The sequence below is a fragment of the Streptomyces sp. AP-93 genome, assembly GCF_022808175.1.
Classification (GTDB): domain Bacteria; phylum Actinomycetota; class Actinomycetes; order Streptomycetales; family Streptomycetaceae; genus Streptomyces.
In genome coordinates this window covers 1-57,671 of the sequence record NZ_JALGBX010000035.1, presented here as the reverse complement: position 1 = coordinate 57,671, position 57,671 = coordinate 1, and the positions used below count along the sequence as shown (strand labels likewise).

Genomic DNA, 57,671 nt, shown 5'->3' with positions numbered 1-57,671 from the left:
TCCACCGCGTCGAAGCCGGCGTCCACGGCAAGGCGGGCCGCCGTCGCATGTGCCCGGGTGACGCGGTCCAGGTCGGCGGCGGTGGCCGCCCGGGTGCGCCGCATGCCGAGCGGGTTGAAGAAGCGGCCCGGCCCGAGGGCCGCAACGCCGTTGGAAGAGGCGTCGGCCACCGGGCCGGCATGCCCCAGCTGGGCGCAGGCGGCCGCGCCCGCGTCATGCACGACGCCGGTCAGCTTGCGCAACCCGGGGAGCGCCTGGGGCCGCAGATGCAGCTGGCGTCGCTCCGTGCGGCCTTCGGGGGACACGGCGCAGTAGGCCACGGTGGTCATGCCGACTCCGCCGGCGGCCACTCGCCGGTGGAACTCGATCAGTTCGTCGGTCACCAGGCCGTCCGGGGTGCGCCCTTCGAACGTCGCGGCCTTGATGACCCGGTTGCGCAGGCGCAGCGGTCCCAGCCGGGCCGGGGCAAGGACATCCGGCCCCGGTGGTGTTGCCGCCTCGTCCGGCATCATGCCCTCCCATTTGCGCGTACCCCCGGCCCGGCACCGGGGCGGTGGACCGCGACGGCCCTGGGTACCACGCGTCCAGGCAACTTGGAAGCGACGACGGGGGTGCACGGCACAGGCCTGGCCGCCAAACCGGAAGCAGTCCGCGACGCACTCGCGCAGATGCAACACCTCCCCACGCCGCCCGATGGCTCGGCGGACCCGTCCCGGCTGCTGACGGCCTTGCTCGCCCGCCACCACGTCCCAACCGAGAGCGACGAGGTGCACTACCTCTCCACCGACTACGGCACCTTCACCCAGCCGGCATCCCCACCGTCTCCCTCACCGCGGTCAACTCCACCATCGCCCCCGACAGCGGCGGAATGGCCCGGCACCTGGCACTGCCACCGCCGCTCGCGGTGAGGCCCATCCCCCTGGCGGTCAGGACCGGAGAGGACAGGACGTACCAGGTGCCGGAACCCGGGAACCGCCCCACGGGGGCTCGGAGACCCGGGGCCGGATGTGCATCCCGACCCACCAACGAGCAACAGCAGAATCGGTTCCGTGAGCCCCGGGCGAAGCCTCGACCCCGCTTCCGGGTCCCGTTCGAACGTCCTGGGGGGCGTCTATCCCACCCGAGCAGCCGGTTGTCGGGGTCTGGGTGACCTGCTGCGGCGGGGTCAGGTCGAGTGGGTTGGGACAACATCAGGTCGCGCAGCGTGGCGGCCCGTGGCCCAGTGGAGGGCGCCGGAGAGGTGTGCGCGGAAGGCGGGGGCCGCGTACGACTCCGGTGTGTGGCCGAGCGCTGTGAAGAAGAACCGGCCGCCGGCCTTCTCGTGGCACCAGGACAGCGGGTGGTCCGTGCCGTGCGTGCCGCCGGTGTACGTGGACTCGTCGGCGCGCAGCAGGACGCGGACGCCCGCGTCGCGTGGGTGCGAGGTGAAGTCGTACCATTCGTCGGTCCAGGCCCACTCCGTCGGAAGGTGTGCGGTCGCCGGATGCGCGGGGTCCTCCACGTGGACCAGGCCGGGCTGGAGCGGCGGATGGCCCGCGAAGCGGGTGCCGAGCAGTTCGCCGTAGAAGGGCCAGTCGGGCTCGGCATTGGCCGCGGCGTGCACGGCGAGAAACCCGCCGCCGGCTCGTACGTAGGTCTCCAGGGCTGCGCGGGCCTGGTCGGTGAGGACGGGCCCGGTGGTGGACAGCAGCACCACGGCCGCGCACCGCTCGAGCCGCTCGTGCGTGAACACCTCCGGATCGTCCGTCGCCTCCGCCCCGAAACCGCTCTCCTGAGCCATCCCGACGAACGCGGCGGCACCCGCCGGGATGGAGTGGTGGCGGTAGCCCGCGGTACGGGTGTAGATCAGGACGTCGGAGGTCGGCACGCGGTGAACTCCTCGTAGTAAGCGCTTTCTATCGACCGTATCCACCGAAACTCCCAGGCCGCAAGCCGGTCCCGCCCGCAAGTGGTCCGTCGACGGCGAGCCCGACCGCCACCGCCCCTGGTGTGTCGCCCCGCGATTCGGCTCAGCGCACCTGCCACTGCCCGCGGACACTCCGGCTGATCGCCGATCGCCGGGCAGGACGGTTCGGCGGATGTCCATGCCAGGTCCGGCACGTGCCATGGCTTCGTTGGTACCTTTCACTTGTCGAGTGAAAGCAAATGGCTTCGCTTGCGATGAGAGGGGCACGTGAGTGCTGGCTGAAGAGCGGCGTGAGGCGCTTCTGCGCATTCTGGAGCGTCGGGGATCGATCAAGGTGAAAGAGGTGGCGGAAGAGATCGGGGTCTCCGCCGTCACCGTGCGCCAGGACGTCCGGGACCTGGCAGGCCGGGGGCTGGTCGTCCGTGTGCACGGAGGTGCCATGTCGCTGACCGCGGCTCAGGCGGCCGACTCGGCCGGACCCGCCACTCCCGGGCCCGCGATGCGGCGGGGGGATGCCTTCGGCCTGATCGTTCCGCCCGGGAACTACTACTACCCCGAGATCATCCGAGGAGTGCAGGACGCGGCGCGCACGCACGGAGTGCGCATCGTGCTCGCCGTTTCCGGTGAGACGCTGACGGACAACCGGGAGCAGGTACGACGGCTCGTCGCGGCGGGCGTCGACGGTCTGCTCTTGATGCCGCGCGCCGGGCTTGAGCCCGCAGGGACCGAGCAGTGGCTGGCCGGCCTCGACATACCGGTCGTTCTCGTGGACCGTCGGGCCGGCGCGCAGGCCGGGCGGCTGGAACAGGTCGCGTCCGACCACGCCCATGGCGCGGGCCTGGCGGTCCGGCACCTCGCCGGGCTGGGGCATGAACGGATCGCCCTGGTCGCCAGGGCGGAGAGCCCCAACACGCCTTTGATCCGCGAGGGTTATGCGGCGGCCTGCCAGGCGCTCGGGCTGACGCAAGGCCCGGAATACCGCATCGATCCGACCGGCGGATCGGCGTCGACCGAGTGGTTCGAGGAGCTCGTGCGGGCGGTCGAGGCAGGTGACGTGCGGGCCGCCCTGGTCCACAACGATCTCGATGCCGTCACCCTGGTGGGCCTCCTTCAGGCGCGCGACCTGCGTGTTCCGGAGGATCTGGCCATCGTGACGTACGACGACGAGGTCGCCGAGCTGAGCGATGTGCCGCTCACTGCCGTGGCACCGCCCAAGCGGGCCGTGGGGGCGTGGGCGGTCGATCTGATGCGGCGGCGCATCGCCGATCCGGCCGCGCCCCTGGTTGAGCTGCTGCTCCGCCCGGAGCTGCGGGTACGGGACTCCAGTGGGGCCTTCCCCGCCCAGGGCGAGGCACCGTAGAGCGGGGGTGTGAGACGGCATCGGATCGCATCACTTGCTTTCGTTTTTCATCGAATGAAGCTCGAGGCATTGACGAAGCGCACTTACTGGCGAATGATTCCGGTCAACGCCCCCGTGAACGATCGGTGCACATCATGCTTCGCAGATCCACGGCCGTTCTGGCCGGCTCCGTCACAGCTCTCGCCCTGCTCGCCACCGCCTGCGGTGGGGGGACGGACCAGGGGGCTTCCCCTGCGGCGAAGAAGACCGGAGAGGTCACCTTCTGGTCCTTCCTCAAGGGTTCCGACAAGGTGGCCGCGGCCTTCAATGCCAGCCACCCCGACATCAAGGTGACCTTCGAGACGGTTCCGTCGGGCCAGGAGTACTACTCCAAGCTCACCAACGCCGTGAAGGCCGGCACGGTGCCGGACGTCGCGGTGGTCGAGTACCCGCACCTGCCGGAGTTCGCGGCCCAGGGGAAGGTCGAAGACCTGAGCGGCCTCCTCGGTGCGGAGGTGAAGGCCGGGTTCCCCGAGGCGGCGCGGCAGCTGGTCAACCTCGGCGGCAAAACCTGGGCCGTCCCGCGTGACGCGGCGCCCTTGATGATGATGTACCGCAAGGACTTCTTCGACCAGCACAAGATCGACGTTCCCACGACGTGGGACGCCTACCGGAACATGACCGAGCAGGTGAAGAAGGCCGACCCGGCCGCCCGCGGTGGTGTCATGTACACCGACAATCCCGGGGTCCTGGAGGCGCTCTCCTGGCAGGCCGGCGGTAAGTGGTTCTCGACCGAGCAGGATTCCTGGAAGGTCACCATCGACGACGACCCGTCCAAGAAGGTCGCCGCCTACTGGGGCGACCTCGCCCGCAAGGGCCTTGTCCACTCGCTGAGCCAGCTGGACCCGTTCTGGACGAGCGTCCAGAAGGGCGAGACCGTCGCCTACGTCTGCGCCAGCTGGTGCGCCGGAGCCCTCCAGGCGACCGTCCCCGACCAGAAGGGCAAGTGGGCCGTAGCCCCCGTCCCGACGTGGGACGGAGCGCCGGCCTCGGGCATGTTCGGAGGTTCGTCCTTCGCGATCCCGAAGGGTTCCGACAACAGCGGGGCCGCCGCCGAGTTCATCAAGTGGATCACCACTGACCCCGAGGGCATGAAGGCCTGGGTGTCGTCCGGAACCAGCAGCATGTTCCCCGCGGATCCGAGTCTCGTGCCGGTCACGAAGGCGGCCTTCAAGACGGACTACTTCGGCGGGCAGGACATCTACGGCGTCATGTCGCAGTCCTACGACGCCATCCGGCCCGGCTGGACGTGGGGCCCGGTCATGGGCGCCACCAACACGGCCATCGTGGACCAGCTCCCGAAGGTCGCCGACGGCTCGGTGACCCTGCCCGATGTCCTCTCCACCGCCGAGAAGGCCACGATCACGCAGATGGAACAGCGCGGCCTGAAGGTCACCGCCCCGTAGGACCCCGCAGCCCGGAGGGTCGGCCCCGCCCGCTCGGCGGGCCGCCCCCCGGCTCCCTCCCGCACACGCTCTCCCCCGCCCCACCCAAGGAAGGCCGGTATGGCAAGCCCATCCGCCCGAGGCCAGCGCCGGACCGCCGCGCTGCTCCTCACCCCGTTCCTCGGCCTGTTCGCGGCCGTCACCCTCGCCCCGCTGTTCTACGCGGCGTGGCTGAGCCTGTTCACCACCCGCACCTCCGGCCTTGGGTTCGGCGGCACCGAAAACGTCTTCACCGGGTTGGGGAACTACGCCCGAGCCCTGTCCGACGAGGCCTTCCGCGACGGATTCCTCGTCATCGCCGTGTACTGCGCGGTCTACATCCCCGTGATGATCGGCGGTGCGCTGGTCCTGGCCCTGCTGCTCGACTCGGGTCTGGCCAAGGCGCGGTCCTTCTTCCAGCTGGCGCTGTTCCTTCCGCACGCGGTGCCGGGACTGATCGCCGCTCTGATCTGGGTGTACCTCTACACACCCGGCCTGAGCCCGGTGATCGACTTCCTTGAATCCGGCGGCATCGACATCAACTTCCTGTCGGTCGACAACGCCGTGTTCTCCGCGGCCAACATCGCCGTTTGGGAGTGGATGGGCTACAACATGGTCATCTTCTACGCCGCCCTGCAGGCCGTGCCCCGCGAGACCCTGGAGGCGGCGAAGATCGACGGCGCCGGCGCCGTGCGGACGGCGCTGTCCATCAAGGTCCCGATGATCTACCCCGCGGTGGCCCTCGCCATCTTGTTCACCGTCATCGGTTCGATCCAGCTCTTCACCGAGCCGAAGGTCATCTACAACGCCTCCAGCGCGATCGGCAGCAGCTTCACCCCCAACATGTACGTCCAGACGGCCGCCTTCCAGAACAACGACTTCGGCCTGGCGGCAGCCGCTTCGCTGCTGATCGCACTGTTCGCCGCCGTGCTGTCGTTCGCCGTCACCCGTATCTCACGCCGCGGGAGCAAGCCGTGACCTCCTCCTCCACTCTTCCCCCCGCAGCCCCCGCGCCCGAGAAGACCCCAGAGACGACGCCCGTGACCGGTCCAGCCCCGCGCCCCCGCCGGCAACGGCGCGCCCCGAAGTCGCCGTCGGTCCTGCTCTCCAAGGCAGGCGTCACCGCCCTCCTCGGCCTCGCCACGCTCTATACCCTGCTGCCGCTGACCTGGCTGCTCCTGTCCTCCACCAAGAGCCGCGAGGACCTCTTCGGCACGAACGGGTTCGCGCTCGGAGACGAGATCCACCTCGCCGACAACCTGAGCCACCTGTTCGCGGCCGACGACGGCGTGTACGTGCGCTGGCTCATCAACACGGTGCTGTACGCCGGTGTGGGAGCCCTCCTGGCATCGATCTTCAGCGTCGCCGCCGGCTACGCATTCGACAAGCTCTCGTTCCCCGGCAAGGAGCGCGTGTTCTCGCTCGTACTGCTCGGCGTGATGGTGCCCGGCACGGCGATGGCGATACCGCTGTACCTCCTCGCCGCCAAGGTCGGACTGGTCAACACGTTCTGGGGCGTGTTCATCCCCGGCCTCGTCTTCCCCTTCGGCGTGTACCTGGCACGGGTCTTCAGCGCCTCCTACGTGCCGGACGAGGTTCTGGAAGCGGCGCGGATGGACGGGGCCGGCGAGTTCCGCACCTTCTGCCGCATCGCGTTCCCGATGATCGCGCCCGGTTTCGTGACCATCTTCCTCTTCCAGTTCACCCAGATCTGGAACAGCTTCTTCCTGCCCCTGGTGATGCTCTCCGACCAGGACCTGTACCCGGTCAACCTCGGGCTCTACGTGTGGTACTCGTCCGCCCTGACCCAGGGTCATCCCGAGGACTACCTGCTGGCCGTCGTCGGCTCCCTGGTGGCTGTGGCCCCGCTGATCGCCATCTTCCTGATGCTGCAGCGGTTCTGGAAGTCCGGCATGACCGCCGGCGCCGTCAAGTAGGCCGCCACCGTGAGGAATTCACCCATGCACTCGAACCCGACCGCGACCACTCGCCCCCGCGCCCTGTTCGCCATGGGCCGTCGCCACCGGGACGCGATGTTCCCGCCCTCCGCGATCCAGCGTCTGACGGCGTACGTCGACATCGACCCGGACCACGTCGCCGAGGACCTCACCGGGGAACCGGCCCTGGAGGACGTGGAGATCCTGATCACCTCCTGGGGATGCCCCGTCCTCGACGAGGAGGTCCTGGCACGGGCACCGGCGCTGAAGGCGATCGTCCACGCAGCGGGCAGCGTCAAACACCATGTGACACAGGCGTGTTGGGACCGCGGACTGGTGGTCTCCTCGGCAGCCGCCGCCAACGCCGTGCCTGTCGCCGAGTACACGGTCGCCGCGATCCTCTTCGCCAACAAGCGGGTCCTGGACATCGGAGGCCTCTACCGCGACCACCGTGCCGCCCTCGACTGGTCCCAGCACTTCCCCGGGTTCGGCAACTACCGCCGGACCGTGGGTCTGGTCGGCGCGTCCCTCGTAGGCCGCAAGGTCCTCGAACTGCTGCGGCCCTACGACCTCGACCTGCTCCTCGCCGACCCCCACGTCGACGCCGCGCAGGCCGCGGAGCTGGGTGCCCGGCACGTCGGCCTCGACGAACTCGTCGCCGACTCGGACGTCGTCTCGCTGCACGCGCCGGCCCTGCCGGAGACCCACCATCTGCTGGACGCGCACAGGCTGTCACAGATGCGTGACGGCGCCACGCTGATCAACACGGCACGCGGGTCCCTCGTCGAGACCGACGCCCTCACCGCCGAAGCCGTGACCGGCCGCCTCCGCGCGGTCATCGACGTCACCGAACCGGAGGTGCTCCCCTCCACCTCACCGCTCTACTCCCTGCCCAACGTCCTCCTCACCCCCCATATCGCCGGCTCGCTCGGCGGCGAACTCCACCGGATCACCAGCAGCGCCCTCGACGAGGTCCAGCGCTACTGCTCCGGAGAACCGTTCGCCCACGCCGTGCACCACGCGGCCCTCGCGACGTCGGCCTGAGCGGCCGGCCCCGGAGTTCCCCCGACCCGGGGCCGGCCGGTTCCTGCCGTGAGCTCCCCATCACGGCTCTTGCTCCTCCCCGCTCTGTGTCCCCGCACAACGAACAAAGGAGTCCCCCCCATGCAAGGCTCTTCTTCGATGGGCAGGCGTCAGCTGCTCATGGCAGGCGGTGCCCTTGGGCTCGCCGCGGCCGCGGGCCCGCTGCTCACCGAACCGGCCCAGGCCAAGGCCACGACCGGCGGACCCTGTACGCGCATTACCGATCTCGGCCCCGGGATCGAGCAGTTCGCGCTCATGAGCGCGATCCAGGTCGGCGACACCGTCTACATCGGGTCTCGTAACCTCTCCCCGACGCAGGTGATCGCCTTCGACGTGCCGACCCGCAAGGTGAGCGCGCAGACCGTACTCGGCACGGGACACTCGATTCAGGCGCTCGCCGCGGACTCCACTGGCCGGTACCTGTACGCGGGCGTCCTGGTCAAGGCGGACGAGGGCAAGCCGAACCTGTTCCGCTGGGACCTGTCCACCCCGGACAAGCCTGCCGTGGCTATCGGCCGGACCGAGGACCGCGACATCCGCGATCTCGCCGTCGCCCCCGACGGCACCGTGTACGCCGTGGGCGGCGTGCCGGGGAAGGCGCCCGCGCTGTGGATGTACGATCCGGCCACCGGCGCGGTGAGCAAGCTCGGCATACCCGACCCGAAGGCCACCCTGGCCAGGGCCGTCGCCGCCACGGACACGACCGTATTCTTCGGAGCCGGCAGTGTCCTGGTCGGCGGGGACGGGGCGAGCAAGGCGTCGCTGTACGCGTACGACCGGGCGGCGGGCACGTTCAGCAACGTCACGCCGACGGAGATGGAGAAGGACCCCAGCCTCCGCGACCTCGCCGTCTTCGGCGACCGCCTCGTCGTCAGCACCTCAGGATCGACCGAGCCGGCCAAGCTCGCCGTGATGGACCTGGCCGACCTCTCCTCGTACACCGTGACGCCCACCAGCGGGAAAGTCGTCAAGAACCTGACGGCGAACGGTGACCTGATCTACTTCGCCACCGATTCCGGTCTGCACTCCTACTCGACGGCGACCAAGGCTGTCGCCCCCGTAAAGTTCGACGGCGACCTCGGCGAGATCTGGGGACTGGACCATGCCCAAGGCAAGCTGACCGTCGTCTCGGGCTACGGCTTCGTTGCCGAGATCGACGTGGCCGCCGGTACGTCCGCCCTCACCGATCTCGGCCAGGCGGGCGCACCCGTCAGTCCGCAGACCACTATGGGGATCGCCGCCGACCACCGGTACGTCTACGTCGGCGGCAACAACGGCATCGCACGCCACGACTTGCGCAACAGCAAGGTGCTCAACCTCCGGGCGCCCGGCGAGGCGAAGGACGCCGAGGTACTGAACGGGGTGCTCTACACCGGCCAGTACAGCTCGCAGGGCATGTGGACGTACGACCCCACGCGCGACGAGCAGCCCCACCAGCTCGCGGCGTTCCCGAGCGAACAGAACCGTCCGCTCGACGTCTGCTACGACCCCGTCAACGAGCTCCTGCTGGTCGGCGCGCAGTCCGACACCGAGGGCGGCGGCTCGCTCTGGACCTACTCCACGAAAACCGGCAAGAAGGCCGTCTACACCAACCCGGTCGACGACATCCAGCTGGTGCGTGCGGTCACCACCCGTGAGGGAGTCGCGTACCTCGGCGGCGACAACCCCACCACGCAGGGACCGCGCTGCACGATCGTTGCCTTCGACCCGGTCGCCGGGAAGGAGCTGTGGCGCCTCGACCTCCCCGCGTCCCTGACCACGGGAGTAGCCGCGCTGGCCGTGCACGGCAAGCACCTGTACGGACTCACGCGGAAGGGCGGGTTCTTCGTCGTCGACGTCCCGATCCGCCGGGTGATCCACACCGCCGACCACCGCGCCCTCTGCCCCGGCTTCGCGGCCATGGTCACCAGCCGAGGCATCGTCTACGGCGTCTCCGACACCACGCTCTTCCGCTTCCACCCCAAGACGTTCGCCGCCAGCACCGTCGTCGCCGAGATCAACGGCGCCTGGTACAGCGGCCCGCACGTCAACGCCGACAGCCGCGGCCTGCTCTACACGATGCGCGGCCACAACCTCGTCCGTATCGAAGACAGGCCGGTGAGCTGACCCATGAAGAAGTCAACGAGGCGGTCCGTCATCGCAGTGGCGGCGGCGGGGGCACTCAGCCTCGCAGGCGTGGCCACCGCGCAGGCAGGTCAGGAGAGCATGAGCCGGGCTTCGGAGGGCTCGTGCAGCAGCCCTGGTATCTCCTCGACCCTGCTGGACATCGAATACGCGAACGGCCAGCTGAATTCCGGCATTCCGCACCTGACCACGACGCATGCGACCGCGGCCGACGCGTCGTACCTCGTCGACTCGGGGGCCGACCACGCCGTCGCCCACAAGGTGACCCTGGGTGACCCCGGTTACGTGTCCGATGGGGCCCCGCGCAGCGAGAGCGCCACGAACGATGTCCACGAGGGGAAGTTCGTGGTGGGCGACGAGCAGCGGTACGAGTTCAGCGTCCTGCTGAAGGACTGGGAGACGTGGGAGTCCGGGGAATCGGCAACCGGCGACATCATCTTCCAGGGGAAGCACGCCGGCGGGAACCTTCCGTCCTTCTACCTCATGACCAAGCGAAACAGCATTGCCTTCCGGTCGCCGACCCTCAACCTCCAGTCCACCGTGGTCGATGACTTCCGCCCGCACATCGGTCAGTGGATGCACTTCCGCGTGGACGTGAGCTGGACTGACGACAGCACCGGCTACTACAAGGTCTCCACCAAGATGCCAGGCGAATCGGATTACACGCTTCGGCAGACGTACGAGAACGTGAAGACCTTCCACCCCGTGAACCCGGCGGAGTTCGGCTATCTCAAGTGGGGCCTCTACCGGCCCGACCAGACGCTCGCGAAGGGAGACGTGCCGACGCGCGTCGTCTACCACGACGACATCCGCGTCCTGGATCTCTCCCAGGGATGAGCCCGCGGGGCGGGGCTCCTCCCTGCGAGGAAGTCCTCGCCCCGCACAGCCGTGGTACGACGCGGCAAGAGATACCACCAGTGGCCCGAAGGTACCGAAAGCCAGCAGCGAGAGTGTTTCCGTGAGACATGTCATCGCCCTCGATGTGGGCGGCACCGAAATGAAAGCAGCTCTGGTCGGGCTGGACGGGGCAGTGCTGTACGAGGCACGGCGGGCCACCCGGCGCGAGCGCGGGCCCGCCGCCGTCGTGGAGGCGATCCTCGGCTTCGCGGAGGAGCTGCGTACGCACGGGCAGAGGCAGTTCGGCACGACCGCGGACGCCGCGGGCGTCGCCGTGCCCGGCATCGTCGACTCCGAAGGCGGTATCGCCGTCTACGCCGCGAACCTCGGGTGGCGTGACGTCCCGCTGCGGGAGCTGCTGAGCGGCAGGCTCGGCGGGATTCCCATCGCGCTCGGGCACGACGTCCGCACCGGTGGCCTCGCTGAGGGCCGCTTGGGGGCGGGCCGGGGGACCGGCCGGTTCCTGTTCGTGTCGCTCGGCACCGGTATCGCCGGTGCCATCGGCATCGACGACGGCATCGAGTCCGGTGCCCATGGCTGCGCGGGCGAGATCGGCCACATCGTCGTACGCCCCGGCGGCCCCGTGTGCGGTTGCGGCGGGCGCGGCTGCCTGGAGGCCCTGGCCTCCGCCGCCGCGGTCACGCGGGCCTGGGCCACCGTGAGCGGCGACCCCGCCGCCGACGCGGCCGGCTGCGCCAAGGCCGTCGAGGCGGGCGACGAGGCAGCGACCGGGGTGTGGCAGGCGGCGGTCGACGCGCTCGCAGACGGGCTGGTCACCGCACTCACGGTCCTGGACCCCCGCACGCTGATCATCGGCGGCGGCCTGGCCGAGGCCGGCGACACCTTGTTCACACCCCTGCGCGCGGCAGTGGCGGAACGTGTGACGTTCCAGAGGCTGCCCGCGATCCTCCCGGCGGGCCTCGGGGACGCCGCCGGGTGCCTGGGCGCGGGGCTGCTCGCCCGGGACCTGCTCGCCGCAGCGGTAACCGTCTGACGGCCGGGCCCCGCGTCGCGGAAGCCGGCTGACCCGACACAGGGGCCCGACCGGTTCGAGCCGGCCCTACCTCACTGCGGACCCCCGACCTCACGCACAGAGGCGGGAGCTTCCGCATACCGAATAGCAAGCGCTTTCTGCACTCAGTTGCACATCACACCAGAGGGAGATACGAGAATGACGCGCAAAGTCATAGGCATCGTGATGAACGGCGTCACCGGCCGCATGGGCTACCGCCAGCACCTGGTCCGCTCCGTCCTGGCCATCCGCGAACAGGGCGGTCTGCCCCTGGACGACGGCACCGTCATCTGGCCCGAACCGATCCTCGTCGGCCGCAGCGACCGCAAGCTGAAGGAACTGGCCGACCGGCACGGCCTGGAGCACTGGACCACGAACCTGAACGAGGCCCTGGCCCATCCCCTCGCCGAGATCTACTTCGACGCCCAGGTCACCCCGGCGCGGGAGACGGCGATCCGGACCGCGATCGCGGCAGGCAAGCACATCTACACCGAGAAGCCGACCGCCGAATCCCTCGACGCCGCACTGGAACTGGCCCGGCTGGCACGCGAGGCAGGCGTCTGCAACGGCGCGGTGCAGGACAAGCTGTTCCTGCCCGGCCTGCTGAAGCTCAAGCGGCTCATCGACAGCGGCTTCTTCGGTCGCATCCTCTCCGTGCGGGGCGAATTCGGCTACTGGGTCTTCGAGGGCGACTGGCAGGCCGCCCAGCGGCCGTCCTGGAACTACCGGGCCGAGGACGGCGGCGGCATGATCCTCGACATGTTCCCGCACTGGCGCTACGTGCTCGACGGCCTGTTCGGCGAGGTCCGCACCGTGTACGCGCACACCGCGACCCACATCCCCGCGCGGGTCGACGAGCAGGGCCGGACCTACCCGGCGACCGCGGACGACGCCGCCTACGGCGTCTTCGAGCTGGAGGGCGGCATCACGGCCCAGATCAACTCCTCATGGGCCGTACGCGTCGACCGGGACGAACTGGTCGAGTTCCAGGTGGACGGCACCGAGGGCAGCGCCGTGGCCGGTCTGCGCAACTGCCGTGTCCAGCACCGCTCCCTGACGCCCAAGCCGGTGTGGAACCCGGACCTGCCGGTGACCGAGTCGTTCCGCGACCAGTGGCAGCAGGTCCCGGACAACAGCGAGTTCGACAACGGATTCAAGATCCAGTGGGAGCTCTTCCTCAAGCACGTCGTGACCGGCTCCGAGTACCACTGGGACCTGCTGGAGGGCGCCAAGGGCGTCCAGCTCGCCGAACTCGGCCTGCGCTCCGCCCGCGAAGGCCGCCGCCTCGACGTCCCCGCACTGGAGATCTGATGTCACTCGAACTGCGTCTTCCGGATGGCCCACACCGCCTCCGCACCCCCGCCGCCCTCGACGTGCCCAACGGCCCGATCACCTCCCGGATCGTGTACGCCGCCGCCCACGTGGTCGCCGACCCTCTGAGGGAGAACGGCCCGGGAGCACCGGCGGCCGTCGACTGGGACACCACGCTCGCTTTCCGCCGGCACCTGTGGTCCCTCGGCCTGGGCGTTGCCGACGCCATGGACACCGCCCAGCGCGGCATGGGCCTCGACTGGCCCGCCACCCGTGAACTCATCACCCGGTCCGGAGCCGAGGCCCGCGCCGTCGGCGGCCGTCTGGCCTGCGGCGTCGGCACGGACCAGCTCGCCTTGGCCGACCCCACACTGCACGACATCATCGGCGCTTACCGGGAACAGCTGGCCGTGGTCGAGGACGCCGGGGCACGGCCGATCCTGATGGCGAGCCGCGCAATGGCCGCGGTGGCCAAGGGTCCCGAGGACTACCTCCAGGTGTACGGCGAGGTCATCGACGCCGCCGGGCAGCCGGTGATCCTGCACTGGCTGGGAGAGATGTTCGATCCGGCCCTGGCCGGATACTGGGGCCACACCGACCTCGACGACGCGACGAACACGGTGCTCGACCTGATCCGGGAGAACGCACCGCGAATCGACGGCATCAAGGTGTCCCTCCTGGACGCCGACCGGGAGATCGCGCTACGGCGTGCGCTACCGGAGGGAGTACGCCTGTACACGGGCGACGACTTCAACTATCCGGACCTGATCCGCGGCGACGAGGCCGGTCACAGTAACGCACTGCTGGGCATCTTCGACCCCATTGCGGCGGTCGCGGCCGCCGCGCTGCGCGCCCTGGACGCGGGCGACACCGCGCGGTACGACGCGCTGATGGAGCCCACCCTGCCGCTGGCCCGTCACCTGTTCGCCGCACCCACCTACCACTACAAGACGGGCGTGGTCTTCGTCGCCTGGCTGTCCGGCCACCAGAGTCACTTCACCATGGTGGCCGGTGCCCAGAGCGGACGTTCCGTCCCTCACCTGACCGAGCTGTTCCGGCTCGCCGACGCGGCCGGCGTCCTTCCCGACCCGGAGCTGGCCGCCCACCGAATGCGCCGGTTCCTCCACCTTGCGGGGGTGGACGCATGAGCGGCCTGGAACGCCTGTCGCTGAACCAGATCACCACCAAGCGGTGGAGCCTTCCCGAGGCCGTCCAGGGCTGCGTGGACGCCGGCATCCCGGCGATCGGCCTGTGGCGGGACAAGGTCGCCGAAACGGGACGCGCAGAGGCGGCGAAAATCGTGCGCGACGCCGGCCTCGCCGTCAGCAGCCTGTGCCGCGGCGGCTTCCTCACCGTCGACGGGCCCGACGCGCACCGAGCGGCCCTGGTAGACAACTTCCGCGCCCTGGAGGAGGCCGCCGAACTCGGCACCGACACGCTCGTGATGGTGGTCGGCGGCCTGCCCGAGGGGTCACGCGACCTGGTCGGCGCCCGCGCCCGGGTAGCCGACCTGATCGCTGAACTCGCGCCGCATGCCGGTGACGCGGGGGTCCGTATGGCGATCGAACCCCTGCACCCCATGTTCTGCGCGGACCGGGCGGTCGTGTCCACCCTGGGCCAGGCACTGGACCTCGCCGAGCCCCACCCCGTGGAGCAGGTGGGCGTCGTCGTCGACAGCTACCACGTCTGGTGGGACCCGGACCTGCCGCGCCAGATCGAGCGTGCCGGACCGCGGATCGCCTCCTACCAGGTCTGCGACTGGACCCTGCCGCTGCCCGCGGACGCCTTGCTGGGTCGGGGCCACGTCGGCGACGGCCACATCGACTTCCGCCCCCTGACCGATCAGGTCGCCGCCGCTGGTTACACCGGCTGGATCGAGGTCGAGATCTTCAACGAGCAGATCTGGGACACCCCGGGCGAGCAGACCCTCAAGACCGTGGCCGAACGCCACTTGGCCCATGTGGCCGGCCCCTGAGGGTCGAAGAACAGGAATCATCCATGGGATCCAATGGTCTGGAAGTGAAGACCCGTATGACGCTCGTGGGCGACCACGACGTGAGGCTCGGCGAGCACGCACACCTGGTCGGCGGCCTGCGCCCAGCCGGTGCCGAACCCGAGGTGGGCGTAGTCACGGGCCAGGATGTGCGGGATCCCGTTCTCGGTGTACCGGATGACGGCGGACGGGCCGCCGCCGGACGGGCCGGAGCCCTGGTCCCGGGCGGCGGCCTCGGGTATCGCCGACGCGGCGGCCAGCAGTGCGGCGGCGGTGACGGCGACACGACGGAGGAGCGGGCGGGCGCGACGGCGTCCGTGGAGCAGGCGCACATACCTCCCAAGTAGCCTGCGGACGGGCGCGATCGCCGGTGCGGATGGGTGGTGCTGGTGTGCCCCCACACTCATGCAGGCCACCTGACGTCATGTCAACATGCCGTTTGGTATCCCCCGATGTTTCCGGTCGGGCATCCGCGGCGCCGGGTCATTGACCCCGGCCGTACGCGCAGACGAGGATCCCACCATGATCCCGGTGCGGAAGAACACGGTCGACGGACTGCTCCACGACAGCGCGCGACGCGTCCCGGACCGGATCGCGGTCCGCTACCGCGAGCGGACCTGGACCTACGCGGAACTCGACGCGGCCGTCTCCACGGGCGCGGCCGTGCTGCGCGGGCGCTACGGGCTGGCCGAGGGGGACCGGGTCGCGACCTTCGGGCACAACTCCGACGCCTACCTCCTCGCCTTCCTCGCCTGCGCCCGCGCCGGGCTCACGCACGTCCCCGTCAACCAGAACCTCACCGGGGAGGACCTCGCGTACATCCTGGAGAACTCCGGGAGCGCGCTCGTCCTCGCCGACCCGGAACTGGCCGGGCGGGTCCCCGGGGGACTCGCCGTACGCCCGCTGCGCGACGCACCCGGCTCCTTCCTGGCCGGCGCGCAGGCCTCTGCGGAGCCCGCCGGGCCCGAGGCCTTCGCCCGCTCCGGCGACCCGTCCCGGCTGGCGCAGCTGTTGTACACCTCCGGGACCACCGCCCTGCCGAAGGGGGCGATGATGACGCACGAGGCGCTCTGCCACGAGTACGAGAGCGCGATCGCGGCCCTGGACCTGGCGGAGGGCGATCTGCCGGTGCACTCCCTGCCGCTGTACCACTCGGCGCAGATGCACGTCTTCCTGCTGCCGTACCTGGCGGTGGGCGCGCGGAACACGATCGTGGACGCGCCGGTCGCGGAGGAGATCTTCGACCTGGTGGAGGCGGGGGAGGCGGACAGCCTGTTCGCGCCGCCGACGGTGTGGATCGGGCTGGCCAACCATCCGGACTTCGCCGACTTCGCCGTCCGTGACCTGTCCGCCCTGCGCAAGGCGTACTACGGGGCCTCGATCATGCCGGTGCCGGTCCTGGAACGGCTGCGCGCCCGGCTGCCCGGACTCGGCTTCTACAACTGCTTCGGCCAGAGCGAGATCGGCCCGCTGGCCACGGTGCTGCGGCCCGAGGAGCACGAGGGGCGGATGGACTCGTGCGGGCGGCCGGTCCACCACGTGGAGGCGCGGGTCGTCGACGAGGACGGGGCCGAGGTGCCGGACGGCACGGCGGGCGAGGTGGTCTACCGCTCCCCGCAGCTCTGCCTGGGCTACTGGAACGACGCGGAAGCGACGAAGAAGGCCTTCCGGGACGGCTGGTTCCGCTCCGGCGACCTGGCGGTCCGTGACCCGGAGGGGTACTTCACGGTCGTGGACCGGGTGAAGGACGTCATCAACTCGGGCGGGGTACTGGTCGCCTCACGGCAGGTCGAGGACGTGCTGTACACCCACCCGGGCGTGGCCGAGGCGGCGGTGGTCGGCCTGCCGGACGAACGGTGGATCGAGGCCGTCACGGCGGTGGTGGTCCCGCGCGACGGGGTCACGGAGGCGGAGCTCCTGGCCTATGCCCGCGAGAAGCTGGCCCACTTCAAGGCCCCGAAGCGGATCCTCTTCGTGGACGCCCTGCCCCGCAACGCGAGCGGCAAGATCCTCAAGCGCACCCTGCGCGACCGCTTCTCGCCCCCGGCCTGAGCGCGGGCGGGGTCGGGGCGGTCGGCGTCGGCGTCGGGGCGGTCGGCGTCAGCGGAGTTCGTCCGCGAGCAGCCCCATGGTGAACTGGTCGTACCAGCGGCCGTCGCGGCGGAAGACCTGGCGCAGGCGGCCTTCCTCGACGAAGCCGACCTTCTCGTAGGCCTTGCGCGCGGCATGGTTCTCGGTGACCACGGTCAGCGTCACCTTGTGCAGGCGCATGTCCTCGAACCCGTAGCGGCATATCGTGCGCACCGCGTCGGTGGCGTAGCCGCGGCCCCAGTACGCCTTCTCGCCCAGGTAGATGTCGAGCTGCGCGATGCCTTTCTCCGGTTCCGCGTCGTGCAGGGTGACCAGCCCGATGAGCGTGCCGTCGGCGAGCGCCTCGATGCCGAGGAGCAGGTCACCGTAGGAGTTGCGGGGGCGGTCGGTCAGCCACGTGCGGACGCGCTCCACCGGCTGGGCGTACTGGTCGTCCATCCACCGCATGACCTCGGGGTCGTGGTTCCAGCGCCACAGGGCCTCGGCGTCCTCGGGGCCCATCGCCCGCAGTTTCACCAGTTCTCCGAGCGCCATGCCCACCACACCTCTGGTCCATCTCGTGATCGTTTTGCGAACACGAAGTGATACCACGGCCGGGATCGCACGCTCAAGCGATTTCCGAGAGCTCCGTGTCCTGGAGGCGGCGCAGGACGAGGTGTTCGTGGAAGAGCCGGCCGACCAGGGCGCCGCCGTAGACCACGAAGCCGACGCCGACCAGCCAGGACTGGACGACCAGGAGGGTACCGAAGGGGCCGTACGTCACGGCGTTGGAGGCGATCAGCGGGGAGAACACCAACTGCGAGAAGACCCGCAGGCCGAGGAGGCCCAGGCTGGTGGCCACGGCGCTCGGGAGCAGGGCGCGCCAGCGGACACGGCCACCGAGGAGGAGCCGCTGGGAGGTCCAGAAGAACAGGCAGGTGCCGATGAGATCGCCCGTGGCGCCCATGACCGTGCCGACCGCGCCGTCAGTGGGGGCGGGGATCTCGACCAGAAGGGCGAGGTAGCAGACCAGCAGGGCCAGCCAGACGACGTGCCGCCACATGGTGTGCCAGCGCGCCGTCGGAAGGTCCCAGGCCTTCTCGTACCCGGTCTGCACGGCGGAGCCGAAGGTCAGGCCGAAGACGGCGAGGGCGGCGAGGCCGAACCCCGTCGTCCGCTCCAGCGCGAGGTCCGCGGCCCCGAACAGCATCTCCACCCGTTCCCGGGAGAACTCCGTCACTCCGAGGGCCTGGCCGAGCCAGCGGCCGAAGCCGGAGCCGCTGCCCGGCGCGGCGGCCGCGACGACGACGAGCAGCGGCACCAGGGTGAGGAAGCCGAGGGCGGCGAAGCCCATGGCCCGGTGCATCAGCTCCATCTCCCGCCCACGGCTCCATGCCAGCCCGGCATGGGAAGCCTGGAGCCGGTCGTGGAGCCGCCGGAAGGTCGAGGTCACGCCTCTCTCCCTACCCGGATGGACCCGCCGCTTCCCGGGAGGCCCCCCGAGTGGGCCCGAAGGGGTGGATCCGGCGGCGGCCGGCCCTCCGGCGCGGGCGCTCGTCCGTCCCGTGTGCGGCTCAGGGCCAGGGTCAGGGCCAGGCTCAGGCCTCCCTGAGGTCCACCAGCCGCTTGATCTTGCCGACCGACCGCTCCAGGGTCTCCGGATCCACCACCTCCACCGCGACCGAGACGCCGATGCCCTCCTTGACGGCCCGCACCACCGAAGCCGCCGCGGCCTCCCGCTGGCCGGCGTCGCTCTCGCGGCGTGCCTCCACCCGCACCGTCAGGGCGTCCAGCCGCCCCTGCCGGGTCAGCCGGAGCTGGAAGTGCGGAGCCAGAGCCGGGGTCCGCAGGAGCACCTCCTCGATCTGTGTGGGGTAGAGGTTCACCCCGCGCAGGATGATCATGTCGTCGCTGCGGCCGGTGATCTTCTCCATCCGGCGGAAGGCCGGCCGGACGGTGCCGGGCAGCAACCGGGTCAGGTCCCGGGTGCGGTAGCGGACGACGGGCATGGCCTCCTTGGTCAGCGAGGTGAAGACCAGCTCCCCGGCTTCCCCCTCCGGCAGCACGGCGCCCGTCAGCGGGTCGACCACCTCCGGATAGAAGTGGTCCTCCCATATGTGGAGGCCGTCCTTGGTCTCGGCGAACTCCTGTGCGACACCCGGGCCCATCACCTCCGAGAGCCCGTATATGTCCACCGCGTCGATGTTCAGCCGTTCCTCGATCTCGCGGCGCATCTCCTCCGTCCACGGCTCGGCGCCGAAGATCCCCGTACGGAGGGAGGTGGCGCGGGGATCGATGCCCTGGCGCTCCATCTCGTCGAGCAGGGTCAGCATGTAGGAGGGGGTCACCATGATGACCTCCGGCCGGAAGTCCTCGATCAGCCGGACCTGGCGGTCCGTCATCCCGCCCGAGGCGGGGACGACCGTACAACCCAGGCGCTCCGCGCCGTAGTGGGCGCCCAGACCGCCGGTGAACAGGCCGTACCCGTAGGCGATGTGGATGATCTGGCCGGGCCTGCCGCCCGCCGCGCGGATCGAGCGGGCGACGACGTCCGCCCAGGTGGACAGGTCGCCGTCCGTGTACCCGACGACGGTCGGGCGGCCCGTGGTGCCGCTGGACGCATGGATGCGGCGGACCTCGGAGCGCGGCACGGCGAACATGCCGAAGGGGTACTGGTCGCGCAGATCGGACTTCGTGGTGAAGGGGAACAGGGCGAGATCGGAGAGGGAGCGGCAGTCGTCGGGATGCAGACCGGCCTTGTCGAAGGCCTGCCGGTAGAAGGGCACCCGGTCGTACGCCCGGCGCAAGGTCGCCCGCAGCCGGGTCAACTGGAGCGCCGCGAGCTCGTCCCGGCCCATCCGCTCGCCCTCGTCCGCACCATCGTCGTGGCCCTGCGTGTACGTACCCATGCCGCCCACCCCTTGTCCGAGTCAACCGACCGATCATTCGGTAGCCTGCCGGACCCCGGCGGCCAAATCAATTACTCGAACGGGTGATCGTCTGCTGGGATGATGCCCATGTCGACCTCCACGCCCTCCACCTGCACCTTTACTTTCACCGCCCCTGACGGAACCGAACTCGCGTACCACGTCCAGGGTGAAGGGGAGCCGCTCGTCTGCCTCCCCGGCGGCGCCATGCGGGCCTCCGCCTACCTGGGCGACCTCGGCGGACTGTCCGCCGGGCGCCGGCTGATCCTGCTCGACCTGCGCGGCACCGGGGACTCCGCGGTCCCGGCCGACACCTCGACGTACCGGGTCGACCACCAGGTGGCCGACGTCGAGGCGTTGCGCATCCACCTCGGCCTGGACGGCGTCGACCTGCTCGCCCACTCCGCCTCCGGCAACCTGGCCCTGCTCTACGCGGCGGCGCACCCGCGGCGGGTGCGCCGCCTCGCCCTGATCACGCCGACCTGCTGGGCCGTGGACCTCACCGAGTCCCCGGAAGTCCGCCTCGCGGACGTCCGCCGGAGAGCCGGCAGCGAGCCCTACGACACGGCCATCGCGGCCTACGAGCGGGCGCTGGCCGCCCTGGCCGCCGGAGGCGTCCCCGACGAGGCCGACTGGGCGTCGGCGATGCCGCTCGCCTACGGGCGCTGGGGCGAGGCGGCGCGCGCCCACGCGGTACTGAGCCCGGTCCAGAAGAACGCCGAGGCCTCCGCCGCCTTCGCCGGCCCGGGTGCCTGCGACCCGCCCGCCACCCGGGCCGCGCTGGGCCGGTTCGCCGGAGAGGTGCTGGTCCTGGCCGGGGAGCTGGACTCCAACCCGTCCTCGGCCCTCGCCGCCCGGCTCGCGCAGCTCTTCGCGCGGGGCGTCGTCGACGTGCAGCCGGGCGGCGGGCACTTCCCGTGGCTGGACGAAGCGCCGTGGTTCACGGCCCGCGTCGAGCGGTTCCTGGCCACCGGGGCCTGAGCGGCGCCCGCCCGACGCTACGCAGCCGCCCGCCTGTAGCACGTACGGGCCGGAACCCACAGGGTTCCGGGCCCGCAAACGTGCGCGTACGAAAGGTCAGCTCGCGGCGTCCGCGTCCGTGTCCGCCTCCGTGGCCACCGACTTCGCCCACCGGTAGTCCGCCTTGCCGCTCGGCGAGCGCTGGATGGCGGGGGCGATGACGAGCTGGCGCGGGATCTTGTAGCCCGCCAGCTTGGTGCGGCAGTGGGCCTGGATGTCGTCCAGCGTCGGCTCGGCCGCGCCCGCCCGGATCTCGACCACCGCGGCGACGTGGCTGCCCCACTTCGGGTCCGGGACCCCGGCGACCAGGGCGTCGTAGACGTCCGGGTGGGACTTCAGCGCCTGCTCGACCTCCTCCGGGTACACCTTCTCGCCGCCCGTGTTGATGCACTGGGAGCCGCGGCCGAGGACGGTGACGATGCCCTGCTCGTCCACGGTCGCCATGTCACCGAGCAGCACCCACCGCTCGGATCCCTTCTGGAAGAAGGTTTCGGCGGTCTTGACGGGGTCGTTGTAGTACCCGAGCGGTACGTACCCGCGCTGCGCGAGCCGTCCCGGTTCGCCGACCGGCACCGGCTCGTGGGTGACCGGGTCGACGACCTGCGTACGCTCGTTGACCTCCAGCCGGAACCCCTTCTCCGGGCTGGAGTCGTTCGTGGCGCGGCCGTTCGAGCCGGACTCGGAGGAGCCGAAGTTGTTCAGGAGCATCACGTTCGGCACGAGCGCCTGGAACTCGGCGCGCACCGTCTCCGACATGATCGCGCCGGAGGAGGAGACGCTGAAGAGGGAGGACAGGTCGGTGCCCTTCAGCGGCCCGTTGAGGGCGTCGATGAGCGGCCGCAGCATGGCGTCGCCCACCAGCGAGACGCTGGAGACCTTCTCCTTCTCGATCGTGCGCAGCACCTCCTCGGGCGCGTACTTGCGGTGGATGACCACCCGCTGCCCGTAGTTGAAGGCGATGAAGGACGTCAGCGTGGACGTGCCGTGCATCAGCGGCGGCGCAGGGAAGAAGGTGAGCCCGGCGCCCTTCGACGCGACCCGCTCGGCCAGTTCCTCGGGCCGCTTCACCGGTTCGCCGGTCGGTTCTCCGCCGAAGAGGCCCGCGAAGAAGAGGTCCTCCGCGCGCCACATGACGCCCTTGGGCATACCGGTCGTGCCGCCCGTGTAGATGATGAACAGGTCGTCCGGGGAGCGGGGCGGGAATCCGCGGTCCGGCGAGCCGGCCGCCTCCGCGTCGGGGTACGCGACCGGCGCGATGGAGGGCTCCGGGGCGCCCTCGGGGGTCGGCCCGACGCGGATCAGGTGACGGAGCTTCGTCGTCTGCGGGAGGGCCGCCGCGACCCGTTCGGTGAACTCGCCCTCGAAGACGAGCGCGGCGAGATCGGCGTCGTTGTAGAGGTAGACGAGCTCCTCCTCCACGTACCGGTAGTTCACGTTCACCGGTACCAGGCGGGCCTTCAGGCAGGCGAGGACGGTCTGGAGGTACTCGATGCCGTTGTAGAGGTGCAGGCCCAGGTGCTCACCGGCCTTCAGGCCGCTGTCCAGCAGATGGTGCGCGATGCGGTTCGCCGCCGCGTCCAGCTCCGCGTACGTGAGGCGGCGCTCGGCGCCGGTCCCGGGGTGGTCCACGTACACGAGGGCCTCGCGGTCCGGGACCACGTCCACGACCGACTCGAACAGGTCGGCAATGTTGTACTCCACCGGTCCTCCTGACCCAGAAAATCCCATGGCTGGTCTGCTCGGCGGTCATTAGAGCGTCGCCAACCCCAACAGGGAAGGGGACCGTCCAAGAAATCTGACTGGGTGTCAGAAAACTATTGAACTGCACCCGCCCCTCCTGCAACCTGTTCTAGGTCTTGAGACGGGAGGACGGCAATGGGTGGGACAGAACACCTGACCGTGGAACGCCACGGAGCCACGCTGGTGCTCACCATGAACAGGCCCGAGGCGAAGAACGCGCTCTCGCTGCCGCTGCTGGTGGGGCTGTACGACGGCTGGCTGGAGGCCGACGCGGACGACACGATCCGCTCGGTGGTGCTGACGGGGGCCGGCGGGGACTTCTGCGCCGGCATGGACCTGAAGGCGCTGGCCGGCAAGGGCATGGCGGGCGACCAGTACCGGGACCGGCTCAAGGCCGACCCCGACCTGCACTGGAAGGCGATGCTGCGCCACCACCGGCCGCGCAAGCCCATCATCGCGGCGGTCGAGGGCTACTGCGTGGCCGGCGGGACGGAGATCCTCCAGGGGACCGACATCCGGGTCGCGGGGGAGGGAGCGACGTTTGGTCTTTTCGAGGTCAAGCGGGGGCTCTTCCCGATCGGCGGGTCGACGGTACGGCTCCCGCGGCAGATCCCGCGGACGCACGCGCTGGAGATGCTGCTGACCGGGCGGCCGTACGCGGCCGAAGAAGCGGCGCGGATCGGGCTCGTCGGGCGGGTGGTACCGGACGGGACGGCGCTGGCCGCGGCGCTGGAGATCGCGGAGCGGATCAACGCGTGCGGGCCGCTGGCGGTGGAGGCGGTGAAGGCCTCCGTCTACGAGACGGCCGAGATGACGGAGACGGAGGGGCTCGCCTCCGAACTGCTGCGGGGCTGGCCGATCTTCGACACGGCCGATGCCAAGGAGGGGGCGCGGGCCTTCGCGGAGAAGCGGCCCGCGGTGTATCGGCGGGAGTAGCCGTCTGGGCTGCGCCCGTGCGGGTGCGGGTGCTGGCGCTGATGCCGGTGCCCGTGTCCGTGCCGGCGCTGATGCCCGTGCCGGTGCTCCGGTGGCGCCGGGCCGGGGCACGGGTGCGGCACCGTTGCCGGGGGCCAGCCCCCGGACCCCTGCGCCTCAAACGCCGGCGGGGCTGGATTTCGGGGCTCCGCCCCGGACCCCGCTCCTCAAACGCCGGAGGGGCTGGATGTTCGCCCGGCGGGACCGGATTTGCCCAACGGTACGGACGCAGTCCCCGGCGGCACCGGACATACGCCAGGGGGGCACCGGACCGACACCCGGCGGGACCGGACGTAGGCCTGGCGGCACCGGACCTACGCCCGGGGACACCAGGCATGCGCCCGGCGGCACCGGACCCACGCCTGACGGCACAGGGCTGACGCCCGGCGGCCGCCCACCCGTTCTCGTAACCCCACACATCGGAGACCCACCCATGACAGCCGCGTCGCCACCCGAGATCCTCCGCGCACCCCTCGTCGTCGAGTTCCCCTTCACCCGCTCCCTCGGCCCCGTGCAGAGCGCCTTCCTCACCGGGCTGCGCGAAGGGGTCGTCCTCGGGGTCACGACCGCCGACGGCAAGGTGATGGTGCCGCCCGTCGAGTACGACCCCGTCACCGCCGAGGAGATCCGCGACCTGGTCGAGGTCGGCGCCACCGGGACGGTCACCACCTGGGCCTGGAACGGGTCGCCGCGACCCAACCAGCCCCTCGCCACGCCCTTCGCCTGGGTGCTCGTCCGCCTCGACGGCGCCGACACCGCCCTCCTGCACGCCCTCGACGCCCCCGGGCCCGATGCCGTCGCCACCGGGATGCGGGTCCGCGTGCGCTGGGCAGCGGAGCGGACGGGGTCCATTACCGACATCGCCTGTTTCGAGCCCGCGGGGGAAGGGGAGGCGGCGGATGCGCACGCGACCCCGCACAGCGGGGAGTTCGCCGACGCCGTCACCGGGATCGTCGCCGAGGCGCGCCTCGACTACTCGTACAGCCCCGGACGCGCGCAGACCGCGTACATCGCCGGGCTCTCCGAGCAGAAGACCATCGGCGAGCGCTGCCCCTCCTGCCACAAGGTGTACGTGCCCCCGCGCGGCGCCTGCCCCACCTGTGGGGTGGCGACGACCGACCGGGTCGAGGTCGGGCCGGCCGGCACCGTCACCACCTACTGCATCGTCAACATCAAGGCCAAGAACCTCGATATCGAAGTGCCCTACGTCTACGCCCACATCGCCCTCGACGGCGCCGGCCTCGCCCTCCACGGCCGGATCGGCGGCATCCCGTACGACCAGGTGCGGATGGGGCTGCGGGTCGAACCCGTCTGGACCGAGGGCGGGCGCTACCCCGACCACTACCGCCCCACCGGAGAGCCGGACGCGGACTACGACGTGTACAAGGAGCTCATCTGATGGCCCGATACGCCCGTGAGGTCGCGGTGGTCGCCTTCGCACAGAGCGATCACCTGCGCCGTACCGACGAGGTCAGCGAAGTCGAGATGGTCATGCCGGTCCTGCACCAAGTGCTGGCCGCCACCGGACTGAAGGCCGGCGAGATCGGCTTCACCTGCTCCGGTTCCAGCGACTACCTCGCCGGCCGGGCCTTCTCCTTCACCATGACCCTCGACGGAGTCGGCGCCTGGCCGCCCATCTCCGAATCGCACGTCGAAATGGACGGCGCCTGGGCCCTCTACGAGGCCTGGGTCAAGATCCAGACCGGCGAGGCCGACACCGCGCTCGTCTACTCGTACGGGAAGTCCTCCCCGGGGTCGGTACGTGACGTGCTGACCCGCCAGCTCGACCCGTACTACGTGGCTCCGCTCTGGCCCGACTCGGTGGCCCTGGCCGCCCTCCAGGCCCAGGCGCTCATCGACGCGGGGGAGACCGACGAAGCCGGGCTCGCCGCGATCGGTGCCCGCAGCCGGGCCTCCGCGGTGGCCAACCCGCACGCCCAGCTCAGCGGAACCGTCGCGCAGGGCGAGTACCAGGTCGCCCCGCTGCGCACCGGCGACTGCCCGCCCATCGGCGACGGCGTGGCCGCCGTCATCCTGGCCGCCGGGGACGTGGCCCGCCGGCTGTGCGAGCGGCCCGCCTGGATCACCGGCATCGACCACCGCATCGAGGCCCACAGCCTCGGGCTGCGCGACCTCACCGACTCCCCGTCGACGCGGATCGCCGCCGAACACGCGGGCGTGTTCGAGGCCCCGGTGGACACCGCCGAACTGCACGCACCCTTCTCCTCCCAGGAGGTCGTGCTGCGCAAGGCCCTCGGGCTCGGCGGGGACGTCGCCGTCAACCCCTCCGGCGGAGCGCTCGCCGCCAACCCGATCATGGCCGCCGGCCTGATCCGGATCGGCGAGGCGGCCGCCCGCATCCACCGCGGCGAGTCCGACCGGGCCGTCGCGCACGCCACCTCCGGCCCCTGCCTCCAGCAGAACCTGGTCGCCGTCCTGGAAGGGGACCGAGCATGAGCACATCGGGCGCATCGGGCAAGGAGCCCGTGGCCGTCGTCGGCATCGGGCAGACCAAGCACGTGGCCGCCCGGCACGACGTCTCCATCGCGGGACTGGTACGCGAAGCCGCCGCGCGGGCCCTCGCGGACGCCGAGCTGACCTGGGCGGACATCGACGCGGTCGTCATCGGCAAGGCCCCCGACTTCTTCGAGGGCGTCATGATGCCGGAGCTGTACCTCGCGGACGCCCTCGGCGCCGTCGGCAAGCCCATGCTCCGCGTGCACACGGCCGGTTCGGTGGGCGGCTCCACGGCGCTGGTCGCCTCCAACCTGGTCGCCGCCCGGGTCCACCGCACGGTGCTGACCCTCGCCTTCGAGAAGCAGTCCGAGTCCAACGCCATGTGGGGGCTCTCGCTGCCCGTCCCCTTCCAGCAGCCGCTGCTCGCGGGGGCCGGCGGGTTCTTCGCCCCGCACGTGCGCGCGTACATGCGGCGCACCGGCGCCCCCGACACGGTGGGCTCGCTCGTCGCGTACAAGGACCGCCGCAACGCGCTGAAGAACCCGTACGCGCACCTGCACGAGCACGACATCACCCTGGAGAAGGTCCAGGCGTCCCCGATGCTGTGGGACCCGATCCGGTACTCCGAGACCTGCCCGTCCTCCGACGGCGCGTGCGCGATGATCCTCACCGACCGGGCGGGCGCCGCCCGTTCGCCGAAGCCGCCGGCCTGGGTGCACGGCGGGGCGATGCGCAGCGAGCCGACCCTCTTCGCGGGGAAGGACTTCGTGTCCCCGCAGGCGGGCAAGGACTGCGCGGCCGACGTCTACCGGCAGGCGGGGATCACCGATCCGCGCCGGGAGATCGACGCCGTGGAGATGTACGTGCCGTTCTCCTGGTACGAGCCGATGTGGCTGGAGAACCTCGGCTTCGCCGAGGAGGGCGAGGGCTGGAAGCTCACCGAGGCCGGGGTCACCGAGCTGGACGGGGACCTGCCGGTCAACCCGTCCGGCGGCGTCCTGTCCACCAACCCCATCGGCGCCTCCGGCATGATCCGCTTCGCGGAAGCGGCCCTCCAAGTGCGCGGTCAGGCGGGGGAGCACCAAGTCGCGGACGCCCGGCGGGCGATGGGACACGCGTACGGCGGCGGGGCGCAGTTCTTCGCGATGTGGGTGGTGGGAGCACAGCCGCCGGCCTCCTGAACGGAAACGGGATTCCGGACGGAAGTGCCGCACAGGCCACGAGTGACGCACCGTGGCCTGTGCGGCACGGCGTGCGATGGCTAACCTGGCCCCGGGACGACGAACCGGGAGTACCGGGAGGAGCACGCACGTGGCAGAGAGCATGACTTCGAAGGCGCCGGCCGGCTGGGGAAAGCCGGACCTCGATCTGACCGGGGCGGACTGGCAGTCGAGCAGCCGGGGGGCGGGTGACGTCCAGATCGCCTTCGTGGAGGGGTTCATCGCGATGCGCAACGGCGACCGCCCCGAAAGCCCCTCGCTGATCTTCGCGCCGGACGAATGGCGCAAGTTCGTCCTGAACGCGCGGGGCGGGGAGTTCGACCTCACGTAGCCGACGGCGGATACGGGTACCGGCGACGGTACGGGTACGCGGCGCACCACCGGGCGCGGAGCCGCCGCCCCGGTGGGGAGCTCGAATCAGCTGCTCCCCGCGAACCACTTAATCCCTTGCCGGACCCGCAGGGCCCTCGGCATCATGGCCGCCATGACGATCACCCGCCGAAAGGCCGATGCCGCGTAGACGGCCCGGCGCCCTGCGCGCCGAACGAGGAACGTACGAGGACCGCCGACCGCCCGCCTGGGCGTGGGAACTCCCGCCCGTGGACCGGCTGTCGCCCGACGCGGCCGCTGCCGCGCACTGGGCCAGGCCCGGACGGGCCTACGAGATCGTGGACCTGCTGAACCGGTACCGGACCTTCCTGAGCGGTCCCGGCAGCCCCCTGCTCCTGGTCCCCTCCGAGTGCCCGGCCTGCCCCGGCTGCGCGCGCGACGACGTCGCCGTCGTCCGGGACGACCTGGGAGACCTGTACCGCACCCTGCCGCCGGCCGCCCGCACGGCCCTGGGCCGCGTGCTCCGGGGCCTGGACGAGGAGTTCCGCCGTCGTACGCTCCCGCACCCGGTCCCGTCCGCCGGGGGGTGGGCGGACTGGAGCGGCAGTCCGCGAGCCTGGTGGCACCGGAGGCTCTACGAGGGCGACTGACCCGGCGGTGACCCAGCGTTGACCCAGCGTTGACCCAGCAGTGGTGCCGTACCGGCCATAACGGGATGACCGGTACGGTAGGGGCATGAGTGGAGAAAACGACCTGCGGAAGCTGCTGAGCGGAATGCGGCCCGAACTGAACGACGGGCTGTACGTGTTCTGCACCATCCCCGGCGACACCGACCCGGAGGCCCTGGCCGGCCTCACCCCCGTCGCCTCCGTCCTGGAACCAGAGGGCCTCACCCTCGTGCTGAGCCAGGAGGACGCGGACGAGGCCGGACTCCCGTACACGTACACCGCGGGCTGGATCACCCTGCGCGTCCACTCCTCCCTCGACGCCGTCGGCCTCACCGCCGCCTTCGCCACCGAACTCGCGGCACACGGCCTGAGCTGCAACGTCATCGCCGGCTACCACCACGACCACCTCTTCGTGGACGCCGCCCGGGCCGCCGAGGCCGTGGCCGTCCTGGAAGCGCTCGCTGACCGCTCCGCACAGGACTGAGCCGCCCGGGGAAGCACGGTCCGGCGCCCCCCGGAAGAAGATCAGCTCTATTTGCCGCACCAGCCTTCCCGGGCGCGTGCGCGGGCGTACGCTGAACCCCCGAACAGGCCTGGGGGGTACCAGCCATGACGGAACGCCGGACCCGCAAACGGCGCACGATGTTCGAACGCGACACGGAGCTCACCGCCGTCGACGAAGCCCTGGACCAGCTCACGGACCTGGGCCCCGACGCCGGCGGAGCCCTGCTGGCCTTCTCCGGACCCGCAGGCCTCGGCAAGACCACGCTCCTCGGCGAAGTCCGCCGCCGCGCCCACACCAAGGCCTGCACCGTCCTCGCGGCCCGCGGCGGCGAACAGGAGCAGAGCCAGCCCTTCCACGTCGCCCGCCAGCTCATCCAGCCTCAACTGGCCGGCACCTCCGACGCGGAACTGCGGGGCGCCCTCGGCAGCTGGTACTCCATCGTCGGCCCCGCCCTCGGCCTCTGCGCCGCCGAACAGGGCGCCCCGCCCGACCCCCAGGGCCTGCGCGACGGACTGGACTGGGTCCTCACCCACCTCGTCGTGCAGCGCGCCCCCGTCGCCCTCGTCCTGGACGACGCCCACTGGGCCGACCCCGAATCCCTCACCTGGCTCGCCGCCTTCGCCCCGCGCGCCGAACACCTCCCGCTCCTCCTCGTCGTCGCCTACCGTCCCGACGAACTGCCCGCACACGCCGAGGCCTTCCGTACGCTGCCCGGCCGCGCGGGACACCGCCCGCTGAGCCTCGCACCGCTCACCGCCGAGGCCGTCTCCGGCCTGGTGCGGGAAGCCGTCGGGGAACACGCGGACGAGGCGTTCTGCCAGGAGGCCTGGGCCGTCACCACCGGCAACCCCTTCGAAGCCGTCGAGCTCGCCGCCAAGGTCCGGGACAAGGGCCTCGCCCCCGTCCAAGCCAGCGCCCCGCTGCTGCGCGACCTCGCCGCCGCCCAGCGCGGCAGCGGCCTCGTCGCCCGCCTGCACAGCCTCGGCCCGTCCACCGTCCGCTTCGCCTGGGCCTGCGCCGTCCTCGGCACCGACATCCCCCGGGACCTCGCCGCCCGCGTCGCCGGACTCGGCACCGAGGAAGCCGTCGACGCCACCCGTCGGCTGCGCGACGCCCGCATCCTGTCGGCCGCCACGGAGGAAGCCGCCCCCGGGGAAGAGGAGGAGGCGGGGCTGGAGTTCGTCCACCCCCTCATCGCCACCGCCATATACCGCGCGATCCCCGACGCCCTGCGCGTCGCCCTGCACGGAAAGGCCGCCGCGGCGGTGGTCGACGCGGGACTCGGACCCTCCGCCGCGGCCCGGCACCTGCTGGAGACCCACCCCGAGAACGACCCCTGGGTGGTGCGCACCCTGCGCGAGGCCGCCGGCGAGAACCTCCGGGCCGGTGCCCCCGAAGCCGCCCGCCGCCAGCTCGCACGGGCCCTGCGCGAACCCCCGGACTTCGACGAGCGGGCGGCCGTCCTGTACGAACTGGGCTGCGCCTCCCTGCTCACCGAGCCCGCCAACACCGTCAACCACCTGCGCGCCGCCCTCGCGGAGCCCTTCGAGGACCCGGCGCTGCGCCAGGGCATCGTGATCCGGCTGGCCCAGGTCCTCTCGCACAGCGACCGGCTCGCCGAGGCCTCGGAATGCCTCGCGCGCGAGATCCCGTATACCCAGGACGTACGCGGCCGGCTGCGCCTGCAGTCCGAGCAGTTCATGTGGGACGCCTTCAACGCCGCCGAGACCGACTCCCCGGCGCGCTCCCGGCGGCTCGCGAAGCTCGCGGACCGGCTGAGCGGGCGGGACCTCACCGAGCGGTACGTCATCGGGCTGCGCGCCTGGGACGCCTGCCTGCGCGGGGAGCCGGTCGACGTGGTCCTCCACCACGCCGGGCGGGTCCTGGAAACCGAGTTCAGCTGGGCGTACGCGGACCGGGGCTTCGAGGTCCCGGTGCTCGTCGCGATGGTGCAGATGTACGCCGACCGGCCGGAGAGGGCGGAGGAACTGTTCGAGGCGGGCACCGCCGAGTTCGAGCGGCAGGGCTGGCGCGGGGCGCACCTGTCCTTCGCCTACAGCCTGCGCGCCTACATCTGCTACCGCCGGGGGCGGCTGGCCGAGGCGGAGGAGCTGGCGCGGGCCGGACTGCGGCTCGCCGAGCGCGTCGGGCGGCGCACGCCCGTGCACTGGTACGCCATCGCGATCCTCATCACCACGCTGCTGGCGCGGGGCCGGGCGGACGAGGCCTGGGAACTGGTCCGCGAGCACGAGTACGGGGAGCCCTTCCCCGCGGCGGTCGTCTTCCCGGACTCCCAGACGGTCTACGCGGAGCTGCTGCTGGCCCGCGGCCAGGCGAAGGCCGCGGCGGCGGAGCTGGAGGCGGTGGACCGGCGGCTGACCCCCCGGGGCATCCAGAACCCGTCCTGGTGCCCGTGGAGGCTCCACCTGGCCCGCGCGGTGTCCGCGGAGGATCCGGCGCGTGCGCGGGAGCTGGCCGCGGAGGCGGTACGCCGGGCCCGCGCCTTCGGGGCCGCGTCCGGCATCGGCCAGGCCCTGCGGGTGGCCGCGGAGGTGGCTTCGCCGCAGGACCGCCCGGCGCTCCTGGAGGAGGCGGTGGAGGTCCTGTCGGCTTCGCCGGCGGCCTACGAGCTGGCGCTCGCGCTGGCCGCGCTGGGGGAGGAGCGGGGGGATGGCGACATCCTGCAGCGTGCGGTGGTCGCGGCCCGGGCCTGCGGTGCGGACGGCCTGGTGGCCACCGCTGCGGAGGCACTGCGCGCCCGCGGCGGCGCCCAGCCGGGCGAGCCCGCGTCCGCGACCGGAGCCTCCCCCGCCACCGCCCGGTGACCGGCCTGCCGTGGCTGGGGCCCTGCGGGGCCGTCCCCTACCCGCCCTTCCACCGTTCCCCGGGCTCTGCCCGGACCCGGTCCTCAAACGCCGGACGGGCTGGATGTGCCGCTGCGCGGCAAAATTCAGCCTCGCCGGCGTTTGAGGCGCGGGGTCTGGGGCGGAGCCCCAGGGAACGGGCGAAGGGCGGGTAGGGGACTCTGCCCCGCGTAGCGGCAAGGGTTGCTGTGGGGACTTTGCCCCGGGCGGCGGGAAGGGTTGCTGCGGGGGCTTCGCTGCGCGCAGCGGGGCATCTGCAGCCGGGGCCCCGGTCGGGGGGTGGAGGGCCGGGAAACGTGGCGGGGCACGTACCATGGCGGCATGTCCTTCCTCCGCCGCCACCGCGCCGCCACACCCGCCGGCCCGGACTTCGACGTCCTGGCCATGGACCCGGGGGACTGGCCGGGCAATCTCGGGGCCGGGCTGCTGCCCGCGCCCGACGGCAGCTGCCAGGGTGTCTTCCTCCGCTACGACCTGTTCGGCGGTCGCGGCCCCGCGATGATCATCGGAAACCTCCCCGAGGGTTCCCCCGCGCGCGACCTCTCCGACGGCCAGGTCCCCTTCGAGGTGGCCCAGCTCCTCGACGCCCTCGAGAACGACGAGGACGTCGAGGTCACCGGTGCCGAGGACTGCCCCGTCATGCAGGGCGACAACCTCCTCATCGTCCGGAAGGTCAAGCTCTCCGAGAGCCGGATCAGCTGCGTGCAGTTCGACCGCAGTGACAACGTGCTGGTCACCATCGCGAGCTGGGACCGGCCGATCACGGACGATCTCTACGCGCTGCTGAAGCCGCTCCCGGCCGAGCTCTTCCAGCAGGGCTAGTCCGGGCGGGCCCGTCCCGCCGGGGTCACGCGCCGTCCGCGATGTCGTTGGCGGCCACGTAGCCGAAGGTCATCGCGGGACCGATCGTCGACCCGGCCCCCGCATAGCTGTGCCCCATCACGGCCGCACTCGCGTTGCCCGCCGCCCACAGGCCCCGGATCACGGATCCGTCCGCGCGCAGCGCGCGGGCCCGGGCGTCCGTGACGATGCCGCCCTTCGTGCCCAGGTCACCCGGCACGATCTTGAAGGCGTAGAACGGCGGCGCCCAGATCGGGGCCAGGCAGGAGTTCGGCGTCACGCCCGGGTCCGTGTAGTAGTGGTCGTACGCGCTGTCCCCCCGGTGGAAGTCGGGGTCGGTGCCGTTCCACGCCTGCGCGTTGAACCGGTTGAGCGTGGAACGCAGGGCGGCCGCCGGCACCCCGATCTGGTGGGCGAGAGCGTCCCAGGTCCACGCCTTCTTCGCCGCGCCCGCCTGGTACCAGGAGTCGGGGAAGACGATCGTCGGCAGGATGTCCTTGAACAGGTACTTGTTGCGGTAGTTCTGATCCACGATCAGCCAGGCCGGAATGTGCGAGCCGGTGGTGCCCCGGTCCTTCTCGTACATCACGTGCACCACATCGCTGTACGGGGCCGCCTCGTTGACGAATCGGGCGCCCTTCGCGTTGACCATCAGGCCCCCGGGCAGGGTGCGTTCGGCCAGGCAGAAGTAGGGCTCGGCGGGGAGCGGGATCGACGGGCCCCACCAGGCGTCGTCCATCAACGCCAGCGCCGCACCGGCCCGTTGGCCCGCCCGGATCCCGTCGCCCGTGTTCTCCTTCGCGCCGACCGACCACTGGGTGCCGACCGGCTGCTGCTGGTACTGGGCCCGCATCTCGGCATTGTGCTCGAAGCCGCCCGAGCCGATGACCACGCCCTTGCGGGCCCGCACCACGCCCCGTACGCCCGCCTTCTCCACGACGACGCCGGTGACCGCGCCGCCCTCCTGGACCAGGTCGACGAGCGGGCTGTTCAGCCACACCGGGACCCCGGCCTGCAGCAGCCCGGCCCGCAGGCCGGTCGCCAGGGCCTGGCCCATGCTCAGCGGCTTCTGCCCGCACAGCGCGGCCGCCGTACCGCGCGCCAGGCATTCCGTGGACACCGCGAGCCCCTTGGCGCTCACGGCGGCGAGGTTGAGCCACTTGTAGTCCTGGCTGAACACCACCATTCCGGCCGGCACGGGCATGTACGCCGGGTTCAGGTGGGCCAGTTCGGGGCCGAGGATGTTCCCGTCTATCTGGTCCGGCTCGATGGAGCGGCCGTTCGGGAGCCCCCCGGGGAGGTTCGGGTAGTAGTCGCTGTAGCCGTCCATGAAACGGAAGCGCAGCGGGCTGTTGGCCATCACGAAGTCCAGCATCCGGGGCCCGTTGGCCAGGAAGGCCGCCTGCCGGTCCGCGGAGGAGCCGTCGCCGACCACGGCCGACAGGTACTGCGCCGCCTTCGCCGGGGTGTCCGGGACGCCCGCGCCCAGGATCACCGAGTTGTTGGGCAGCCAGATCCCGGCGCCGGACCGGGCGGCCGAACCGCCGAAGGTCGGGGCCTTCTCGACCACGAGCACGCTCAGGCCCCGCTTGGCCGCGGTGAGCGCGGCGGTCATCCCGGAGGCTCCGGAGCCGACCACGACGACGTCGTACTCGCCGAGCGCGGGCCCGTCCACGGCATGCGCGACGGCGGCCGGCAGCACGGTGGCGGCGAGTGCCCCGGCACCGGCGCCGGCGAGGACCGCCCGGCGGGAGGGGAGGGCGGAACTCGGTTCGGATCTCGGTACGGAACTCGCTGCGGAGGCGGTTCTCGCGGTCATGGGCAGGCTCCAGCGGAGAGGGGGGTGAGGGGACGGATCCAGCATTCTGATGCTGAGTCAGAAAAGGTCTTCGGGGGATCATGTGAAGTCAAGGCATACGCGCCGGTTGCGCTCCCGGCCCGGACGTGCGAAATCCCGTGCCGCACACACCGGGTGTGTGCGGCACGGGATTTCGTGGGCGACCGCGCGGTGCGCGGCGCGGGTCAGCGCGTGCCCACCGCCGCTCGGACCGCCCTGCGGGCCATGCCCGCGTCGTCGTGCAGGCGGCGCAGCAGCAGCCGCTGCTCCTCGCCCGAGGACAGGGCGCCCGCCGGCAGCGCCTGCGTCGGGGTGACCGCCAGCATCGAGCGCTGCACGGCCGTCTCCGACATCCGGATCTCCCGGGTCAGCACCAGCATCAGGTTGACCAGGAACGCGTCCCGCGCGGCCGGTCCGGCCGCCTGCGCCAGTCGGCTGATCTGGGCGCGTGCGGCCGGGGCGTCGCCCAGTACCGTCCACAGGGTGGCGAGGTCGTAGCCCGGGCGGTACCAGCCCGCGTGCTCCCAGTCGAGGAGCACGGGACCCGTCGGGGACAGCAGCAGGTTCGACAGCAGCGCGTCGCCGTGGTTGAACTGCCAGGGGTTGCCCGACAGCTTCACGCCGTGCAGCAGCTTCTGCAGATCGCCGAAGTCACGGTCGGTCAGCAGGCCCAGCTGGTAGTCCCGGGCGATCCGCCGGTCGTAGTCCAGAGGCCGCCCGAACAGCTCGTCGGCGGGCCGCCAGCCGTTGACCTGGCGCACGGCTCCCAGCGCCGCCCGCAGGTCGGCCCGCGGCGGGGCTTCCACCGGATGCCGCTGGAGCGCGGCGACCCGGCCGGCCATCCGCTCGACGATCAGTACGCAGTTCTCCGGATCGGCGGCGATCAGCCGCGGCACCCGGACCTGCGGGCGGTGCCGGACGAACGTCCGGTACGTCGCTATTTCGTGCCGGTACCGCTCGCGCCACTCGGGCGAGTGATCCAGTAATACCTTCGCGACGGCCGTCATCCGTCCGGTGGTTCCCACCAGCAGGACCGACCGGCCGCTGCGGCGCAGTACCTGGACCGGCGCGAACTCCGGACAGATGCGCTGCACGGAGGCGAGTGCGGTACGCAGCTGCGCCCCTTGGGGACCCGACAGGTCGATTCTCCCGCTGAGCGGCTGCGATCCGGTTCCCGGCATCCGCCGCGCCCGTACGGCGCCCTGCGCCGGGGCCGCGGGGCGGCCGGGTTCGAGGTAGGGGCCGCCGCCCGCGGGGAGCGTGCGGTGCGGCCGGACCGGGGCGGACACGGAGGACGTGGCTGCGTACATGGCGTTACGGATCCCTTCGTGCGCCGACGAGTTGCGTACGCCGCCCCGCCGGATCCCGTGCATCACCCTGGGGAGTTCCGCCGGTGACCGGGTCGGGGAGGCGCATTCCTACCTGACACCCGGGCGTGGGTGGCGGACCACATTGCGTGCCCTGGCGAACCCTGGCGAATAGTCGCTCGGCATCTGACGGGGGGTTACTGTCAACTCAGCCGAGAACCTGGGGGCTTGACGTGAGCAAAGGTCCAAACACCCGTCTGAACGACCTGTTCGGCCTGGCCGGCTGGTCGAAGGGCGAACTGGCGAGGATGGTCAACCGGCAGGCGGCCTCGATGGGTCACCACCAGCTGGCCACCGACACCTCGCGGGTGCGGCGCTGGATCGACATGGGGGAAACCCCGCGCGAACCGGTGCCCACGGTACTGGCAGCACTGTTCACCGAGCGGCTCGGTCGTGTCGTGACCATCGAGGACCTCGGGTTCGTACGACAACGGCGCACCGCCAAAAGGCAGCCGGACGGGGAGCAGGAGAACCCCGACGGAATGCCCTGGGCGCCCGAACGCACAGCCGCGGTCCTCACCGAATTCACGGGAATGGACCTCATGCTCAACCGTCGCGGTCTGATGAGCGCGGGTGCCGCGCTCACCGCCGGCTCAGCCATCGGCAACGCCATGCACGACTGGCTCCACACCGACCCCGCCCGCGCGAAGGACGCGCGCCACACCGACGCCTTCCAGGCCGACTCCGCGGGCTACGACCGCTACGAGGCGGCGCCCATCGGCTCCCAGGAGATCGAGGCGCTGGAGCGCTCGGTGGACGTCTTCCGCGCCTGGGACGCCTCCAGAGGCGGCGGCCTCCAGCGCAAGGCCGTGGTCGGGCAGCTCAACGAGGTGGGCGGCATGCTCGCGTACCACCACCCCGACCACCTCCAGCGCCGGCTCTGGGGGGTGGCGGCCAACCTGGCGGTCCTGGCGGGCTGGATGTCCCACGACGTGGGCCTGGAGCCCACCGCGCAGAAGTACTTCGTCATCGCCGCGCACGCGGCCCGCGAGGGCGGCGACCGGCCGCGTGCGGGGGAGGCGCTCTCCCGCGCGGCCCGGCAGATGGTCCACCTGGGCAAGCCGAACGAGGCCCTCGACCTGATGAAGCTGGCACAGTCCGGCTCCGGCGAGCAGACCCTGCCCCGGACCCGCGCCATGCTCCACACCATCGAGGCCTGGGCGCAGGCCGCGCTCGGCAAGGGGCAGGCCATGCGCCGCACCCTGGGCGAGGCCGAGGACCTGTTCGTGTCCACCTCGGGTGACGTGCCGCCGCCGTCCTGGATGCAGCACTTCGACGAGGCCGATCTGCACGGCATGCAGGCGCTGGCCTTCCGTACCCTCGCCGACCACGATCCCTCGGCGGCGACCATCGCGCAGCAGCACGCGAAGGAGGCCCTGCGGCTGCGGGCCGACGGCCACCAGCGCTCGAAGATCTTCGACTACATCTCGATGGCCTCCGCCTGCTTCATCGCCGACGACCCGGAGCAGGCCGACCGCTACGCCCGTCTGGCGTTGGTCTCGATGAACGAGACCTCCTCGCACCGGACATGGGACCGGCTGCGCGAGATGTACCGGCTGACCGGCCACTACTCCGGATTCGCCGGCATCGAGGAACTCCGCGAGGAGATCAAGCTGGCCCTCCCGAACAGTCCCGTGGCACGGTCGGTTTGAGACCGGTGGCCGCCGGGGTCCGGGGACGGGAAAGGCCGCGCCTTCCGGCGCGGCCCTGAGTCCCGCGAAGCGTCTACTGCCTGCTGCCTACGTGCCTGCTGCCCGCCGCTCGCTACGAGCCGATCCGGGCCACCAGGACGCAGGCGTCGTCCTCGCGCTCGCCCTCTCCGAACTCCCCGATCACCAGGCGCACGCAGTCCTGTGCGGACCGGGCGGCGGAGAAGTGCGGTGCCAGTGCCAGCAGCCGTTCGGTCCCGTCGGCCTTGCTGAACTCGATGCTGCGCGGCGTCAGTCCGTCGGTGTGCAGGACGAGCACGTCGCCGATCTCGAGCCGCTCCTCGGCCTGGCCGTACGTGGCGCCCGAGGTCGCTCCCAGCAGGACGCCCTCGGGCGGCAGCAGCGAACGGCCCTGGCCGCGCCGGAACAGCAGCGGGGCGGGGTGGCCGGCCTGGGCCCAGGACAGCACGCGGCGCGCGGGATCGTAGCGGCAGCACACCGCGGATCCCAGCGCGGGCTGGACGGAGGTTTCCAGGAGCTGGTTGAGCCAGCCCATGAGCGGGCCGGGCTCGATGCCGGCCATGGCCATCCCGCGCAGGGCGCCGAGCATCATCGCCATGCCGGAGGTCGCGGTCACCCCGTGCCCGGTGAGGTCACCCACCGTCAGCATCGAGTTCCCGCCCGGGAGTTCGAGCGCGTCGTACCAGTCCCCGCCGATGAGCGCGCTGGTCGCGGAGGGCAGATAGTGCGCGGCGACGTCCAGCGCCCTGGTGTTGTCGTGCGGGAACCGCAGGGAGCCGCGCCACGGGGGGAGCACGGCTTCCTGCAGCTCGACCGCCAGCCGGCGCTCGGTCTGCGCGATCTCCTGCCGGCGCTGCAGCGAGTCCCGGGACTCGCGCACCGCCCGCTGGCTCCGGCGCAGTTCACTCACGTCCCGCAGTACGGCCCACATGGAGGCCGTGCAGCCGTCGGAGTCGAGTACCGGCTCGCCCCTCATGTGCAGCGTCCGGACCCGGCCGTCGGCCCGGACGATGCGGAACTCGCCGTCTATCGGCTTGCCGTCCACCAGGCAGGCGGTCACCATCGCGGTCAGCAGCGGCTGGTCCTCGGAGAACAGGGTGGACCCCAGTTCGTCGAGGGGCAGCGCGCCGGCCTCGGGGGAGCGGCCGAAGATCTGGAAGAGTTCGTCCGACCAACTGACCTCGTCGGTCAGGAGGTTCCACTCGGCACTGCCGACCCTGGTCTGCTGGGCCTCGGCCCCCGTTTCGGGGGCGGCCTGCGGCAGCGCGGCCGACTCGGGCGAGGCGGGCGGCAGGCCCTCCTTGAGCTGGCCGAGGTGCGCGCGGAGGTCGTCGAGGTGGTGGACGGCGAGATCACACAGTGCGCGCTGCCAGCGGCCCTGCGCGTCGTCGTCGTCGACGACGGTGTCGCGGCGGACGGCGTCGACTTCTCCCCGGAGCTGTCGGGTCTGCGAGATCAGCGCGTCCACCGACCCTGGCTCGGGGGGTTGCGCGGGGCGGTCCGCGTACAGGTGGGACGGCATCTGAACTCCGATACAGGCGCGGCACGGCCAAGTCTGAGGAGGGACCGGTTCTGAAGGAAGGGCCGGTTACGACTGTTGCACAGCCGGCGACGGGCTGTAAGGCGTTTGGCAACATCTGTGGCGGACTTGCATCGGGCATATGCCTGCGGCCTTCCGGCCCTCCTGGAGTGTGCGAACGAATCCGGTCAGCCCATGCCGGAGGGCCGGCGCGGAAACCCCGCCGGCCCTTGCGGTTCCCGGGCCGTCACACGGTCAGCGGTACCGGGTGGATCTCGCTGGCGGGGTGCCCCGTGCGCTCGTGGATGCGCTGGACCGCCTCCGCCGACGGCGCCTCGGAGAGGCAGTAGACCGTGCCGGACGCGGGGTCGGCCCAGGCGCGCTCGAAGTGCACGCGTTCTTCCTTCTCGATGGCCAGGTCGGCGTTGTGGGCGGCCTTCAGCTGCTCCGCCGTGATGCCGGTCATGCCGTAGTGGACGTCCATGTACTTCGTCACTGCCGCACACCTCCTCCATCTGCGCGGTGTGGCACTGCCGTCCTTTTTCCATCGTCCGCCCGCGGCCGGAAACCGGCCTTTCGGACGAGGGTGATCGATCGTACGGCCGAGGTGTGCGAGGACCGCCCGCAGGTGTACCGGCGAAAGACGACGCAGGACCCGGATCAACACGACCGGGCCGGTACCCCCCGAACGAAGGACACCGTGCTCCGGCTGCCGCTGTCCGTCCTGCTCTGCGGCCCGGCTGACGGTATGTCCGATATTCCGTCCGGCGGTTGATCCGGACTTCCCCCCAGCCCCCCGGATCGCTACTCTACGTGCCGGTAATGAGCCGGGGAGGCTCGCTGAGGCGGGCCGCGCGCAGGGTGGGGACACAACGACATGACCGGGCAGAGCCACGCGCCAGCCGACGGCCAGAGCCACGGCCAGAGCCACGCGCCGACCGACGGCCGGAGCCACGGGCCGAGCCGGCGGTCCTTCCTCACCTATCTGGTCGCCGCTCCGACCCTCGCCCTCGTCACGCGCGCCGGCGCCGACCTCCTCGCCCCGCAGTCCGCGCACGCCGTGATCCCGACGCTGCCCGCCATCGCGGACCTGGTGGACCTCGGCGACCTGTTCATCCTGGCCGGCGCCCCCACCTCGGCCCTGCTCGCGCTCGCCGTGGAGGCAGACGGAACGATCCGCTTCCGGCTGCCCCGCGAGGAGGTCGGCCAGGGCCTCACCACCGCCGTGGCGATGCTCGTCGCCGAGGAACTGGACGCCCCGCTGGCCGCCGTACGGGTCGAACTGGACGACGCGCGCCCCGAGCTGCTCTTCAATCAGCTCACCGGATCCTCCAACTCCATCCGCTCCCTCTACGGCCCGGTCCGCCAGTGCGCCGCCACCGCCCGGGCCCGGCTGGTCGCGGCCGCCGCCGTGCGCTGGAGCCTCCCGGCGTCCACCCTGACCACGGCCAACGGCGCCGTCCGCGCCCCCGACGGCCGCACCGCGGCCTACGGCTCCCTCGCCGCGGCCGCCGCCGACCCCGCCCTCATCGTCCTCGGCGCCACCCCCAAGCCGACGGCGAAGCACGCCCTGGTCGGCAAGCCCACCAGCCGGATCGACGCCCGCGCCATGGTCACCGGGGCCCAGCGCTACACCCTCGACCTGGACGTCCCCGGGGCCAAGCCCTGCGTGGTCCGCCGCCCGCCCACCCTCGGCGGCAGCGTCCGCTCCGTCGCCAACCTGGACGCCGTCCGGGCCATGCCCGGCGTGCTGCACGTGGTCACCGTCGCCACCGGGGTCGCCGTCGTCGCCGAGACCTTCGGCCAGGCCCTCGATGCCAAGGCCGCCCTCCAGGTCACCTGGGGCCCGGGCCCGGCCGACCAGCTCTCGGACGCGGCCGTGCGTACGAAGCTGCGCGCCGCCACCCCGCCGCTGCTCGTGCCGCCGCTGCTCACCCCGCACGTGGACGCCGAGTTCGACTTCGCCTTCGTCAGCCACGCCCCGATGGAGACCAACTCGGCCGTCGCCGACGTGCGCGAGGACCGCGCGGAGATCTGGTCCGGGCTCAAATCGCCGATCGTGGCCCGCGAGACGATCGCCGCCACCCTCGGCCTGCCCCTCGACAAGGTCACCGTCCACGTGGTGCAGGCCGGCGGATCCTTCGGCCGCCGGCTGTTCTTCGACGCCGCCCTGGAAGCGGCCCGGATCTCCAAGGCCTGCCGCCGTCCGGTCCGGCTGATGTGGACCAGGATCGACGACACCCGGCACGGCCGGATGCGCCCGGCCACCCACCACAAGATCCGGGCGACGCACCTGCTGGGCGAGGTGCTCAGCTTCGAACACCGGGTCGCCGCCGCGGAGACCGACTTCCGGCACGGACTCGGCGAGATCATCACCGCCACCGCCGCCAGCCTCCCGCTCGGCATCGGCAACGCCACCCTCGCGCAGACGCTGTTCCTCACCACGATCAAGTCCCCGTACCACTTCGGGCTCACCACCCAGGCGCTCACCGAGGTCCCGACCGGGGTGCCCACCGGGTCCTGGCGGTCGGTGTACTCCGCGAACACCCGCGGTGCCGAGGAGATCGTGGTGGACGAGCTGGCCGCCGCGACCGGCCGGGACCCGTACCAGTTCCGCCGGACCTTCCTGAAGACGGCCGCCCAGCGCGCCGTACTCGACAAGGCGGCCACCGAAGGGGGCTGGGGCCGGGCCATGCCGGCCGGCTGCGCCCAGGGCATCGCCTTCCACGAGGAGTACAAGTCCCGGACGGCCTGCCTGGTCGAGATCGACACCAGGGACCCGGAGCACATCCGCGTCACGAAGGCGGTCATCGCCGTCGACGTGGGCCTGCCCGTCAATCCGCGCGGTCTGGAGGCCCAGATGATCGGCGCTCTGACCGACGCGATCTCCACCACGCTCAAGGCCGGCCTGCACCTGGACAAGGGGCTCCCGCTGGAGGGCAGTTACAGCCAGTTCCACTGGGCGCAGCAGCGCGACACCCCGAAGGACGTACGCGTCTTCGTGCTCCCGGCGACCGGAACCGAGCCCGGCGGGGCCGGTGAGCTGGGCCTGCCCGCCGCCGTGGGCGCGATCGCCAACGCCTACGCCCGGGCCACCGGCACCAAGCCGCGCAGCTTCCCCCTCGACTTCGACGTCGACTTCACCCCGTACCCGCGCTAGCCAGCCAGCCAGGAGCCGAGCCGTGCCCTCGCACACCTTCACCGTCAACGGGCAGAGCGTCACCGTGGACGCGCCCGACGATCTGCCCCTGCTGTGGGTGCTCCGCGACATGCTGAACGTACGCGGCCCCAAATACGGCTGCGGAGTGGACGTCTGCAAGGCCTGCACCAGCCACCTCGACGGGGTGGACGTCCGCCCGTGCGTGGTGCCGGTCTCCGCGTGCGCGGGGAAGACGGTGACCACGATCGAGGGACTGGCCGACGGCGAGGACCTGCACCCGGTGCAGGAGGCCTGGCTCGAACAGGACGTCGCCCAGTGCGGCTTCTGCCAGCCCGGCCAGATCATGGCGGCCGTCGCCCTGCTGAAGCGGACGAGCACGCCCACGGACGAGGACATCGACGCGATCGCCAACATCTGCCGCTGCGGCACCTACTTCCGCATCCGGGAGGCGATCCGCAGCGCGGCGGCGAAGATGTAGGCGGTTCACCCCATGACACAGGGTCTATATAGGGCGAAACGACATGCTTTTGGCTGATCATGCCTGAATGAGGCGTATCAATGCGAAACGCGTGCTCGTCGGCGAACCGCTCGACACCGCGCGCCTGGGCGAGACCCTGCTGCCCAAGCGGCTCGCGCTCCCGATCTTCTGCAGCGACCCGCTCTCCTCCGTGGCCTACGCCACCGAGGAGATCCTGCTGATCCTCGCCCTCGGCGGGGTCGCGCTGCTCCACCTCGCCTGGTACGCGGCCGCCGCCATCGTGTTCCTGCTCGTGGTCGTCGTCGCCTCCTACCGCCAGACCTGCTACGCCTATCCGGGCGGCGGCGGCGCCTACATCGTCAGCTCCACGAACCTCGGCCCGACCGCCGGCCTCACCGCCGCGAGCGCCCTGCTCGTCGACTACGTCATGACGGTCGCCGTCTCGGTGGTCTCCGGCGTCTCCGCCATCACCTCCGCGATCCCGTCGCTCTCCGACCACGAAGTCCCCCTGTCGGTGGGTTTCGTGGTGCTGCTGACCCTCATGAACCTGCGCGGCGTACGGGAATCGGGCCGTGTCTTCGCCGTCCCCACCTACGGCTTCGTCCTCGTCATCTACCTGATGTTCGCCGTGGCCGCCTACCGCCTCGCGACCGGCGACACGATCCGCGCCGAATCCGCCGCGCTGCCGATCAGCGCGGAGGGCAACTACGCCGGCCTCGCGGTCGTGCTCCTCGCGCTCCGGGCCTTCGCCTCCGGCTGCACCGCGCTCACGGGCGTCGAGGCCATCAGCAACGGCGTGCCCGCCTTCGAGAAGCCGAAGAGCAGGAACGCGGCGACCACCCTCGCCGCGATGGGCGTGCTCGCCGTCACCATGTTCGCCGGGATCACCTTCCTCGCCATGTCCTACAAGGTGCACGTGGCGGCGGACCCGACCGAGCTGGGCCTGGCCCCCGGAACCCCGATGTCCACCGCGCTCGCGCAGATCGGCAGAGCCACCTTCGGCGACTGGCACGTCCTGTTCTACCTGCTCCAGGCCGTCACGGCCGGCGTCCTGATCCTCGCCGCGAACACCGCCTTCAACGGCTTCCCGATGCTCGCCTCGATCCTGGCCAAGGACCGGTACGTACCGCGCCAGCTCTTCAACCGCGGCGACCGGCTCGTCTACTCCAACGGCGTCGTCCTGCTGGCGCTCGCCGCCATCGCCCTGATCATCGCCTTCGACGCCCAGCTGACCCGTCTCATCCAGCTCTACATCATCGGCGTCTTCGTCTCCTTCACCCTCTCCCAGGCGGGCATGGTCAAGCACTGGCAGCAGGAGCTCGCCTCCCCGGAGACCCGCAAGGAGGAGCGGATCCACATCCACCGCCGGCTCGCCATCAACGCGGTCGGCGCCGTCATGACCTCCGTGGTCCTTGTCATCGTCCTGATCACCAAGTTCACCCACGGGGCCTGGCTCGTCGTCATCGCCATGCCGCTGCTCTTCCTCGGGATGAAGGGCGTGCGCCGCCACTACGACACCGTGGCCCGGGAAGTCGCCGTCGCCCCCGGGGTCAAACCCCGCAAGCCCGCCCGCCACCACGTCGTCGTCCTCGTCGCCGCCGTCCACGCGCCGACCCTCAAGGCCCTCGGCTTCGCGATGGGCCTGCGCCCAGACACCCTGACGGCCCTCTCCGTGGCCGCCGACGAGGAGGACGCGAACCGCCTCCGCGCGGCCTGGGCGGACCACGACCCCGGCATCCCGCTCAAGGTGCTGCACTCCCCGTACCGCGAGGTGGTCGGGCCCGTGCTGGCCTACGTACAGGAACAGGCGGCCGCCGAGGGCACGGACATGCTCTCCGTGGTGATCCCCGAGTACGTGGTCGGGCACTGGTGGGAACAGCCCCTGCACAACCAGATCGCGCTGCGCCTCAAGGCACGCCTGCTGTTCACGCCCGGGGTCGCGGTGATCGACGTGCCGTACCTGCTGGAGTCCGCGAAGCCCGCACAGGAGGGGGATCCGGGGGAGGGGGACCGGCAGGAGCAGGCGGGGACCCGGCCGGGCGCTGGGTGACCGCGGCGTGGGCCAGCGCCAGTTCCACGACGTGTGCGGGATCGGCCAGCGAGCGGCCGGTGAGCTGCTCCAGCCGGCGCAGCCGGTTCGAGACGGTGTTGCGGTGGCAGTACAGCCGCTGTGCGGCGTACGTGGTCGAGCCCCGGCAGGTCAGCCAGGTCCCCAGGGTGGTCAGCAGGACCCTGCGGTCCTCCGGGGCCAGCGCCAGGACCGGACCCAGCACCACCTGACGCAGCCGGCCCGCGAGTTCGGGCTCGGCCGCGACCAGCGCCGCCGGGAGCCGTTCGTCCAGCAGGGCGGTGTGCGGCCCGTCCGCCCCCGGCGCCGCGCGCAGCGCGAGGACGGCCAGCCGGCGGGCCCCGGCCAGCTCGCCCGGGGTCTCCACCACCGGGCTCACCCCGGCGCGTAAGCCGAGGGGCGCGAGCAGATCGGTCACGGAGGCGAGTGGCAGCCCGCCCAGCTCGACGAGGCCGGTCTCCCCGTCGGCCCTGATCCGCCACAGCACCCGCGGGGCGCCGCCGTCCGGGGCCGTCCACGCCCCGTCTCCGGCATCGAGGACCACCACGGCGAACCGTCCGCGCTCCGGCAGTCCGAGCCTGCGCGCGGACTCGGCGGACCGGCCCGCCGGACCACCGCCGTCGAGCAGGGCGTCGAGCAGGGCCCCCCGCAGCTCCCGCTCGCGGTCGCCGCGCACGGCCTCGGCCCGGCGGTAGGAATCGGCCGCCGCGTCCGCCATCCGGTCGACCACGTCCCACAGGGCGGGCGCCCCGGGCAGCAGCCGGGGCAGCGCCGCCCGGTCCCGGGCGGCGACGGCCTCGGTCAGGAGCTGCCACAGCAGCCGGCCGCCGAGCCGGTACACCCGCAGCAGGGAGTCGAGCGGCAGCCCCTGCCGGGCGCGGAGCTCGCCGTCGGCGCGCGCCTCGCCGAGCTCGGGCGGCAGGCCGCGGGCCTCGCGGAGAAGACCGTCGACGGCCTGGCGGAGCAGGTGGTGGACCCGCTCGCGCAGGGCGGCCCGGCCGAGCAGGGCGACGTAGACGGCGCAGGCCGGATCCCCGTCCGGTGCCCGGTCGGCGAGCCGCTCGGCGGCGACGGCGATCCGGCGGTCCAGGTCCTCGCGTATCTCCCCGATGATCCGCTCCATGACGGGCAGGGTGGCACGAGGGAGGGGGCGCTGGGGAGGGCTGCGACGGTGCCGTGTCCGCTAAGAGGTGAGAGGTGTTCCGTAATTCCGGTACGATCGCCGAGTCCCGTATGGGATAGGGCGAGAAGACGCCCTGTGGGAGTCAACCGCATCGTGTCTGTCCCCGGCTTGCCGGTACGGATCACGCGGCAGTACAGCGTCTGCGTTGTGCCTCTGCTCCCCGAATGCCGGACCAGCGCCCTGAGCGACCCCGGATGAGCCGCCCCCGGGCGACCACGCCGGACAGCCCAGGAACCGCCCCGGCTGCAATCCGTCATCCCTGCGGGAACAACGGATCAAGTCTTAGCGTGTCCGAAGCACTGACAGCGAGAGCGTGCAGTGTATGCGGCGGTCATACCGACAGCACGTACCGGCGGCCGCCGCACCGGTCGCGCGGTGCCGGACCACGTCGCGGTGCGTGCCGCGGAGCACGCCGTGTCCACATCGTCAGGGATCCACCCATGCGCCAGAACCCGGAGCGCCGCGCCGCGCTGCTCGACGCCGCCATCGAAGTCCTCGCCCGCGAGGGCTCACGGGGGCTGACCCTGCGCGCGGTGGACACGGAGGCCGGGGTTCCGACCGGCACCTCCTCCAACTACTTCGCCAACCGCGCCCAGCTCCTCGTGCAGATCCTGCACCGCACCCGCGAGCGGCTGACCCCCGACCCGGCGGACCTGACGGGCCCGTTCGACACGAAGGTGCTGCTGCACCGCCTGCTGGAGCGCATGCGCCGCGAGCGCAGCGTCCACACCGCGATGCTCGAACTGCGCCTGGAGGCCACCCGGCGGCCCGAACTCCAGGAGGCACTGGCCGGCTTCCTGGGCGCCGAACTGGAGGCGAACATCGCCTGGCACCTGGAGGCGGGACTGCCGGGGGACCGGCAGGGCGTGGTCCTGATCTACCTGGCCATGCTCGGGCTGATCGTGGACGACCTCACCGTGCCCGGACTGCTGGAGCCCCATCCCCTCCACGGGGCTGGGGGGCTCATCGACACGATGGTCGAGCGCCTCCTCCCGGAGGGGCCCGCGGACTGACTATCGTGCCGGTAGCGCGGGTTCCGGGTTCCGGGTTCCGGGGTCCGGGGTCCGGGTTCCGGGGTCCGGCAGGACCGGCTCGCATCGCGGGGCTCGTGGAGATCGCGGAAGGGACCGTGGCAATGGCGGACATCACGGGGCAGGGCGCGGGCGACGGCCCCCGCGCCTGCGACGGCGGCATCCAGTGGCTCGCGGACTGGAACGCCTGGTACGTCAGCCTCACCTTCGCCCGGGGCATCGGCCCCGAGGAACTGGCCGCCCGGCTCGGCGCCCTGCCGGACCTGCACCCCGGGCCGCTCGGGGCCATCGACGCGTGGAGCATGGTCACCGAGACGGTGGACGGCGACGGGGTGGCCCGGGTCGGCACCTGGGGCGGCTGGTCCTTCGCCGTGGAACACGGAGTGCCCGCCGGGGCGCAGCGCCTCGCGGAGGTCTCCCGCTCCGGGGTCGAGGCCGTGCACCTCGACCCGCAGCCCGACCACCCGCCCAAGCAGTTCGCGTACGCCCGGGACGGCGAGCTGGTCTGCTGCTTCGGCATCGGCGAGGAGCACTGGCGCGGCGGCCACCGGCCAGACTTCCTCCTGCCGGAGCTGGTCGAGGCCAAGATCCTCACCCCGGACGGGTGCTACGCCCGCCCCGAGGACGAACCGTACGAGGAACGAGACCGCCTCACCCTCGCCGTACTGGAACACCGCTTCGCACTGTCCCTGCCCCGCCGCCTCGTCGAGGAGACCCCGCTCCCGGCCTTCGTGACCTGCACGCAGTAGGGGCCCGGCCGGGGATGCGCGGTTTTGGCCGGAGAGGGTGGTCTTGTGACACTACGGGGGTGAACGCGACCGACTTGTTCCACCAGACGCTGCGCGAGCGGATCGCCCCGGCGCTGCGCGACGCGGGTTTCACCGGCACGGGGCTGGAGTACCGGCTCCGCGCCGCCGAGCCCGACCACGCGCTGCTCGGCTTCCAGCGGAGCGCTTCGTCCGGGGCCGCCGAGTGCAGGTTCACCGTGAACCTGCGCGCGGTCCCGTACGAGGAACACGAGGCCCTGCGGCGGCTGCGGCCGGAGCTCGGGACCCGGCTCAGCGCCAACCGGATCGGCCCCGTCGGCTGGCACGCCAGGATCGGACGCCTCCTCGGCCATCCGCACGACCACTGGTGGAGCATCACCGACGAGCGCACCGCGGCCCGCGTCGCGGACGAGGTCACGGACGTGGTGCGGCGCCACGCCGTCCCCGCGCTGTGGGGCGAGGTCACCGACCGGCCCCCGCTGCCGGGGCCCGTGGTGGATCCGGTGCCCGACTGCCTGGACCCGGTGTGCCTGCGGGCGGACAGCGGTCCGTTCCCGGTGGCGAGCGGGGTGACCCCGCTGCCCGTGGACGTCGAGGGCACCCTCGTACTGGAGACGGGTGAACGCCGCCGGGCCTCGCCCTTCCTCACCGTCCACGACGAACGGACCGACGCGGAAGCCCGCATCGTCATCGACGCCCCCTGGCGCCTGGAGCAGCCGCTCTTCGGCTCGGTCCGGGTCGGCATCGCCGCCGACGGCGACGTCCGCGTCTCCACCAGCCCGGGCAGCACGCTCCCCGGCCATCCGCTGGCGCTCCTCGGTGAACTGGCCCTGTGCCGGATCAACACGGCCGAGGTCACCGGCAACGGCTCCCTGCGGCTCACCTTCGAGCGGGGCACCCCGCGCGAGGCCTGCCTCACCGTGTCCGGCGCCCCGCACGCACTGACCGTCGGCGCGCCCTGGCACATCGAAGGCTGGACACCGGCCCGCATCTGACGGCCGGCGGCCGGTGGCCCGCGTCTGTTGGCCCGCGTCCGTTGGCCCGCGTCCGGTGGGCCGTATTCGGTGGGCCGCGTCCGGTGGGCCGTATCCGGTGGGCCGTATCCGGCGGCCGGGATCAGCCGCCGAGTTGCCGTGCCAGGTGCCGGATCATCGACTCGGTCGCCGGGCTGCGGTCCCCGGTCCGGACGGTCGCGTAGATGTCCCGTACGAGATGGGCCGGTTCGGCGATGTCGTGGAAGGAGATCTCCGGGCGCCGGTCCGCCGCGCTCTGCGGCACCAGCGCGACCGCGAAATCGGCGGCGACCAGGGAGAGCAGCATCGGATAGCTGTCGGCGCGGAAGGCGATGTCCGGTTCGAAGCCGGCGGCCCGGCAGATCCCCTCGGTGACCGCCTGGAAGCCGGTGCTGGGCGTGGTCGAGGCCCAGGCGGTACGGGCGAACTCGCCGAGCCTGACCGGCCCGTCGAGCGCCGGCCTGGCGTGCGGGGGAACGGCGAGCATCAGCTTCTCCCGGCGCAGCAGCACCTGCCGCAGACCGCGCAGGTCCGGCTCCGGGAGGTGGGGGTACTGGTGGGTGACCGCCAGGTCGAGGCTTCCCGCCGCCAGCGAGGGCAGTGCCAGCTCCGGCTCCAGCTCGGTCAGGCTCACGTCGAGCCCCGGATGGGTCCGCCGGAAGGCGGCCAGCGCCGGCACCGTGAAGGGCTCCGCGGCGGAGGCGAAGGTGGCGACCCGCAACTGGCCGTCGCGCAGCCCCGCGATATCGCGCAGCGCCTCCTCCGCGGCCTCGATCTCGGCGAGCACGCGGGTGGCGTGGGATACCAAGGTGTGCCCGGCGGCGGTCAGGCGTACGCTCCGACCGGAGCGCTCCAGCAGCGGACAACCGGCCTGGCGTTCGAGCGCGGACAGCTGCTGGGAGGCGGCGGAGGCGGTGACGTCGGCGCGCAGTGCGGCACCCGCGATGGTGCCCGTGCGCGCGACATCGACGAGGAGCTTCAGTTTCCGGGGGTCGAGCATTAGTTGATCTTATGCTCAGGTTTACGCGCGTCCGCTGGTTTTGAGGCCGGTGAGCGACTTTGATGGGTTTGCCAGGCCTCGTACCGGAGCAGGGGGACCACTCATGGGCACCGAACACAGTCCGAAGGACAGCGCGGACGGCGCGGACAGCGGGAGCGCCACCACCACCGCACCCACCCTCATCGGTTCCGTGCAGCGGGCATTGCGGCTCGTGGAGGCGATGTACGCGGAGGGCGGGGCGACCGCCAAGCGTCTTTCCCGGCTCACCGGAATCCCGTTGCCCACCGTGTACCACCTGCTGCGAACCCTCAGCCACGAGGGCTACGTACAGCGCGAGGGCGGGTCCTTCCGGCTCTCGGACGATCTGCCGCTCGCTTCGTAATGATCAAAATGCGTGGGGTTCCGGCCAAGCTGTCACGTGCCATCGTGCATGTTCCAGCGGAAAATGCCAGAACGCCCTTCCGCAGTGTGGAAGTTGAGTAGGTTCCCTTCTGTCGCGCCGTACGACCGTGCACCACGCACGGTCCGGCCGGGAGGGGAGCCCGCGTGCCCGGGATCGACGAATGCCTGCTTGAAGCCATGGCCCTGCCTGGTGCCAGGGGGGCCGCGCTGGTCGACTGGAGCAGCGGACTGGCCCTCGGCACCGCCGGGGAATCACCGGTGGGGGATCACGAGACCACCGCGGCCGAGACCGCCGAGCTGGCCCGCGCGGCCGCCGAGTACGAATCCTTCGCCCCGGGCGGGACCGAAGCGCAGGACGCCGCCGGGCCGCCGGTGGAGGACCTGATCGTCACCACCCGGACCGGGTACCACGTGCTCCGCTTCGTGGAGACCAGCTTCGACAGCAGCGTGTTCCTGCACCTGTGGCTCGACCGGACCGACGGCAACCTCGCTCTCGCCCGGCACAGACTCCGGGCCCTGGCCGAGGAGCTGGTGCTGAAGTGACCGCCGCCGCTGTCGCCGCCGTCTCCCCGCTGCTCACCCGGCTCGCCGCCGAGCGGGCGACCGGCGCCCTGTTCCGCGAGCGCGGCACCCTCTTCCTGGAGGACGGCCGCGTGGTGCACGCGGAGAGCCCGGCCACCCCCGGACTCGACGTCCTGCTCACCACCGGCGGGGGCCTCACCCCCGAGCGCTGGACCGACGCCGTGAACCAGGCCGGTGCCCGCCGCCAAGTCGCCCGCTTCCTCGTCGACAGCGGCGGGCTCGCGGGCGGCGAGCTGGAGATATGCCACCTCGCCGCGATCTTCGACGCCGCCTTCTTCGCGCTCTCCCCGGGCAGCGGCCCCTCCCGCTTCCGGCGCGGGGCCACCCACTGGATCGGCTCCGTCCGCTCCGTTCCGGCCGCCGCCGTCGAGCGGGAGACCTGCCGCCGCCGGGAGCTCCTCGACGCGGTCTGGCCCTACCCGCTGCTGGACACCTCCCCGGTGGTGCCCCGCCCCGCCGCCCCCGGCCAGACCGTCACCGCACGCCAGCGCATCCTCCTCGACCGGGCCGACGGGGTACGGACACCGGCGGACCTCGCCTGGGTGCTGGGCCGGCCGGCCTTCCACACCCTGCTCGACGTACGACGCCTCGCGGCGGCCGGGCTGGTCGAGACCCCGCACGCGCCGGCACCCGCCGCCGCGGAGGCGCCGCTGCCCGACTGGATGACGCAGGCGCAGTCCCCGGACGTGGCATTGCTGCGCCGGTTACGCGACGCACTGGAGGCAAGCCTGTGAGGCTCCCGCTGCGAGCCGCCCAGCGCGGCGACCGTTCCGAGCGGCGGCAGTCCGAAAGGAGAAGGTCCGACATGAGTACGGTGCCCGCCGAAGCCGAGGCCGAGATACTCGCGGAGCTCCGACGGCTGCGGGCCCGCGTCCCGCAGCTGGGCGGGGCCCTCGCCGCGAGCGTCGACGGCCTGGTCCTGGCCCACGACAGCGCCGCCACCGAGGCGGAATCCGTGGCCGCCCTGACCGCCGCGGCCCTCGGGGTGGCCCAGCGGCTCAGTGACTGCACCGGGCAGGGCGGGTTCCGCGAGCTGCTCGTGCGCGGAGAGGACGGCTACGTCGCCACCTACGCGGCGGGCGACGCGGCCGTACTGACCCTGATCGCGGAGCCGCGCGTCAACGTGGGCCGGCTCCACCTGGAAGCCCGCCGGTCCAGCCTGCGCATAGCGGAGCTGATCGACCACAGCCTCGGCCGCCGCGGCCCGGCACCGGGCGCGGGCCCGGGTTCCTGACCCCCCGACCACGTACACCCGTACCGACCGAACCGCACTGCCCGAAAGCGCCCAGGAAACCGAAGAGAAAGAGGAACGTCATGGCCAACGTGGAGACATCGCTCAAGGAAGCCAGCACCAGCATCGACGGCGTGCTCGGCATCGCCCTGGTCGACTGCAGCAGCGGTATGGCACTCGGCACCCTCGGCGGCGGAAAGGATCTCGACCTCACGGTCGCCGCCGCGGGCAATACCGACGTGGTGCGGGCCAAACTCCGCACGATGGAGATGCTCGGTCTGAAGGACGAGATCGAGGACATTCTCATCACCCTCGGAACCCAGTACCACCTGATCCGGCTCCTGAAGGGCCGGGGCTCCGCGGGGCTCTTCCTCTACCTCGCGCTCGACAAGACTCGGGCCAACCTCGCCATGGCCCGGCACCAGTTGAAGAAGATCGAGGCGGAGCTCGAAGTCTGATCCGATGACGGCGAGGTGGCGGGCGGCTGAACTCATTGCCGCCCGCCCCGCGGCTTCTTACGTATGTCCCGAGACGACCGATATTTACCATCTCGTTGCACAGTAAGATGCTGCAATCGGCTGATCGTCACGAATGCCATAAAGCTGGAGAACTCGCCCCCCATGCTTCCGCGCCTGAGTATCGTCGTCCCCGTTTACAACGTCGAGCTCTATCTCGACGAGTGCCTGGAATCCATCGCGGCACAGACATTCGGTGACTTCGAAGTCGTTCTTGTCGACGACGGATCCACCGACGGCAGTGCGGCACTCGCCCAGGCGTTCGTCGAGCGTGACGACCGCTTCCGGCTGGTTCTCCAGAAGAACGCGGGACTCGGTGCGGCCCGCAATGTGGGCGCCCGCCACATCAGCCCGGGCACCGAGTACCTGGCCTTCGTCGACAGTGACGACACCCTGCCGCCGGACGCCTACCGGCGCATGGTCGACGCCCTCGACGAGACCGGCTCCGACTTCGCCGCCGGCAACGTCAAGCGCTTCCGCTCCGTCGGCATGCAGCAGTCCTGGGGACACCGCGCCGCCTTCGGCGCGACCCGGCTGAAGACCCACATCTCGAAACTCCCGGCGCTGGTCACCGACCGCACCGCCTGGAACAAGGTCTACCGGCGCAGCTTCTGGGACGAGCACGCCTTCCAGTACCCGGAAGGCATCCTCTACGAGGACGCCCCCGTCTCCATCCCGGCGCACTACTTCGCCAAGAGCGTCGACGTCCTCAGGGAGTGCGTCTACCACTGGCGCGTCCGCGAAACCGGCGAGCGCTCCATCACCCAGCGCTCCACCGACCCGGTCTCGGTCATCGACCGGGTCGCCTCCGTCCGCCTGGTCCGCGAGGCCCTTCAGGGCGAGCAGGGCGCCGCCTACACCCGCTACCTGCGCGACTACGACCGCAACGTGCTGATCGAGGAACTCCCGCTCATCTACAAGTACGTCGGCGAGGCGGGGGCCGACTTCCGTGCCGCCTTCGCCCGGGAGGTCGGCGGCCTCGTCCGGGAGATCGGACCCGGGCCGTGGCCCGACATGGCGGTCGCGGACCGGCTCAAGGCCTACCTCGCCGGGGAGGGCCGGATCGAGGAGTTCGTCGCCCTCGTCCAGCACCAGCGCGACTTCGCCTTCAGCGTGCCGGTCAAGGGACTTGCCCGCCCGCAGGCCGACTACCCCTTCCTCACGGCACCGGTCCCCGCGAAGCTCCTCACTCTCGGCCCGCCCGAACGCCGCGTCGTCGGTAGCGTGGAGGAGGCCCGCTGGGCCGACGGCAAACTGCTGCTGAGCGGCTACGCCGTGCCCGGACACCTGGGCGCCGAGAGCCGCCTCGGCTCGCGCAAGCTGCTGGTCTTCCGCCAGAACCGCAAGGGCCGCAAGGGCCGCAAGGGCAGCCGAGCCGTCGTCACCACCCGTACGGTCGCCTCCCCGATGGCCACGGTGAACTCCGAGCACCTCGCCCTGCGCCACGCCGACTGGGCTGGATTCACGGCCGTCGTCGACCCGACGGCCTTCCGGACGGGAGGCAAGTGGAACGAAGGCGTGTGGAACACCTCCGTCGTCCTCACCGCAGCCGGAGGTCTGCACCGCGCCCGGCTCAAGGGCGGCGAGCACGACAGCGGACAGAACCCGCCGGCGCACTGGGTCGCCCCGGACGTGCGGATCGTCCCGAACACCTCCGGTACCTTCAGCGTCCGGGTCGAGATCGTCCGGGCCCGCGCCCTCGACGTCCGCCCGGCCGGAGGCGAAGCCGTCGAGGTGTCGGGCGAGCTCGCCGCCGAGGTCGGCGCAGGAGCCGCCCTGCGTGCGAAGCACGGCCCCACCGGAACCGTGCTCAGCTTCCCGCTGGAGAGCGCCCCCGCCGTCACCGGCGGCCGGATCCCCTTCACCGTCCGCGTGCCGCTGGCCCCTCTGGCCGCCGTCGCGGGGGCCCCGGGCGCGCCCGGCGGGTGGACCCCGAAGCCGTGGACCCTGTCCGTGACCGGCGCCGACGGCTCCGAGCATCCGCTGGCGCACGACGAGCGCGCCGGGTTCGCCGGACTGGTCGTCGCGCTGCCCGGCGAGGAGCCCGGCCTGTCCCTCTTCGCCAAGCGCGGCAACACCGGACACCTCACCCTCTCGGTCCAGTTCTCCCCGCCGCTGATCGACACCGTCGAGGCCGAGGACGGTGCCCTGACGCTCCGGGGCCGCTTCCTCGCACCCCTGGACGAGCCCTACGAACTGGTCCTGTACAACAACCAGAACGGCCTGGAGTTCAGTTACCCCGTCACCCGTGCCGGCGATGCCTTCGAAGCCTCCTTCGAGCCGGTACTCCCCGAGAGCCGCGCCGGCCGCACCCCGCTGCCGCAGGGCCGCTGGTGGCCCACACTGCGTCCCGTCTCCCAGGGCGGGGTCACGGCGGGCCTGGTCGCAGTGGACCGGGGCGCGCCGCTGCAGTTCGCTCCGACCGCCCTGCACGCGGGGCCCCACGCCGTCACCGCCCTGGGCCGGCCGATACGCGTCGAATGCCGCGTCCACGACCGCGTCGTGCTGGTCGCGGACTCGATGATCGGCCCGCACGACCGCTCGCGCTACGCGCAGCGGATCGCGCGCGACGTGACGTACCCGGCGCAGAGCGCCCTCCCGGTCGAGGACATCGTGGTCTACGACGCCTTCCAGGGGTACGGCGCCGGCGACTCGCCCCGCGCCATCCACGAGGAACTCCTGCGGCGCGGCGAGAAGCTCGAACACGTCTGGCTGGTGCGCGACGGCCGCGCCGAGGTCCCGCGGACCGCCCGCGCGGTCCAGTACGACAGCCGGGAATTCTGGGACGTGCTCGCGCGGGCCCGGTACTACGTGGTCAACGACAGCGTGCCGCGCGCCTTCCGCCGCCGCCCCGGCCAGACCGTCGTGCAGACGTGGCACGGTACGCCGCTGAAGCAGATCGGCCACGACTTCATGCACGACTACTACACCAGCCCCGAGGTGCTGGACGCGCTGGAGCACGACAGCGCCCAGTGGTCCCTGCTCGCGTCCCCCGGCTCGTACGCCACGCCGGTCCTGAAGCGGGCTCTCGGCTACGACGGCGAGGTCGTCGAGTCCGGCAGCCCGCGCACGGACGCGCTGATACGGCCCGACGCGGAACGGATCGCGGAGGTCCGCCGGCGGCTCGGCCTGCCGGAGGGCAAGAAGGTCGTCCTGTACATGCCCACGTGGCGGGAGAACCGCCGCGGCTGGACGGTCGCCTCCGGCTACAAGCTCGACCTGAAGATCGACCTGGACGCGGCCCGCCGTGAGCTCGGCGAGGACCACGTCCTGCTGATCCGCGGCCACCACAAGGTCACCGAGCAGGTGCGCGACGGCGTCCGCGACGGGTTCGTCGTCGACGTGTCGCGCTGGCCCGACCCCACCGACCTGCTGCTCGTCGCCGACGTGCTGATCTCGGACTACTCCTCCGCGATCTTCGACTTCGTGCACACCGACCGGCCGGTCCTGCTCTTCGCGTACGACCTGGAGCACTACCGGGACACGCTCCGCGGCTTCACCTTCGACCTGGAGGAGAAGGCCCCGGGGCCGCTGCTCAGGGACTCGGCGAGCCTGATCGAGGCCGTACGGAACGCGGACGCGGTGGGCGCGCAGTACGCGCGGGCGCGGGCGGCGTTCCGGGAGGAGTTCTGCGACCTGGACGACGGTCGGGCGGCCCGGCGGATCGTCGATCGCATGCTCGGCGCGTAACCCACAGGAGTGCATTCCAGGCGGGATGCGGACCGGTCCCGGCCCACCGATGAGTTTCGCGGCCGGGGCCGGTCTGTTCTGTATGTGCGGGACGGATCCCCCCACCCCCACGCACGCTGGAGGCAGTCATGGCGAGCAACCCCTTTACCACGTGTCTGTGGTTCGACGGTGCGGCTGAGGCCGCCGCCGACTACTACCTCTCGGTCTTCAAGGACGGCAAGCGCGGCCGCGTCGGCCTCTACCCGGAGGGCAGTCCCGGCGTCGCCGGCGAGGTCATGGTCGTCGAGTTCGAGATCAACGGCCAGAAGTTCGTCGGCCTCAACGGCGGCCCGCAGTTCCCCTTCACCGAGGCCGTCTCCTTCCAGATCCACTGCGCCGACGACGCCGAGGCGGACTACTACTACGAGGCGCTGACCGGCGACGGCGGCCAGGAATCCGCCTGCGGCTGGGTCAAGGACAAGTTCGGGCTGTCCTGGCAGGTCATCCCGGCCGGGGCCATCGAGCTGATCTCCGACCCCGACCCGGGGCGGGCCGCGCGGGCGACGGCCGCGATGATGAAGATGAAGAAGCTCGACGTGACGGAGATGCGGCGGGCGGCCGACGCGGGCTGAGGTGGGCGGCCCGGCCGGCTAGGGCAGCGCGCCGGCCGCGGCGATCCGCGCCAGCAGGGCGGGCAGCGCCGTCCCGATGGGCTCGCGGATCACCTCGTCGGCGAGGGAGTCGTACGGCGTCTCCTGCGCGTTCACGATGATCAGGCGGGCCCCGGCCTCCGCGGCCATCCCGGCCAGCGAGGCCGCGGGCTGCACCTGGAGCGTCGAGCCCACGGCCACGAATACCTGGCACCCCTTGGCCACCGCGACGGCCTGCGCAAGCACCTCTGGGTCCAGCCGCTCCCCGAACATCACGGTCGCCGCCTTCAGGATCCCGCCGCACCCGAGGCAGGCCGGATCCGGTTCCCCGGCGGCGACCCGGGCCAGCGCCTCGTCCATCCCGGTACGGGCGTGACAGGCCGTGCACACCACGGACCGCGCTGTGCCGTGCAGTTCGAACACCTTGCGCGCGGGGGTCCCGGCGACCTGGTGCAGCCCGTCCACGTTCTGGGTGATCACCCGCAGCGGGACCCCGGTGCGCTCCAGTTCGGCGACGGCGAGGTGCGCGGCGTTCGGCCGCGCCCCCAGGGCCCCGAGCTCGGCGCGCATCCGCCAGGACCGGCGCCGGATCTCCGGGTCGGCCATGTAGTACGAGTAGGTCACCAGTTTCTCGGCGTCGGCCTCCCGGCGCCACAGCCCCTGCGGCCCCCGGTAGTCGGGAATCCCCGAATCGGTGGACATCCCGGCCCCACTGAACACTGCGACGAGCGGCTTTCCCATACGCCGACTCTAGATGAATGAGTCCAAGGGATCGCCTGCGGACATGAGACGAGGGCGTCCAACGTCGATGTGTGACGAACGACCTG

48 protein-coding genes and 3 pseudogenes (1 of these 51 running past the window's edge) are annotated in these 57,671 nt (G+C 71.7%); 37 read left to right on the top strand and 14 right to left on the bottom strand.

Annotation, left to right across the window (positions count from 1 at the left end; genetic code table 11):
- Positions 1-512: the beginning of an NADH:flavin oxidoreductase gene (locus tag MTF69_RS38415; protein ID WP_243341294.1), read on the bottom strand. The gene continues 700 nt to the left of window position 1, outside the view; 512 of the gene's 1,212 nt are visible here — the first part of the coding sequence; its start codon is at positions 510-512; its stop codon lies off the left edge, out of view.
- 81 nt (positions 513-593) lie between these two features.
- Here MTF69_RS38415 and MTF69_RS38410 point away from each other — a divergent pair, with 81 nt between their 5' ends.
- Entirely contained in the window at positions 594-908 is a 315-nt protein-coding gene (locus MTF69_RS38410; RefSeq protein WP_243341293.1) for a hypothetical protein, read from the top strand.
- Between the two features lie 257 nt (positions 909-1,165).
- Here MTF69_RS38410 and MTF69_RS38405 read toward each other — a convergent pair whose 3' ends face one another.
- A complete protein-coding gene (locus MTF69_RS38405) occupies positions 1,166-1,867 on the bottom strand; it encodes a ThuA domain-containing protein (protein ID WP_243341291.1) in 702 nt (233 codons plus the stop codon).
- 310 nt (positions 1,868-2,177) lie between these two features.
- On the opposite strand from MTF69_RS38405, the gene MTF69_RS38400 reads away from it, so the two are divergent.
- The 11 genes from MTF69_RS38400 to MTF69_RS38350 all read left to right on the top strand — a co-directional run bounded on the left by MTF69_RS38400 (position 2,178) and on the right by MTF69_RS38350 (position 15,068).
- The gene (locus MTF69_RS38400; protein ID WP_243341290.1) at positions 2,178-3,266 is read left to right on the top strand and encodes a LacI family DNA-binding transcriptional regulator; all 1,089 of its coding nucleotides are present in this window, start codon (positions 2,178-2,180) and stop codon (positions 3,264-3,266) included.
- A gap of 134 nt (positions 3,267-3,400) precedes the next feature.
- Positions 3,401-4,711, top strand: a complete 1,311-nt coding sequence (locus MTF69_RS38395) for an ABC transporter substrate-binding protein (protein WP_243341289.1) — start codon at positions 3,401-3,403, stop codon at positions 4,709-4,711.
- A 99-nt stretch (positions 4,712-4,810) separates the two neighbouring features.
- Complete coding sequence (locus tag MTF69_RS38390) at positions 4,811-5,707, top strand: carbohydrate ABC transporter permease (protein ID WP_243341288.1); 897 nt, start codon at positions 4,811-4,813, stop codon at positions 5,705-5,707.
- A 62-nt stretch (positions 5,708-5,769) separates the two neighbouring features.
- Complete coding sequence (locus MTF69_RS38385; protein WP_243341287.1) at positions 5,770-6,666, top strand: carbohydrate ABC transporter permease; 897 nt, start codon at positions 5,770-5,772, stop codon at positions 6,664-6,666.
- Between the two features lie 24 nt (positions 6,667-6,690).
- A complete protein-coding gene (locus MTF69_RS38380) occupies positions 6,691-7,710 on the top strand; it encodes a hydroxyacid dehydrogenase (protein ID WP_243341286.1) in 1,020 nt (339 codons plus the stop codon).
- Positions 7,711-7,830: 120 nt separating this feature from the next.
- Positions 7,831-9,855, top strand: coding sequence for a PQQ-binding-like beta-propeller repeat protein (locus tag MTF69_RS38375; RefSeq protein ID WP_243341284.1), 2,025 nt, complete (start codon positions 7,831-7,833; stop codon positions 9,853-9,855).
- A gap of 3 nt (positions 9,856-9,858) precedes the next feature.
- Positions 9,859-10,710, top strand: coding sequence for a heparin lyase I family protein (locus tag MTF69_RS38370; RefSeq protein ID WP_243341282.1), 852 nt, complete (start codon positions 9,859-9,861; stop codon positions 10,708-10,710).
- A gap of 121 nt (positions 10,711-10,831) precedes the next feature.
- Positions 10,832-11,764 carry an ROK family protein gene (locus MTF69_RS38365; protein WP_243341279.1) on the top strand — a complete coding sequence of 311 codons (933 nt, stop codon included), beginning with the start codon at positions 10,832-10,834 and terminating at the stop codon, positions 11,762-11,764.
- Positions 11,765-11,941: 177 nt separating this feature from the next.
- Positions 11,942-13,093, top strand: coding sequence for a Gfo/Idh/MocA family protein (locus MTF69_RS38360; RefSeq protein WP_243341278.1), 1,152 nt, complete (start codon positions 11,942-11,944; stop codon positions 13,091-13,093).
- The gene (locus MTF69_RS38355; protein ID WP_243341276.1) at positions 13,093-14,241 is read left to right on the top strand and encodes a dihydrodipicolinate synthase family protein; all 1,149 of its coding nucleotides are present in this window, start codon (positions 13,093-13,095) and stop codon (positions 14,239-14,241) included. Before MTF69_RS38360 ends, MTF69_RS38355 begins: the two co-directional genes overlap by 1 nt.
- Positions 14,238-15,068, top strand: coding sequence for a sugar phosphate isomerase/epimerase (locus MTF69_RS38350; protein WP_243341273.1), 831 nt, complete (start codon positions 14,238-14,240; stop codon positions 15,066-15,068). Before MTF69_RS38355 ends, MTF69_RS38350 begins: the two co-directional genes overlap by 4 nt.
- Positions 15,069-15,127: 59 nt before the next feature.
- Here MTF69_RS38350 and MTF69_RS38345 read toward each other — a convergent pair.
- A pseudogene (locus tag MTF69_RS38345) lies at positions 15,128-15,418 on the bottom strand (penicillin acylase family protein); the annotation flags it as partial.
- A 190-nt stretch (positions 15,419-15,608) separates the two neighbouring features.
- Between MTF69_RS38345 and MTF69_RS38340 the strand changes: the two are divergent.
- Positions 15,609-17,138: a fatty acyl-CoA synthetase gene (locus tag MTF69_RS38340; RefSeq protein ID WP_243341270.1), complete on the top strand. Its 1,530-nt coding sequence runs from the start codon at positions 15,609-15,611 to the stop codon at positions 17,136-17,138.
- Positions 17,139-17,186: 48 nt separating this feature from the next.
- Here the strand turns inward: MTF69_RS38340 and MTF69_RS38335 are convergent, their stop codons facing one another.
- The 3 genes from MTF69_RS38335 to paaK form a co-directional block, all read right to left on the bottom strand.
- Positions 17,187-17,711, bottom strand: coding sequence for a GNAT family N-acetyltransferase (locus MTF69_RS38335; RefSeq protein WP_243341268.1), 525 nt, complete (start codon positions 17,709-17,711; stop codon positions 17,187-17,189).
- Between the two features lie 73 nt (positions 17,712-17,784).
- The gene (locus MTF69_RS38330; protein ID WP_243341266.1) at positions 17,785-18,609 is read right to left on the bottom strand and encodes a YhjD/YihY/BrkB family envelope integrity protein; all 825 of its coding nucleotides are present in this window, start codon (positions 18,607-18,609) and stop codon (positions 17,785-17,787) included.
- A 145-nt stretch (positions 18,610-18,754) separates the two neighbouring features.
- Complete coding sequence (gene paaK / locus MTF69_RS38325) at positions 18,755-20,065, bottom strand: phenylacetate--CoA ligase PaaK (protein ID WP_243341262.1); 1,311 nt, start codon at positions 20,063-20,065, stop codon at positions 18,755-18,757.
- A 108-nt stretch (positions 20,066-20,173) separates the two neighbouring features.
- Here paaK and MTF69_RS38320 point away from each other — a divergent pair, with 108 nt between their 5' ends.
- Entirely contained in the window at positions 20,174-21,064 is an 891-nt protein-coding gene (locus MTF69_RS38320) for an alpha/beta fold hydrolase (RefSeq protein WP_243341259.1), read from the top strand.
- A gap of 96 nt (positions 21,065-21,160) precedes the next feature.
- Here MTF69_RS38320 and MTF69_RS38315 read toward each other — a convergent pair whose 3' ends face one another.
- Positions 21,161-22,804, bottom strand: a complete 1,644-nt coding sequence (locus MTF69_RS38315; protein WP_243341257.1) for an acyl-CoA synthetase — start codon at positions 22,802-22,804, stop codon at positions 21,161-21,163.
- 174 nt (positions 22,805-22,978) lie between these two features.
- Between MTF69_RS38315 and MTF69_RS38310 the strand changes: the two genes are divergently transcribed.
- The 9 genes from MTF69_RS38310 to MTF69_RS38270 all read left to right on the top strand — a co-directional run bounded on the left by MTF69_RS38310 (position 22,979) and on the right by MTF69_RS38270 (position 32,684).
- Positions 22,979-23,779 carry a crotonase/enoyl-CoA hydratase family protein gene (locus tag MTF69_RS38310; protein WP_243341255.1) on the top strand — a complete coding sequence of 267 codons (801 nt, stop codon included), beginning with the start codon at positions 22,979-22,981 and terminating at the stop codon, positions 23,777-23,779.
- A gap of 472 nt (positions 23,780-24,251) precedes the next feature.
- Positions 24,252-25,217, top strand: a complete 966-nt coding sequence (locus MTF69_RS38305) for a Zn-ribbon domain-containing OB-fold protein (protein ID WP_243341253.1) — start codon at positions 24,252-24,254, stop codon at positions 25,215-25,217.
- A complete protein-coding gene (locus tag MTF69_RS38300; RefSeq protein ID WP_243341251.1) occupies positions 25,217-26,275 on the top strand; it encodes a thiolase domain-containing protein in 1,059 nt (352 codons plus the stop codon). The genes MTF69_RS38305 and MTF69_RS38300 overlap by 1 nt, the downstream gene beginning before the upstream one ends.
- Positions 26,272-27,456 carry a thiolase domain-containing protein gene (locus tag MTF69_RS38295; RefSeq protein ID WP_243341249.1) on the top strand — a complete coding sequence of 395 codons (1,185 nt, stop codon included), beginning with the start codon at positions 26,272-26,274 and terminating at the stop codon, positions 27,454-27,456. The genes MTF69_RS38300 and MTF69_RS38295 overlap by 4 nt, the downstream gene beginning before the upstream one ends.
- Positions 27,457-27,598: 142 nt before the next feature.
- Complete coding sequence (locus tag MTF69_RS38290) at positions 27,599-27,826, top strand: DUF397 domain-containing protein (RefSeq protein WP_279346785.1); 228 nt, start codon at positions 27,599-27,601, stop codon at positions 27,824-27,826.
- Between the two features lie 178 nt (positions 27,827-28,004).
- Positions 28,005-28,475: a hypothetical protein gene (locus MTF69_RS38285; RefSeq protein WP_243341244.1), complete on the top strand. Its 471-nt coding sequence runs from the start codon at positions 28,005-28,007 to the stop codon at positions 28,473-28,475.
- An 85-nt stretch (positions 28,476-28,560) separates the two neighbouring features.
- On the top strand, positions 28,561-28,977 hold the full coding sequence (locus MTF69_RS38280) for an ACT domain-containing protein (RefSeq protein ID WP_243341243.1): 417 nt from the start codon (positions 28,561-28,563) through the stop codon (positions 28,975-28,977).
- A 125-nt stretch (positions 28,978-29,102) separates the two neighbouring features.
- Positions 29,103-31,823: an AAA family ATPase gene (locus MTF69_RS38275; protein WP_243341241.1), complete on the top strand. Its 2,721-nt coding sequence runs from the start codon at positions 29,103-29,105 to the stop codon at positions 31,821-31,823.
- A 360-nt stretch (positions 31,824-32,183) separates the two neighbouring features.
- A complete protein-coding gene (locus tag MTF69_RS38270) occupies positions 32,184-32,684 on the top strand; it encodes a hypothetical protein (protein WP_243341240.1) in 501 nt (166 codons plus the stop codon).
- A gap of 25 nt (positions 32,685-32,709) precedes the next feature.
- Here MTF69_RS38270 and kstD read toward each other — a convergent pair whose 3' ends face one another.
- The gene (gene kstD, locus MTF69_RS38265; protein ID WP_279346780.1) at positions 32,710-34,521 is read right to left on the bottom strand and encodes a 3-oxosteroid 1-dehydrogenase; all 1,812 of its coding nucleotides are present in this window, start codon (positions 34,519-34,521) and stop codon (positions 32,710-32,712) included.
- 203 nt (positions 34,522-34,724) lie between these two features.
- Positions 34,725-35,849: an aminoglycoside phosphotransferase family protein gene (locus tag MTF69_RS38260; protein WP_243341238.1), complete on the bottom strand. Its 1,125-nt coding sequence runs from the start codon at positions 35,847-35,849 to the stop codon at positions 34,725-34,727.
- Positions 35,850-36,079: 230 nt separating this feature from the next.
- Here MTF69_RS38260 and MTF69_RS38255 point away from each other — a divergent pair, with 230 nt between their 5' ends.
- Positions 36,080-37,558 (top strand): hypothetical protein, encoded by a 1,479-nt coding sequence (locus tag MTF69_RS38255; RefSeq protein WP_243341236.1) that lies wholly within the window; start codon positions 36,080-36,082, stop codon positions 37,556-37,558.
- Positions 37,559-37,670: 112 nt separating this feature from the next.
- Here the strand turns inward: MTF69_RS38255 and MTF69_RS38250 are convergent, their stop codons facing one another.
- Complete coding sequence (locus tag MTF69_RS38250) at positions 37,671-39,098, bottom strand: PP2C family protein-serine/threonine phosphatase (protein ID WP_243341235.1); 1,428 nt, start codon at positions 39,096-39,098, stop codon at positions 37,671-37,673.
- A 244-nt stretch (positions 39,099-39,342) separates the two neighbouring features.
- Complete coding sequence (locus tag MTF69_RS38245; RefSeq protein ID WP_243341233.1) at positions 39,343-39,591, bottom strand: SCO4226 family nickel-binding protein; 249 nt, start codon at positions 39,589-39,591, stop codon at positions 39,343-39,345.
- A 381-nt stretch (positions 39,592-39,972) separates the two neighbouring features.
- Here MTF69_RS38245 and MTF69_RS38240 point away from each other — a divergent pair, with 381 nt between their 5' ends.
- The 3 genes from MTF69_RS38240 (at position 39,973) to MTF69_RS38230 (ending at position 44,783) form a co-directional block, all read left to right on the top strand.
- Positions 39,973-42,255 (top strand): xanthine dehydrogenase family protein molybdopterin-binding subunit, encoded by a 2,283-nt coding sequence (locus MTF69_RS38240; protein ID WP_243341232.1) that lies wholly within the window; start codon positions 39,973-39,975, stop codon positions 42,253-42,255.
- A 22-nt stretch (positions 42,256-42,277) separates the two neighbouring features.
- Complete coding sequence (locus MTF69_RS38235; protein WP_243341230.1) at positions 42,278-42,733, top strand: (2Fe-2S)-binding protein; 456 nt, start codon at positions 42,278-42,280, stop codon at positions 42,731-42,733.
- A gap of 67 nt (positions 42,734-42,800) precedes the next feature.
- Positions 42,801-44,783, top strand: a complete 1,983-nt coding sequence (locus MTF69_RS38230) for an APC family permease (RefSeq protein ID WP_243341228.1) — start codon at positions 42,801-42,803, stop codon at positions 44,781-44,783.
- Positions 44,784-44,850: 67 nt separating this feature from the next.
- On the opposite strand, the pseudogene MTF69_RS38225 reads toward MTF69_RS38230, so the two are convergent.
- Positions 44,851-45,519, bottom strand: a pseudogene (locus MTF69_RS38225) (helix-turn-helix domain-containing protein); the annotation flags it as partial.
- Positions 45,520-46,424: 905 nt separating this feature from the next.
- Here MTF69_RS38225 and MTF69_RS38220 point away from each other — a divergent pair.
- From MTF69_RS38220 to MTF69_RS38210, 3 genes are all read left to right on the top strand, one after another.
- On the top strand, positions 46,425-46,997 hold the full coding sequence (locus MTF69_RS38220) for a TetR/AcrR family transcriptional regulator (RefSeq protein ID WP_243341226.1): 573 nt from the start codon (positions 46,425-46,427) through the stop codon (positions 46,995-46,997).
- 122 nt (positions 46,998-47,119) lie between these two features.
- On the top strand, positions 47,120-47,764 hold the full coding sequence (locus MTF69_RS38215) for a DUF6461 domain-containing protein (protein WP_243341224.1): 645 nt from the start codon (positions 47,120-47,122) through the stop codon (positions 47,762-47,764).
- A 59-nt stretch (positions 47,765-47,823) separates the two neighbouring features.
- The gene (locus MTF69_RS38210) at positions 47,824-48,777 is read left to right on the top strand and encodes a DUF4304 domain-containing protein (RefSeq protein ID WP_243341222.1); all 954 of its coding nucleotides are present in this window, start codon (positions 47,824-47,826) and stop codon (positions 48,775-48,777) included.
- A gap of 121 nt (positions 48,778-48,898) precedes the next feature.
- On the opposite strand, the gene MTF69_RS38205 is transcribed toward MTF69_RS38210, so the two are convergent.
- Entirely contained in the window at positions 48,899-49,795 is an 897-nt protein-coding gene (locus MTF69_RS38205; RefSeq protein WP_243341221.1) for a LysR family transcriptional regulator, read from the bottom strand.
- A 103-nt stretch (positions 49,796-49,898) separates the two neighbouring features.
- On the opposite strand from MTF69_RS38205, the pseudogene MTF69_RS38200 reads away from it, so the two are divergent.
- From MTF69_RS38200 to MTF69_RS38170, 7 genes and pseudogenes are all read left to right on the top strand, one after another.
- A pseudogene (locus tag MTF69_RS38200) lies at positions 49,899-50,150 on the top strand (helix-turn-helix domain-containing protein); the annotation flags it as partial.
- 191 nt (positions 50,151-50,341) lie between these two features.
- Complete coding sequence (locus MTF69_RS38195; protein ID WP_243341219.1) at positions 50,342-50,740, top strand: hypothetical protein; 399 nt, start codon at positions 50,342-50,344, stop codon at positions 50,738-50,740.
- Positions 50,737-51,513 carry a transcriptional regulator gene (locus MTF69_RS38190; protein ID WP_243341218.1) on the top strand — a complete coding sequence of 259 codons (777 nt, stop codon included), beginning with the start codon at positions 50,737-50,739 and terminating at the stop codon, positions 51,511-51,513. The genes MTF69_RS38195 and MTF69_RS38190 overlap by 4 nt, the downstream gene beginning before the upstream one ends.
- Positions 51,514-51,584: 71 nt before the next feature.
- Entirely contained in the window at positions 51,585-52,013 is a 429-nt protein-coding gene (locus MTF69_RS38185; protein ID WP_243341217.1) for a roadblock/LC7 domain-containing protein, read from the top strand.
- An 80-nt stretch (positions 52,014-52,093) separates the two neighbouring features.
- A complete protein-coding gene (locus MTF69_RS38180) occupies positions 52,094-52,468 on the top strand; it encodes a hypothetical protein (RefSeq protein WP_243341215.1) in 375 nt (124 codons plus the stop codon).
- Between the two features lie 162 nt (positions 52,469-52,630).
- The gene (locus tag MTF69_RS38175; RefSeq protein WP_243341214.1) at positions 52,631-56,215 is read left to right on the top strand and encodes a bifunctional glycosyltransferase family 2 protein/CDP-glycerol:glycerophosphate glycerophosphotransferase; all 3,585 of its coding nucleotides are present in this window, start codon (positions 52,631-52,633) and stop codon (positions 56,213-56,215) included.
- Positions 56,216-56,343: 128 nt separating this feature from the next.
- A complete protein-coding gene (locus tag MTF69_RS38170; RefSeq protein WP_243341212.1) occupies positions 56,344-56,826 on the top strand; it encodes a VOC family protein in 483 nt (160 codons plus the stop codon).
- Between the two features lie 18 nt (positions 56,827-56,844).
- On the opposite strand, the gene MTF69_RS38165 is transcribed toward MTF69_RS38170, so the two are convergent.
- A complete protein-coding gene (locus MTF69_RS38165) occupies positions 56,845-57,585 on the bottom strand; it encodes a Sir2 family NAD-dependent protein deacetylase (protein WP_243341210.1) in 741 nt (246 codons plus the stop codon).
- Positions 57,586-57,671 lie beyond the last annotated feature (86 nt).

Bases quoted from the DNA above. Each gene is read 5' to 3' on its own strand.
- MTF69_RS38165 (WP_243341210.1), bottom strand. From the start codon at position 57,585: ATGGGAAAGCCGCTCGTCGCAGTGTTCAGTGGGGCCGGGATGTCCACC.
- MTF69_RS38375 (WP_243341284.1), top strand. From the start codon at position 7,831: ATGCAAGGCTCTTCTTCGATGGGCAGGCGTCAGCTGCTCATGGCAGGC.
- MTF69_RS38285 (WP_243341244.1), top strand. From the start codon at position 28,005: ATGCCGCGTAGACGGCCCGGCGCCCTGCGCGCCGAACGAGGAACGTAC.
- MTF69_RS38220 (WP_243341226.1), top strand. From the start codon at position 46,425: ATGCGCCAGAACCCGGAGCGCCGCGCCGCGCTGCTCGACGCCGCCATC.
- MTF69_RS38215 (WP_243341224.1), top strand. From the start codon at position 47,120: ATGGCGGACATCACGGGGCAGGGCGCGGGCGACGGCCCCCGCGCCTGC.
- MTF69_RS38340 (WP_243341270.1), top strand. From the start codon at position 15,609: ATGATCCCGGTGCGGAAGAACACGGTCGACGGACTGCTCCACGACAGC.
- MTF69_RS38370 (WP_243341282.1), top strand. From the start codon at position 9,859: ATGAAGAAGTCAACGAGGCGGTCCGTCATCGCAGTGGCGGCGGCGGGG.
- MTF69_RS38170 (WP_243341212.1), top strand. From the start codon at position 56,344: ATGGCGAGCAACCCCTTTACCACGTGTCTGTGGTTCGACGGTGCGGCT.
- MTF69_RS38280 (WP_243341243.1), top strand. From the start codon at position 28,561: ATGAGTGGAGAAAACGACCTGCGGAAGCTGCTGAGCGGAATGCGGCCC.
- MTF69_RS38310 (WP_243341255.1), top strand. From the start codon at position 22,979: ATGGGTGGGACAGAACACCTGACCGTGGAACGCCACGGAGCCACGCTG.
- MTF69_RS38395 (WP_243341289.1), top strand. From the start codon at position 3,401: ATGCTTCGCAGATCCACGGCCGTTCTGGCCGGCTCCGTCACAGCTCTC.
- MTF69_RS38270 (WP_243341240.1), top strand. From the start codon at position 32,184: ATGTCCTTCCTCCGCCGCCACCGCGCCGCCACACCCGCCGGCCCGGAC.
- MTF69_RS38390 (WP_243341288.1), top strand. From the start codon at position 4,811: ATGGCAAGCCCATCCGCCCGAGGCCAGCGCCGGACCGCCGCGCTGCTC.
- MTF69_RS38335 (WP_243341268.1), bottom strand. From the start codon at position 17,711: ATGGCGCTCGGAGAACTGGTGAAACTGCGGGCGATGGGCCCCGAGGAC.
- MTF69_RS38205 (WP_243341221.1), bottom strand. From the start codon at position 49,795: ATGCTCGACCCCCGGAAACTGAAGCTCCTCGTCGATGTCGCGCGCACG.
- MTF69_RS38260 (WP_243341238.1), bottom strand. From the start codon at position 35,849: ATGTACGCAGCCACGTCCTCCGTGTCCGCCCCGGTCCGGCCGCACCGC.
- paaK (WP_243341262.1), bottom strand. From the start codon at position 20,065: ATGGGTACGTACACGCAGGGCCACGACGATGGTGCGGACGAGGGCGAG.
- MTF69_RS38320 (WP_243341259.1), top strand. From the start codon at position 20,174: ATGTCGACCTCCACGCCCTCCACCTGCACCTTTACTTTCACCGCCCCT.
- MTF69_RS38300 (WP_243341251.1), top strand. From the start codon at position 25,217: ATGGCCCGATACGCCCGTGAGGTCGCGGTGGTCGCCTTCGCACAGAGC.
- kstD (WP_279346780.1), bottom strand. From the start codon at position 34,521: ATGACCGCGAGAACCGCCTCCGCAGCGAGTTCCGTACCGAGATCCGAA.
- MTF69_RS38290 (WP_279346785.1), top strand. From the start codon at position 27,599: ATGACTTCGAAGGCGCCGGCCGGCTGGGGAAAGCCGGACCTCGATCTG.
- MTF69_RS38175 (WP_243341214.1), top strand. From the start codon at position 52,631: ATGCTTCCGCGCCTGAGTATCGTCGTCCCCGTTTACAACGTCGAGCTC.
- MTF69_RS38240 (WP_243341232.1), top strand. From the start codon at position 39,973: ATGACCGGGCAGAGCCACGCGCCAGCCGACGGCCAGAGCCACGGCCAG.
- MTF69_RS38360 (WP_243341278.1), top strand. From the start codon at position 11,942: ATGACGCGCAAAGTCATAGGCATCGTGATGAACGGCGTCACCGGCCGC.
- MTF69_RS38185 (WP_243341217.1), top strand. From the start codon at position 51,585: ATGAGTACGGTGCCCGCCGAAGCCGAGGCCGAGATACTCGCGGAGCTC.
- MTF69_RS38305 (WP_243341253.1), top strand. From the start codon at position 24,252: ATGACAGCCGCGTCGCCACCCGAGATCCTCCGCGCACCCCTCGTCGTC.
- MTF69_RS38380 (WP_243341286.1), top strand. From the start codon at position 6,691: ATGCACTCGAACCCGACCGCGACCACTCGCCCCCGCGCCCTGTTCGCC.
- MTF69_RS38350 (WP_243341273.1), top strand. From the start codon at position 14,238: ATGAGCGGCCTGGAACGCCTGTCGCTGAACCAGATCACCACCAAGCGG.
- MTF69_RS38355 (WP_243341276.1), top strand. From the start codon at position 13,093: ATGTCACTCGAACTGCGTCTTCCGGATGGCCCACACCGCCTCCGCACC.
- MTF69_RS38230 (WP_243341228.1), top strand. From the start codon at position 42,801: ATGAGGCGTATCAATGCGAAACGCGTGCTCGTCGGCGAACCGCTCGAC.
- MTF69_RS38180 (WP_243341215.1), top strand. From the start codon at position 52,094: ATGGCCAACGTGGAGACATCGCTCAAGGAAGCCAGCACCAGCATCGAC.
- MTF69_RS38275 (WP_243341241.1), top strand. From the start codon at position 29,103: ATGACGGAACGCCGGACCCGCAAACGGCGCACGATGTTCGAACGCGAC.
- MTF69_RS38250 (WP_243341235.1), bottom strand. From the start codon at position 39,098: ATGCCGTCCCACCTGTACGCGGACCGCCCCGCGCAACCCCCCGAGCCA.
- MTF69_RS38295 (WP_243341249.1), top strand. From the start codon at position 26,272: ATGAGCACATCGGGCGCATCGGGCAAGGAGCCCGTGGCCGTCGTCGGC.